At 73.5% G+C, this 57057-nt stretch carries 53 protein-coding genes (1 of these 53 only partly in view); 32 read left to right on the forward strand and 21 right to left on the reverse strand.

What is annotated here, in order from left to right; genetic code table 11:
• The 4 genes from AB0H64_RS13510 to AB0H64_RS13525 all read right to left on the reverse strand — a co-directional run.
• On the reverse strand, positions 1 to 1544 hold a 1544-nt coding region (locus tag AB0H64_RS13510; RefSeq protein ID WP_357623566.1), incomplete at its 3' end, for a protein kinase.
• Positions 1545 to 1750: 206 nt separating this feature from the next.
• Entirely contained in the window at positions 1751 to 3148 is a 1398-nt protein-coding gene (locus AB0H64_RS13515; protein WP_357623568.1) for a DUF1116 domain-containing protein, read from the reverse strand.
• A complete protein-coding gene (locus AB0H64_RS13520) occupies positions 3145 to 4581 on the reverse strand; it encodes an FdrA family protein (protein ID WP_357623569.1) in 1437 nt (478 codons plus the stop codon). The genes AB0H64_RS13515 and AB0H64_RS13520 overlap by 4 nt, the downstream gene beginning before the upstream one ends.
• Positions 4581 to 5462, reverse strand: coding sequence for a DUF2877 domain-containing protein (locus AB0H64_RS13525; protein ID WP_357623570.1), 882 nt, complete (start codon positions 5460 to 5462; stop codon positions 4581 to 4583). Before AB0H64_RS13525 ends, AB0H64_RS13520 begins: the two co-directional genes overlap by 1 nt.
• Before the next feature lie 130 nt (positions 5463 to 5592).
• Between AB0H64_RS13525 and AB0H64_RS13530 the strand changes: the two genes are divergently transcribed.
• The 7 genes from AB0H64_RS13530 (at position 5593) to cutA (ending at position 13777) form a co-directional block, all read left to right on the forward strand.
• Positions 5593 to 7224 carry a PucR family transcriptional regulator ligand-binding domain-containing protein gene (locus AB0H64_RS13530; protein ID WP_357623572.1) on the forward strand — a complete coding sequence of 544 codons (1632 nt, stop codon included), beginning with the start codon at positions 5593 to 5595 and terminating at the stop codon, positions 7222 to 7224.
• A 21-nt stretch (positions 7225 to 7245) separates the two neighbouring features.
• A complete protein-coding gene (locus AB0H64_RS13535) occupies positions 7246 to 7449 on the forward strand; it encodes an RNA-binding S4 domain-containing protein (protein WP_357623573.1) in 204 nt (67 codons plus the stop codon).
• 147 nt (positions 7450 to 7596) lie between these two features.
• On the forward strand, positions 7597 to 8247 hold the full coding sequence (locus AB0H64_RS13540; RefSeq protein WP_357623575.1) for an NYN domain-containing protein: 651 nt from the start codon (positions 7597 to 7599) through the stop codon (positions 8245 to 8247).
• A gap of 242 nt (positions 8248 to 8489) precedes the next feature.
• On the forward strand, positions 8490 to 9929 hold the full coding sequence (locus AB0H64_RS13545) for a solute carrier family 23 protein (protein WP_357623577.1): 1440 nt from the start codon (positions 8490 to 8492) through the stop codon (positions 9927 to 9929).
• A complete protein-coding gene (locus tag AB0H64_RS13550) occupies positions 9926 to 10882 on the forward strand; it encodes an FAD binding domain-containing protein (RefSeq protein WP_357623578.1) in 957 nt (318 codons plus the stop codon). The genes AB0H64_RS13545 and AB0H64_RS13550 overlap by 4 nt, the downstream gene beginning before the upstream one ends.
• 8 nt (positions 10883 to 10890) lie before the next feature.
• Positions 10891 to 11370: a (2Fe-2S)-binding protein gene (locus AB0H64_RS13555; RefSeq protein WP_357623580.1), complete on the forward strand. Its 480-nt coding sequence runs from the start codon at positions 10891 to 10893 to the stop codon at positions 11368 to 11370.
• 43 nt (positions 11371 to 11413) lie between these two features.
• Complete coding sequence (cutA, locus tag AB0H64_RS13560) at positions 11414 to 13777, forward strand: aerobic carbon-monoxide dehydrogenase large subunit (RefSeq protein ID WP_357623582.1); 2364 nt, start codon at positions 11414 to 11416, stop codon at positions 13775 to 13777.
• Here cutA and AB0H64_RS13565 read toward each other — a convergent pair.
• On the reverse strand, positions 13774 to 14709 hold the full coding sequence (locus AB0H64_RS13565) for a hypothetical protein (protein WP_357623583.1): 936 nt from the start codon (positions 14707 to 14709) through the stop codon (positions 13774 to 13776). The genes cutA and AB0H64_RS13565 overlap by 4 nt on opposite strands.
• A 309-nt stretch (positions 14710 to 15018) precedes the next feature.
• On the opposite strand from AB0H64_RS13565, the gene AB0H64_RS13570 reads away from it, so the two are divergent.
• A complete protein-coding gene (locus AB0H64_RS13570) occupies positions 15019 to 16167 on the forward strand; it encodes a leucine-rich repeat domain-containing protein (protein ID WP_357623585.1) in 1149 nt (382 codons plus the stop codon).
• 63 nt (positions 16168 to 16230) lie between these two features.
• Positions 16231 to 16707, forward strand: coding sequence for a hypothetical protein (locus tag AB0H64_RS13575; protein ID WP_357623586.1), 477 nt, complete (start codon positions 16231 to 16233; stop codon positions 16705 to 16707).
• Positions 16708 to 16779: 72 nt separating this feature from the next.
• Here the strand turns inward: AB0H64_RS13575 and cydB are convergent, their stop codons facing one another.
• Both cydB and AB0H64_RS13585 read right to left on the reverse strand, forming a co-directional pair.
• Complete coding sequence (gene cydB / locus AB0H64_RS13580; RefSeq protein ID WP_357623587.1) at positions 16780 to 17688, reverse strand: cytochrome d ubiquinol oxidase subunit II; 909 nt, start codon at positions 17686 to 17688, stop codon at positions 16780 to 16782.
• A 28-nt stretch (positions 17689 to 17716) separates the two neighbouring features.
• Positions 17717 to 19069, reverse strand: a complete 1353-nt coding sequence (locus AB0H64_RS13585; RefSeq protein WP_357623589.1) for a cytochrome ubiquinol oxidase subunit I — start codon at positions 19067 to 19069, stop codon at positions 17717 to 17719.
• Between the two features lie 264 nt (positions 19070 to 19333).
• Between AB0H64_RS13585 and AB0H64_RS13590 the strand changes: the two genes are divergently transcribed.
• From AB0H64_RS13590 to AB0H64_RS13600, 3 genes are all read left to right on the forward strand, one after another.
• Positions 19334 to 20089, forward strand: a complete 756-nt coding sequence (locus AB0H64_RS13590) for a carbon monoxide dehydrogenase subunit G (RefSeq protein WP_357623591.1) — start codon at positions 19334 to 19336, stop codon at positions 20087 to 20089.
• A 150-nt stretch (positions 20090 to 20239) separates the two neighbouring features.
• Positions 20240 to 21136 carry a hypothetical protein gene (locus AB0H64_RS13595; protein WP_357623593.1) on the forward strand — a complete coding sequence of 299 codons (897 nt, stop codon included), beginning with the start codon at positions 20240 to 20242 and terminating at the stop codon, positions 21134 to 21136.
• Positions 21137 to 21188: 52 nt separating this feature from the next.
• On the forward strand, positions 21189 to 21890 hold the full coding sequence (locus tag AB0H64_RS13600) for a DsbA family oxidoreductase (RefSeq protein WP_357623595.1): 702 nt from the start codon (positions 21189 to 21191) through the stop codon (positions 21888 to 21890).
• Between the two features lie 30 nt (positions 21891 to 21920).
• Here the strand turns inward: AB0H64_RS13600 and AB0H64_RS13605 are convergent, their stop codons facing one another.
• Positions 21921 to 22568, reverse strand: a complete 648-nt coding sequence (locus tag AB0H64_RS13605) for a thymidine kinase (RefSeq protein ID WP_357623597.1) — start codon at positions 22566 to 22568, stop codon at positions 21921 to 21923.
• Positions 22569 to 22681: 113 nt separating this feature from the next.
• Between AB0H64_RS13605 and AB0H64_RS13610 the strand changes: the two genes are divergently transcribed.
• Genes AB0H64_RS13610 through AB0H64_RS13620 form a run of 3 tightly spaced genes read left to right on the forward strand, consistent with a single transcriptional unit; the run spans position 22682 to position 27106 of the window.
• Positions 22682 to 24703 carry a hydantoinase/oxoprolinase family protein gene (locus AB0H64_RS13610; RefSeq protein ID WP_357623599.1) on the forward strand — a complete coding sequence of 674 codons (2022 nt, stop codon included), beginning with the start codon at positions 22682 to 22684 and terminating at the stop codon, positions 24701 to 24703.
• Between the two features lie 40 nt (positions 24704 to 24743).
• Entirely contained in the window at positions 24744 to 26564 is a 1821-nt protein-coding gene (locus AB0H64_RS13615) for a hydantoinase B/oxoprolinase family protein (protein ID WP_357623600.1), read from the forward strand.
• On the forward strand, positions 26561 to 27106 hold the full coding sequence (locus AB0H64_RS13620; RefSeq protein ID WP_357623602.1) for an NUDIX hydrolase: 546 nt from the start codon (positions 26561 to 26563) through the stop codon (positions 27104 to 27106). Before AB0H64_RS13615 ends, AB0H64_RS13620 begins: the two co-directional genes overlap by 4 nt.
• Positions 27107 to 27142: 36 nt before the next feature.
• Here the strand turns inward: AB0H64_RS13620 and AB0H64_RS13625 are convergent, their stop codons facing one another.
• Positions 27143 to 27673 carry an AAA family ATPase gene (locus AB0H64_RS13625; RefSeq protein ID WP_357623604.1) on the reverse strand — a complete coding sequence of 177 codons (531 nt, stop codon included), beginning with the start codon at positions 27671 to 27673 and terminating at the stop codon, positions 27143 to 27145.
• Positions 27674 to 27751: 78 nt separating this feature from the next.
• Between AB0H64_RS13625 and AB0H64_RS13630 the strand changes: the two genes are divergently transcribed.
• Both AB0H64_RS13630 and AB0H64_RS13635 read left to right on the forward strand, forming a co-directional pair.
• Positions 27752 to 28909: a CoA transferase gene (locus AB0H64_RS13630; RefSeq protein WP_357623606.1), complete on the forward strand. Its 1158-nt coding sequence runs from the start codon at positions 27752 to 27754 to the stop codon at positions 28907 to 28909.
• Between the two features lie 175 nt (positions 28910 to 29084).
• Complete coding sequence (locus AB0H64_RS13635) at positions 29085 to 30572, forward strand: carboxyl transferase domain-containing protein (RefSeq protein WP_357623607.1); 1488 nt, start codon at positions 29085 to 29087, stop codon at positions 30570 to 30572.
• 19 nt (positions 30573 to 30591) lie between these two features.
• Here the strand turns inward: AB0H64_RS13635 and AB0H64_RS13640 are convergent, their stop codons facing one another.
• From AB0H64_RS13640 to AB0H64_RS13660, 5 genes are read right to left on the reverse strand one after another with little or no spacing between them, the layout of a single operon-like run.
• Positions 30592 to 30987 carry a hypothetical protein gene (locus AB0H64_RS13640; protein ID WP_310712622.1) on the reverse strand — a complete coding sequence of 132 codons (396 nt, stop codon included), beginning with the start codon at positions 30985 to 30987 and terminating at the stop codon, positions 30592 to 30594.
• Positions 30984 to 31430: a hypothetical protein gene (locus AB0H64_RS13645; protein WP_357623609.1), complete on the reverse strand. Its 447-nt coding sequence runs from the start codon at positions 31428 to 31430 to the stop codon at positions 30984 to 30986. Before AB0H64_RS13645 ends, AB0H64_RS13640 begins: the two co-directional genes overlap by 4 nt.
• Before the next feature lie 9 nt (positions 31431 to 31439).
• Entirely contained in the window at positions 31440 to 32237 is a 798-nt protein-coding gene (locus AB0H64_RS13650) for a carbon-nitrogen hydrolase family protein (protein WP_357623611.1), read from the reverse strand.
• Positions 32197 to 33159, reverse strand: coding sequence for a DUF418 domain-containing protein (locus AB0H64_RS13655; RefSeq protein ID WP_357623613.1), 963 nt, complete (start codon positions 33157 to 33159; stop codon positions 32197 to 32199). The genes AB0H64_RS13650 and AB0H64_RS13655 overlap by 41 nt, the downstream gene beginning before the upstream one ends.
• Positions 33160 to 33184: 25 nt before the next feature.
• Positions 33185 to 34945, reverse strand: coding sequence for an alpha/beta hydrolase (locus tag AB0H64_RS13660; protein WP_357623614.1), 1761 nt, complete (start codon positions 34943 to 34945; stop codon positions 33185 to 33187).
• A 58-nt stretch (positions 34946 to 35003) separates the two neighbouring features.
• Here AB0H64_RS13660 and AB0H64_RS13665 point away from each other — a divergent pair, with 58 nt between their 5' ends.
• Positions 35004 to 36173, forward strand: coding sequence for a pyridoxal phosphate-dependent aminotransferase (locus AB0H64_RS13665; RefSeq protein ID WP_357623616.1), 1170 nt, complete (start codon positions 35004 to 35006; stop codon positions 36171 to 36173).
• Here the strand turns inward: AB0H64_RS13665 and AB0H64_RS13670 are convergent.
• Complete coding sequence (locus AB0H64_RS13670) at positions 36162 to 37259, reverse strand: FUSC family protein (protein WP_357623617.1); 1098 nt, start codon at positions 37257 to 37259, stop codon at positions 36162 to 36164. The genes AB0H64_RS13665 and AB0H64_RS13670 overlap by 12 nt on opposite strands.
• A 156-nt stretch (positions 37260 to 37415) precedes the next feature.
• Between AB0H64_RS13670 and AB0H64_RS13675 the strand changes: the two genes are divergently transcribed.
• Positions 37416 to 37631, forward strand: a complete 216-nt coding sequence (locus AB0H64_RS13675) for a hypothetical protein (protein ID WP_357624062.1) — start codon at positions 37416 to 37418, stop codon at positions 37629 to 37631.
• A gap of 24 nt (positions 37632 to 37655) precedes the next feature.
• Here the strand turns inward: AB0H64_RS13675 and AB0H64_RS13680 are convergent, their stop codons facing one another.
• Positions 37656 to 38333, reverse strand: coding sequence for an alpha/beta fold hydrolase (locus tag AB0H64_RS13680; RefSeq protein WP_357623618.1), 678 nt, complete (start codon positions 38331 to 38333; stop codon positions 37656 to 37658).
• 225 nt (positions 38334 to 38558) lie between these two features.
• Here AB0H64_RS13680 and AB0H64_RS13685 point away from each other — a divergent pair, with 225 nt between their 5' ends.
• Entirely contained in the window at positions 38559 to 39653 is a 1095-nt protein-coding gene (locus AB0H64_RS13685; protein ID WP_357623619.1) for a ring-opening amidohydrolase, read from the forward strand.
• A 278-nt stretch (positions 39654 to 39931) separates the two neighbouring features.
• Here AB0H64_RS13685 and AB0H64_RS13690 read toward each other — a convergent pair whose 3' ends face one another.
• Entirely contained in the window at positions 39932 to 40642 is a 711-nt protein-coding gene (locus AB0H64_RS13690; RefSeq protein WP_357623620.1) for a phenylalanine--tRNA ligase beta subunit-related protein, read from the reverse strand.
• A gap of 254 nt (positions 40643 to 40896) precedes the next feature.
• On the opposite strand from AB0H64_RS13690, the gene AB0H64_RS13695 reads away from it, so the two are divergent.
• Together AB0H64_RS13695 and AB0H64_RS13700 are read left to right on the forward strand one after the other, a co-directional pair.
• Entirely contained in the window at positions 40897 to 41433 is a 537-nt protein-coding gene (locus AB0H64_RS13695) for an SseB family protein (protein WP_357623621.1), read from the forward strand.
• Positions 41434 to 41679: 246 nt separating this feature from the next.
• Positions 41680 to 41922: a hypothetical protein gene (locus tag AB0H64_RS13700; RefSeq protein WP_357623622.1), complete on the forward strand. Its 243-nt coding sequence runs from the start codon at positions 41680 to 41682 to the stop codon at positions 41920 to 41922.
• Positions 41923 to 41951: 29 nt separating this feature from the next.
• On the opposite strand, the gene AB0H64_RS13705 is transcribed toward AB0H64_RS13700, so the two are convergent.
• Positions 41952 to 42851 (reverse strand): MBL fold metallo-hydrolase, encoded by a 900-nt coding sequence (locus tag AB0H64_RS13705; protein WP_357623623.1) that lies wholly within the window; start codon positions 42849 to 42851, stop codon positions 41952 to 41954.
• A gap of 184 nt (positions 42852 to 43035) precedes the next feature.
• Complete coding sequence (locus AB0H64_RS13710) at positions 43036 to 43212, reverse strand: hypothetical protein (protein ID WP_357623625.1); 177 nt, start codon at positions 43210 to 43212, stop codon at positions 43036 to 43038.
• A 74-nt stretch (positions 43213 to 43286) separates the two neighbouring features.
• Here AB0H64_RS13710 and AB0H64_RS13715 point away from each other — a divergent pair, with 74 nt between their 5' ends.
• The 5 genes from AB0H64_RS13715 to AB0H64_RS13735 all read left to right on the forward strand — a co-directional run bounded on the left by AB0H64_RS13715 (position 43287) and on the right by AB0H64_RS13735 (position 47633).
• The gene (locus AB0H64_RS13715) at positions 43287 to 44033 is read left to right on the forward strand and encodes an A24 family peptidase (RefSeq protein ID WP_357623627.1); all 747 of its coding nucleotides are present in this window, start codon (positions 43287 to 43289) and stop codon (positions 44031 to 44033) included.
• Between the two features lie 82 nt (positions 44034 to 44115).
• Positions 44116 to 45297 carry a chorismate synthase gene (aroC, locus tag AB0H64_RS13720; protein ID WP_357623629.1) on the forward strand — a complete coding sequence of 394 codons (1182 nt, stop codon included), beginning with the start codon at positions 44116 to 44118 and terminating at the stop codon, positions 45295 to 45297.
• Positions 45294 to 45794, forward strand: coding sequence for a shikimate kinase (locus AB0H64_RS13725; protein ID WP_357623631.1), 501 nt, complete (start codon positions 45294 to 45296; stop codon positions 45792 to 45794). Before aroC ends, AB0H64_RS13725 begins: the two co-directional genes overlap by 4 nt.
• A complete protein-coding gene (aroB, locus tag AB0H64_RS13730; RefSeq protein WP_357623633.1) occupies positions 45791 to 46867 on the forward strand; it encodes a 3-dehydroquinate synthase in 1077 nt (358 codons plus the stop codon). Before AB0H64_RS13725 ends, aroB begins: the two co-directional genes overlap by 4 nt.
• Before the next feature lie 7 nt (positions 46868 to 46874).
• The gene (locus AB0H64_RS13735) at positions 46875 to 47633 is read left to right on the forward strand and encodes an SGNH/GDSL hydrolase family protein (RefSeq protein ID WP_357623634.1); all 759 of its coding nucleotides are present in this window, start codon (positions 46875 to 46877) and stop codon (positions 47631 to 47633) included.
• 379 nt (positions 47634 to 48012) lie between these two features.
• On the opposite strand, the gene AB0H64_RS13740 is transcribed toward AB0H64_RS13735, so the two are convergent.
• A complete protein-coding gene (locus AB0H64_RS13740) occupies positions 48013 to 50148 on the reverse strand; it encodes an ATP-dependent DNA helicase (protein WP_357623636.1) in 2136 nt (711 codons plus the stop codon).
• A 371-nt stretch (positions 50149 to 50519) separates the two neighbouring features.
• Between AB0H64_RS13740 and AB0H64_RS13745 the strand changes: the two genes are divergently transcribed.
• Both AB0H64_RS13745 and AB0H64_RS13750 read left to right on the forward strand, forming a co-directional pair.
• On the forward strand, positions 50520 to 51908 hold the full coding sequence (locus AB0H64_RS13745) for a hypothetical protein (protein WP_357623637.1): 1389 nt from the start codon (positions 50520 to 50522) through the stop codon (positions 51906 to 51908).
• Between the two features lie 195 nt (positions 51909 to 52103).
• Complete coding sequence (locus AB0H64_RS13750) at positions 52104 to 53675, forward strand: Na+/H+ antiporter (RefSeq protein ID WP_357623639.1); 1572 nt, start codon at positions 52104 to 52106, stop codon at positions 53673 to 53675.
• Here the strand turns inward: AB0H64_RS13750 and AB0H64_RS13755 are convergent, their stop codons facing one another.
• Positions 53676 to 53933: a UBP-type zinc finger domain-containing protein gene (locus AB0H64_RS13755; RefSeq protein WP_357623641.1), complete on the reverse strand. Its 258-nt coding sequence runs from the start codon at positions 53931 to 53933 to the stop codon at positions 53676 to 53678.
• A 153-nt stretch (positions 53934 to 54086) separates the two neighbouring features.
• On the opposite strand from AB0H64_RS13755, the gene AB0H64_RS13760 reads away from it, so the two are divergent.
• The 3 genes in view from AB0H64_RS13760 to AB0H64_RS13770 are tightly spaced (each overlapping or abutting the next) and all read left to right on the forward strand, a layout consistent with a single transcriptional unit that may run on beyond the window.
• Positions 54087 to 54848 (forward strand): ABC transporter ATP-binding protein, encoded by a 762-nt coding sequence (locus AB0H64_RS13760; protein WP_357623643.1) that lies wholly within the window; start codon positions 54087 to 54089, stop codon positions 54846 to 54848.
• Positions 54845 to 55651, forward strand: coding sequence for an ABC transporter ATP-binding protein (locus AB0H64_RS13765; RefSeq protein ID WP_357623644.1), 807 nt, complete (start codon positions 54845 to 54847; stop codon positions 55649 to 55651). The genes AB0H64_RS13760 and AB0H64_RS13765 overlap by 4 nt, the downstream gene beginning before the upstream one ends.
• Positions 55648 to 57057: the 5' portion of an AMP-binding protein gene (locus tag AB0H64_RS13770; RefSeq protein ID WP_357623646.1), read on the forward strand. The gene runs 417 nt beyond the window's last position; only the first 1410 of its 1827 coding nucleotides appear in the window; its start codon is at positions 55648 to 55650; the stop codon falls past the right edge of the window. The genes AB0H64_RS13765 and AB0H64_RS13770 overlap by 4 nt, the downstream gene beginning before the upstream one ends.

Consider the following 57057-nt stretch of genomic DNA (forward strand, 5'->3'; position numbering starts at 1 on the left):
CGTGAGCGGGGCGAGGGTCCGCTCCTCCACGGCCGCGACGACGGCCCGGCCCCGGTCGAGGGCGGCCCGGCCCCGCCGCGCGGCAGGCCGCCGGACGGGTCGCGGGAGCCGCGGGCCACGGCGCCGGACAGGTCGCGGGAGTGGTCGCGCAGATGGTCCTCCGACGCCAGCGGCCAGGGGGCGGCGCGGCTGTCGGTGGTCAGCGGCAGGATCGGCTGCGGTCCGAGTCGTGCGCCGGTGGCGGGGTGCGGCCCCGGCGGGTCGCCGAACAGGTCCGCGGCGTCCAGGCGCTCGTCGGTGCCGGCGGCGGCCTGCAGCCGTCCCGCCAGACCGGAGCGGCCCGCGCCCTCGCCGGCCCCGCCCCGCGCCGGGACTCCGGACCCGCCGGGACCGGCAGGACCGCCTGGACCGTGCGGGTCCGCGCCGGGCGGCCGGAGCGGACCCGAGGCCGCACCGAAGGCGTCGAAGGCGTCGAAGCCGCCGGCCCGCGGCGGCGACGGGAGCTGGTCGGTGCGGTGCGCACCGGACGGGCTCGACAGCGGGTCGTATCCCGCCGCGTACGGCCCCGCGGCGTCACCCAGGCTGGGGTCGTACGGCACGCGGACCGGCCCCGACGGCGTCTCGACGATCCGCGACGGCATCGGCCCGGACGGCGGGTCGAGCGGCGGCAGCAGCCCGGCCGGCGTCGGGTCGGCCTGCGTGGGCAGGGGCGAGGGCGTCTCCGGGTTGCGCGGCCGGGTGGAGCCGTGGGCCAGCAGGATGCGTTCGAGGGCGTCGCCGACCTGCGCCGCTGTGAGGCGTTCGGCCGGGTCCTTGCGCAGCAGCCCCTCGATGACGGGCAGCAGCGCACCGGCGCGCTGCGGCCGGATCGGTTCCTGCGTCAGCACCGCGCCGAGCACGGCGATCGCGTCCGGCCCCTCGTACGGGGGACGCCCCTCGACGGCCGCGTACAGCGTCGCGCCGAACGACCACAGGTCGGCCGCGGCCGTGACGGGCTGCCCCGACAGCCGCTCCGGCGGCACGTACGCGGGCGAGCCCATGAGCAGCCCGGTCTGGGTGATCGTGACGTCGCCCTCGATGGCGGCGATGCCGAAGTCGGTGAGCACCACCCGGTCGGCGGTGAGCAGCACGTTGCCCGGCTTGACGTCGCGGTGCAGGATCCCGGCGGCGTGGGCGTGACGCAGCGCGTCGAGCACCCGGATGCCGATCTCGGCGGCCTGCACCACCGGCAGCGGGCCGCTCTGCCGGACGGCCTGCTCCAGCGACCAGGCGCGGAACAGCTCCATGACGATCCAGGGCCGGCCGCCCTCCTCGACCACGTCGTGCACGGTCACGATGCCGGGATGCGTCAGCCGCGCGGCCGAGCGGGCCTCGCGCAGCATCCGCCGGTGCGCCACCTGCGTGCCCGCGTTGTCCAGCCCGAACGGCAGGATCAGCTCCTTGACCGCCACGTCCCGGTCGAGCAGGACGTCGTGCGCCTGCCACACCATCCCCATGCCGCCCCGGCCCACCGGCGACATCAGCCGGTAGCGCCGGCCGATCAAGCGACCCTGACTCCGTGACACGTCCCCCTGTGTGCCGGGCCCGCCGAGCAACCGGTCGGCTGCCATCTCCGCCCCCATCTTCCGCCCCATCGGTCACATTCGTCGCGCCGCGCTACCAGGTTATGAGGTTCGACACGATATAGGGACGCTATTCCGGAACGGAAGCAGCCCTGAAGTGCTGACAAATGGTATTACATGGGGAAATATCACTGATCAGATGGATCAAGTGCTGAATCTGCGAGGGCGAGCAACGCGCTCGTGAACGCCTCCGCCGGCGGGCTGACCAGCCCGGCGCCGACCTGTCCGGTGCCCGCCACCCGCCCGGCGATGCCGGTGTTGACGACCGGCAGCAGCCCGGTCCGCGCCACCAGCGTCACGTCGATCCCGACCGGCGTCCCCCGGAAGCCGAGCGCCGGGATCTGGTACGCGGGGTGCTCGGCCAGCGTGATCTCGTACATGCCCAGTGTCGCCGCCACCGCGTCCGCCACCTCGCCGCCCACGAACCGCACGATGGCCGGGGCCGCCGCCATCGCGAACCCGCCCAGGCCCGACGTCTCCGTGATCGTGGAGTCGCCGATGTCGGGGTTCGCGTCCGCCGGTCCGTACGCGCCGAGGTAGAGGCCGTCGGGCACCCCCGCCGGGCCCGTGAACCACCGGTCGCCCAGGCCCGACACCTGCACCCCGAAGTCGGTGCCGTTGCGGGCCATCGCCACGACCAGCGACGACCCCGGCACGTCCCGGGCCGCGTCCGTGGCGACCTTGGCGGCGGCCATGGCGGCGTTCAGGAAGAAGTGGTCGTTGCCCCCGACGAACCGCAGCACCTCGGCGGCGTGCCCCGGCGCCGCGTCCACCACGAACGGCGCCAGCTCCCGCAGGAGCAGCGACGTGGCCGCGCGGTTGCGGTTGTGCAGCTCGTCGCCCATCTGCAGCGCCTGCCCGATCAGCGCGCGCAGATCGACGGGCCCGGCCAGCTCGACCGCCGCCGACAGGACCGGCCCCAGCACGTGGTCCATCCAGCCGAGCCGGTCGAGCACCTCCGGGCCGTACGCGCCGTAGCGCAGCACCCGGCCGAGCCCCTCGTTCAGGGAGCAGTACGCGACGCCGCCGTGGACGTCGTCCCGCACCTCGAACATCCACATCGACGGGCTCACCACGCCGGCCATCGGCCCGACGGTCCGGTGGCGGTGACAGGGCTCCAGCCGTACCTTGCCCGACTCCAGCCGGGCGCGGGCGTCGTGCTCGTCGTGGGCGTACCCCTCCAGCAGCATCGCGCCGATCAGGGCGCCGCGCATCGGGCCGGACGCCCGCTCCCAGTCCAGGGGCGGCCCCGCGTGCAGGAACATCGGCTGCGGCAGGTCCAGCACCTCCGAGGCGCGCCGCACGCTCACCAGCAGTGGCCGGGCCGAGGTCAGCCGGGAGACGGCGCGGTCGTTGGCGGCGGGCCGGCGCGGGTCGGCCAGCACCCGCGCCAGCGCGCCGGCGGTGCCGGGCAGCGGGGGCCGCCAGTCCACGGGCGTGGTGGTCACGGCCTGCGCGTCCAGGGCCTCGCGCAGCAGGCTCGCGCCGGCCGTGATCACGTGGGGCGGGCCGGAGAGCAGCGTCATAGGAGGTCCCTCGCGTGCCGTGCGGCCTGGGCGTTGGAGACGAAGACGGACGCGCCCGCGTCGTGGAGCGCGGCCGCCTGCCGGTGCAGGCCCTGCGGGTCGCCCTCGGTGCCGACGAGCGCGATGACGACGGCGGAGGCGGGGCAGCGGGCGACGGCCGGCGCCAGCGACGCGGCCGGGTCGGGGTCCGAGCCGTGGCCGAGGACGACGTCCAGGAGCACCACGTCGCCAGGGCCGACGCGGGCGAGCGCCTCCAGCCGCAACGCCGGGTCGATCATGGGGTGAGGGCGGCCCCGGGTGTAGGCGTCGTCACCGAAGTCGGTGAACTCCCCCCGGCCCGCGCTCGGGCCGTCCCGTGGCCCTTCGTCCCGGGGTGGGCCGCCCACGATGTCGGCGGCCTCCGCGCAGAGGGTGCCGCCCGCGTACAGTCCCCTGATCACGCCTGAGCCGGGAGCCGGGCGGGCGGGCGCGGGCCACGACGGCCAGGCGGGCACGGGCCTGCCGAGCGCGCGCAGCGCCCGCTCCGCCGCGTCGGTCAGGTCGCCGTGTCCGAGCAGCGCGGGCACGACCGGTGTCCGCAGGGTCTCGACCACCTCCTGTACGGCCCGCGCCACCTGCGGGTCCGGGGGCTTGGAGACGAGCACGATCAGCTCGGTGGCCGGGTCCTCGTCCAGCAGCCGCAGCGCCCGTACCGCCGACAGGCCGCCCACCTCGGCCGACAGGTCCCTGCCGCCGACGCCGAGCACGTGGCTGACACCGGTGCCGGCCAGGTCCAGCAGGGACGTCACCTGCTGCGCGCCCGTGCCGGACGCGGCGACCACGCCGACCGGTCCCGGCCGCAGGACGTTCGCGAAGCCCAGGCCCACCCCGGCGATCACGGCGGTGCCGCAGTCGGGGCCCATGACGAGCACGCCGCGCTCGGCGGCCAGCCGCTTGAGCAGCACCTCCTGCCGTACGGGAACGCCGTCACTGAAGATCATCACGTCGAGGCCCGCCTCGACGGCGTCCAGGGCCTCCGGCAGCACGTGCTCACCGGGCACCGACACGAGCACCACCTCGGCGGACTCCCGGGCCCGCCGGGCGGCCGCACGGGTGGTGCGCGGGGGCGGCCCCTCTCCGCCCCCGCCGTACGAGAAGGCGCCGTGCGAGAAGGCACCGTGAGAGGAGGACAGGTCCGCGAGGAGGCGGTCGAGCTCCCGCTCGGCCTCCGCCACGTCCCGGCCGCGCAGCGCCACGAGCAGGTCGGACGGCCCGGCGGGGGGAGGGGTGAAGCCGAGGTCGCGGGCCATGGCGAGGTTCAGCTCGGTGGCCATGGCGACCAGGGCCACCTCCATGCCGGGCAGCTCGGCCAGGGCCCGGCTGACCCGCATGAGCGCCACCGAGTCGTGGTAGATCCCGGCCCGCACCACCGCCGTCTCACCCGTTCCCGCCATCACCCGGCACCGCCCGGACCGGCGGCGACGGGAAGGCGCGAGGCCAGGGCGAGGACGGCGTGGACGCCGATCGTGATCCCCTGGGCGAGGTCGGAGCCCGAGGTGTGGCCGAGGGCGTGCAGGCGGCGCACGGCTGGCTCCAGCGGGTGCCGTCCCGCCAGCGCCCGCAGGACCGCGATCACCTCCGGGCACGCCTGCCCCCGCGCCGCGCAGTGCAGCAGCGTGGCCGACAGTGGCGTGGTGCGCGTCCGGGCCTCGTACGTGACCGTGGCCGCGAGCCGGTCCGCCAGCCACACCGCCCGCCCGGCGCGCGTGGCCGCGCCGAGGAGCCGCAGCGTCACCAGCAGCCCGGCGAGCACGTCGTCCCCGCTCGGGGTGAGCCCCGGACCGAGCCCGACGAGCCGCTCGGCGGCCGTCAGCACGTCCGTCACCCTCCCGCGCACGCATCCGGACGCCAGCAGCTCCACGGCGTCCTCGCCCGCGAGCGCCGGTTCGCCGGGTGCCAGCCCGGCCGCCGTGTCGCGCAGCCGCGCCGGGCCCGCGTCGCCGAGTGGCGGGGCCGGGTCCCACCAGCGGGACACGCGCAGGCTCAACCGTCCCAGCAGCACCGCCCCGTCGCCCACCGACGCGTCGTCACCCACCGTGAGGCGCGGCGGCTCGCCCGCCAGCAGCACCGCGTTGGGCAGCCGGATCGCGCCCGTGCTGAGCACCGCGATGACCGACGGCTCCTCCTCCGTCCTGACCTGGAGGTAGGCCCCGGCCGGGAACGCGGCGAGGACGCGGGCCGGGCGTCGCGGCGCGTCGAGCAGCGGCCGGACCGCCGTGCTCGCGGCCCCGGTCGCGTGGACGCGCGGCCGTCTCGCGCGGGTACCGACGGTCACCGGCCCTCCTCCCGACCTTGGGCCTTGACGGTAGAACGGCCGGTCAATCACGCCGTACGGAGAAATTTGCCAACACTGCGCGAGAAGGTTGGCTCTTCCTGACAGACCGCTTCCGGGTAACAATCACCCCATGGAGCCCCCGGTTCGCCCGGCCAGCACGGGAACGATCATCCATGGTCTGTCCGTGGGCGAGGTGCTCGGCGTCTCGACGCTCGCCCAGGCCCGGCTGCTCGCGGGGGAGAGCGGCCTCGGACGCATCGTGCAGCGCCTGAACGTCATGGAGGTGCCCGACGTCCTCGCCTGGGTCAAGCCGCACGAGCTGCTGCTCACCACCGGCTACCCGCTGCGCAACACCCCCCAGTCGCTCGGCCGGCTCGTCGCCGACCTCGACGAGCGCGGGCTGTCGGCGCTGGCCATCAAGCTCGGCCGGTACGTGGACGAACTGCCGGACGCGATGGTGGAGCAGGCGGACCGGCTCGGGTTCCCGCTGATCCTGCTGCCGAACGACGTCGGCTTCGACGACATCCTCAACCAGGTGCTGACCGACATACTCAACCGGCAGGCGGCCGTGCTCGCGCGGGGCGAGGAGGCGCACCGGGCGCTGGTCCAGGTGGTGCTGGCCGGCGGCGGGCTGGACGAGGTGACCGAGGGCGTGGCGGGGCTGCTGGACGTGGCCGTGGCCGCCGTGGACGGGGCCGGGCGCGTCCTGGCGACGGCGGGGCCGCCGGACGACGTGACAGTGCTGCGCGAGTCGATCGCCCGCGAGGGCCCCGCCGTCCCGCCCGCCGCTCCCCGGCCGGCCTCACCGGTGGGCACGGGCGGGCGGGGACAGGACTTCGTGTCGGTGCCCGTCGTCGCCGGCGGCCACCACCACGGCCGGATCGTCGCCTACAGCCCGTCGAGCGCCGTCCGTGACAGCGACGTCGGCATCCTGGAGCGCGCCGCCACCGTCGCCGCGCTCGTCGTCACCCGTCAGGAGGCCGTCACCGCCGTCGAGAGCAAGTACCGCGCCGACTTCCTGCGCGACGTCCTCACCGGCCGCGCCGGCCCCGCCGAGCGGGTGACCGCGCGCGCCCGGGCGTTCGGCTGGGACCTCGAACGGCCGGTCACCGTGCTCGTCGCCGAGCTCGATCCCGAGAGCGACGAGCGCACCGCCCAGGACCGCCTGGTCACGAGCTGGACCGCGGCGACGCGCCGCCACGACCCGCGCGGCGCCGTCGCCGGCTTCTCGCACGAGGTGGTGGTCGTGCTCGACGCCGGCGTGGACGCCGCCAGGGTCGCCAAGGACGCGGCGTCCGCCTTCGCCGACACGCCTCCGGCCACGTTCTCCACCGGCACCTCGCGGCCGTCGCCGGGCGTCGCGGCGCTGCCCGAGGCGTACGCGCAGGCGCTCAAGGCGGCCCGCGTCGGCCGCCAGCTCCACGGGCCGGGCGCGGTCGCCCACTTCGACCAGCTCGGCGTCTACCGGCTGCTGTCGCTGGTGAACGACACGGCGGAGCTGCACGCGTTCGTCCGCGAGACCCTGGGAGCGCTTGCCACCGACGAGGACGCCGAGAACGCCGACCTGCGGCGCACGCTCCAGGTGCTCCTGGAGACCAATCTCAACGTGGCCGAGACGGCCCGGCGGCTGCACTTCCACTACAACACGCTGCGCTACCGCATCGGCAAGCTGGAGCGCCTGCTCGGCAACTTCACCGACGACCCCCATCTGCGGCTCAACCTGACGCTCGCGCTGCACGTCCTGCGGATGCGCGGCATCTAGCCGCGTCTAGGCTTGGGTGCCGTGGAATTCGAACTGCGCTCCGACTACATCCCGCTGTGCGACCTGCTGAAGTACTGCGGCGTCACCGAGACGGGCGGCATGGCCAAGCACCTCGTCGCGGAGGGCATGGTGCTGGTGGACGGCGAGGTGGAGCTGCGCAAGACCTGCAAGATCCGCTCGGGCCAGGTGGTGAGCGGGGAGGGCTTCACCATCCAGGTCCACTGACCCGAACACCCTTCACGAAAAGTCACCACATCATTACCCGCTGTTGACTATTGTCGTCCCCGCCGGTGAAAAATAAACGGCCTCCCGAAGGAGGCCGTAGAGCCCGGGAACGTACCCCCGGGCGAGGTGACTCCATGTTAGGGCGTGATGGCAGTGGGCGACAAGCCGATTCCCGAACTCGGCCGGGTCGGCGTGTACATCGACGGGTTCAACCTCTACTACGGGTTGCGCGCGCTCGGCCGCCGGAGTCTGCTGTGGCTGGACCTGTGGTCGCTGGCCACCGGCTTCCTCAAGCCGCAGCAGCGCCTGGTGTCCGTGCGCTACTTCACCGCGGCGATCAGGGACGATCCGCCCGCGGGCGCTCGGCAGGAGGCATACCTCGCCACCCTGGAGAGCCGGGGGGTGGAGGTGGTCCTCGGGCGGTTCCAGGAGCAGGTGATCCGCTGCCGTGCCTGCGGGGCGCAGCGCCGTACCTACGCCGAGAAGCAGTCCGATGTCGCCCTGGCCGCCGCCATGGTCGGCGACGTGGCCACCGACAGCGTGGACGTCGTCATCCTGGTGTCCGCCGACTCCGACCTGTGCGCGGCCATCCACGCGATCAAGCAGCTCGACACGCGACGGGGCCGGAAGACGAAGGTCGTTTCGGTGTTCCCGCCCCTGAGACGGTCCGACCACCTGCGGCAGGTCAGCGACGCCTGGTTCCCGCTCGGAGCCGCCGTGATCCGCCGGGCGCAGCTTCCCGACGTCGTGGAGGCGGCCGGAGGCGCCCTCTACCACCGTCCGCCGCACTGGAACTGATCTCACCGTTCAGGTGCGGCGGCGTGAGTGAGGGGAATGCTGGTGCTGTACGTGAATTTGGCAGATCATGCCCGTGTAGGAGTGCCGAGACGGGCCTAATGTGCCCGCAACGGAAAGACCGCACAGGGATAAGACCGCACAGGAAAAAGACCGCACAGGGATAAGACCGCACAGGGACGAGCCGCCGCGGAGGAGCCTGCGGGGCGGCCACTGCCCGACGGCCCGGCTGAAGAGGGGCTTTCATGGTTTTCGGCTGGACCAAACACGGTGACGGCAAGCACCTGGCTCCCGGCGAGGTGGTCAGGCCGGACGAGCGGCTGACCTGGCCGCGCATGATCGGCTTCGGCGCGCAGCACGTCGTCGCGATGTTCGGCGCCACGTTCGTCTTCCCGCTCGTCATGGGCCTCGACCCGAACGTCGCGATCATGATGTCCGGCGTGGCCACGATCCTGTTCCTGCTGATCGTCAAGGGCAGGATTCCCAGCTACCTCGGCACCAGCGCCTCGTTCGTGGGCGGGGTGCTCGCGCTGAGGGCGATCTTCGGGGGCGACACGGCCGGGGCCGACGCGATCGTCACCGGAGCCATCCTCGTCGCCGGGCTCGTGCTCGCGCTCGCCGGGGTCGCGGTGCACTTCCTCGGCGTCGGCATCATCCACAAGATGTTCCCGCCCGTCGTGACCGGCGGGGTGGTCATGCTCATCGGGTTCGGGCTGGCGTACGTGGTCGCCGACGTGTACTGGCCGCAGGACCAGTGGATGGCGCTGGTCACGATGCTGGTGACGTTCGTGCTGGTGGTGGCGGTCAAGGGGTTCGTCGGCCGGATCGGCATCCTCGTCGGGCTGGTGATCGGATACGTGCTGTCGTGGGCGGCCGACCGGGTGTTCGGCAAGGTGCCCGCCTACAACGACGGGACGCTGGCCCTCGCGCCGCACTTCCGGGTGGACCTGTCCAAGGTCGCGTCGGCCCCGTGGGTGGGGCTGCCGGACTTCCACCTGCCCGACGTCCGCTTCTCCGCCGCGCTGCTCGTGCTGCCCGCGGTCATCGCGCTGATCGCCGAGAACATCGGCCACGTCAAGGCGGTCGGCGAGATGACCCGCACCGACGTCGACCCGTACGTGGGCCGGGCCATCGCCGCCGACGGCGTCGCCACCGTGGTCACCAGCGCGGTCGGCGGCTCGCCCACCACCACCTACGCCGAGAACATCGGCGTCATGGCCGCCACCAAGGTCTACTCCACCGCCGCCTACTACATCGCCGGCCTGTTCGCGATCGCGTTCGGGCTGAGCCCGAAGTTCGGCGCGCTGGTGTCCGCCACGCCGTCCGGCGTGCTGGGCGGCGTCACGGTCATCCTGTACGGCATGATCGGACTCCTCGGCGCCAAGATCTGGGTCGAGAACCGGGTCGACTTCTCCGATCCGCTGAACATGGTGCCCATCGGCGCCGGCATCATCCTGGCGGTCGGGCCGGTGAAGTTCCTGATCAGCTCGGAGTTCCGGCTGGAGGGGATCGCGCTCGGCACCATCGTGCTGGTGGGCGGGTACCACCTGCTGCGGGTGATCGCCGGCCGGCCGTTGCCCGCGCCCGGTGGAGCCCCAGCCGCGGGCGGGACCGGCCCGGATGGGACCAGCGGGGAGACGGCCGCGGGAGAGTCCGCCGCCGAGGACAGGAGGGACGCGGGGTGAAGCCGCCGCCGTTCGCCTACCACGCGCCGCGCGACCTGCGCGAGGCGCTGGACCTGCTGGCCGAGGTGGACGGCAAGGTGCTCGCCGGGGGGCAGAGCCTGATCCCGCTGCTCAACATGCGGCTGGCCGCGCCCGCCCACGTGGTGGACGTCAACCGCCTCCCGGGCCTGGCCACGATCGAGGCGGGCCCCGGGGGCGTGACCGTGGGGGCGCTGGCGCGGCAGGCCGAGGTGGCGCGCTCCGGCGTCCACCCGCTGCTGGGGCAGGCGCTGCGGCTGGTCGCCCACCCGGTCATCCGCAACCGCGGCACCGTCGTGGGCAGCCTCGTCCACGCCGACCCGGCCGCCGAACTGCCGGCCGTGCTGGCCGTCCTGGGCGGTTCCGTACGACTGGCCCGCCGCGCCCCGAACGGGAGCGACTCCGGCGTGTCCGATGGCATGGGCGGACCGGGCGGGACCTGGGGGATCGGTGGCGCGGAGGCGGCCGTGCGGGAGGTGAGGGCGGACGCGTTCTTCACCGGGCCGCTGGAGTCGGCGGTGGAGGCCGGGGAGCTGGTCGTGTCGGCGTTCTTCCCGGCGCTGCCCCCCAGGTCCGGGTCCGCGTTCGCGGAGGTGGCCCGGCGGCACGGCGACTACGCGCTGGCCGGTGTGTGCGCCGTGGTGACGCTGGACGAGGACCTGCACGTGGCCGCGGCCCGCGTGGCGTGCGTCGGCGTCGGCCCGGTCCCGGTGGTGGCGGACGTGACGGAGGAGTGCGGGCGACGGCCCGCGGCCACGGTCCCGTGGGAGGCGGTCACGGCGGCCGTGCGGCGGGCCGTGGAGCCGGAGGACGACATCCACGCGAGCGCCGCGTACCGGCTGCACCTGGTGGGCGTCCTCGCCGAGCGGGTGCTGAGGGAGGCGGCGGCCCACGCCACCGCCCACCATGAGGGCCCGTCGCGAGACGAACGGTGAGGAGAGCGGTGGACCACGAGATCACGCTGGTCGTGAACGGCACCGCCCGCCGGGCACGGGTGCCGGGGCGGCGGCTGCTGTCCGACTGCCTGCGCCACGACCTCGGCCTGACCGGCACCCACGTCGGCTGCGAGCACGGCGTCTGCGGCTGCTGCACGGTGCTGCTCGACGGCGAGCCGGTGCGCTCCTGCCTGACGCTCGCGGTGACCGTGGACGGCAGGGAGATCACCACGGTCGAGGGGCTGGCCGGGCCGGACGGGCTGTCGCCGGTGCAGCGGGCGTTCGAGGAGTGCCACGCCCTCCAGTGCGGCTTCTGCACCCCGGGCTTCCTCTGCACGGTCACCGCGCTGCTGCGCGACAACCCGGCACCGGCCGATGACGAGGTGCTGGAGGGCATCTCCGGCAACCTGTGCCGCTGCACCGGCTACCAGAACATCGTCAAGGCCGTCCACCGCGCCGCCGAGCTGCTGGCGGAGGAGACACCGTGAGCAGCGGAGGGGACGTCGTGAGCACGAGGGCGGAGGAGACGCCGTGAGCACGAGGCTGTTCGGCGAGCCGGTGCGCCGGCGCGAGGACCGCCGGCTGCTGACCGGCCGGGGCCGCTACGTCGACGACCTGGGCCGGGACGCCCTGGCCGCCGCGTTCGTCCGCTCCCCGCACGCCCGCGCCCGCATCCGCGACATCGACGTCTCCGCCGCCCTCGACGTCGAGGGCCTGGTCGCGATCTACACCTGGGAGGACCTGCCCGAGCGCGTGGGGCGGCCGCTGCCGCTGCTCATCCCGCACCCCGCGCTCACCCACGGCCGCACCGCGTACCCGCTGGCCCGCGACGTGGTCCGCCACGTCGGCGAGCCGGTCGTCATGGTGGTGGCCGCCGACCGCTACCTCGCCGAGGACGCCTGCGCGCTCATCCAGGTCGACTACGAGCCGCTCAAGCCGGTCGTCGGCCTGGAGGAGGCGGCGCTCGGAGCGCGGCTCGTCCACGACGACGTGCCCGGCAACGTGGGCGCCCGCCTCGTGCAGGAGGTCCCGGCCCGGGACGGCAGGAGCGCCCGGGAGGCCATCGAGGAGGCGCCGCACACGCTGGCGTTCCGGCTGGACGTCGAGCGCAGCGCCAGCATGCCGCTGGAGGGCCGCGGCGTGCACGCCCGCTGGGACGGCACCGACCTGCGCGTCCACTCCAGCACCCAGACCTCGACCAGCGTGCGGATGGCGGTGGCCGCCGCGCTCGGCCTGCCGCTGCCGCACGTGGAGGTGATCGCGCCGGACGTGGGCGGCGGTTTCGGCGTGAAGATCGTGCATCCGTGGCCGGAGGAGATCCTGGTGCCGTGGGCCGCCATGACGCTCGGCCGCGAGGTCAAGTGGACCGAGGACCGGCGCGAGCACTTCGTCTCCTCGGCGCACGAGCGGGCGCAGGTGCAGTACGTGCGGGTCGGGTTCGACGACGACGGGCGCGTGCTGGGGCTGGACGTGACGATCCTGCACGACCACGGCGCCTACACGCCGTACGGGATCATCGTGCCGATCGTCACCTCCACCCAGCTCCTCGGGCCGTACAGGATCGGCGCCTACCGGGTGGAGTTCTCCGCGATCTACACCAACACCGTGCAGGTCACGCCGTACCGGGGGGCCGGCCGGCCGCAGGGCGTGTTCTGCATGGAGCGCACCATGGACAGGATCGCCCGCCACCTCGCCAAGGACCGCACCGAGGTGCGGCGGGCCAACTTCATCGAGCCGGACGAGTTCCCGTACGACCAGGGCATGATCTTCCAGGACGGCCGGCCGCTGATCTACGACAGCGGCGACTACCCGCGGATGCTCGCCATGCTCAAGGAGCTGATCGGCTGGGACGCCTTCGAGCGGCGGCCCGGCCGCGGCATCGGGATCGGCTGCTACGTCGAGGGGACCGGCGTCGGCCCGTACGAGGGCGGCCACGTGCAGGTCACCTCCGACGGCCGCGTCCACGTCTCCACGGGCCTCACCTCGCAGGGGCAGGGCCACGAGACGGTGTTCGCGCAGATCGCCGCCACCGAGCTGGGCGTGCCCATCGAGCGGATCTCGGTGGTGACCGGCGACACGCGCAGGTTCGGGTACGCGGTGGGCACGTTCGCCTCCCGCGCGGCCGTCGTCAGCGGCAACGCCATCGCGCTGGCCTGCCGGAAGGTGCGGGCCAAGGCGCTGCGCATCGCGGCCGACGCGCTGGAGGCGGACCCGGCCGACCTGGAGATCACCGACGGGGTCGTCCACGTGGTGGGGACGCCGTCGGCGTCGATCCCGCTGGCCACGGTCGCCGTGCTGTCCAACCCGCTGCGTTACGCCTTCGACGACGAGGCCGTGCGGGCCACCCAGTTCGCGGGCGCCTCCTCGCCCGACCGGCCGCCGGTCGCCGAGGGCGACGAGCCGGGGCTGGAGGGACGCGACTACTACTCGCCGATCAGGTCCACCTTCGCCGCCGGCATGCACGCCGCGATCGTGGAGACCGACCCGCTGACGGCCGAGATCCGGGTGGTCAGGTACGCGGTGGTGCACGACTGCGGGCGGCTGGTCAACCCGATGATCGTCGAGGGGCAGATCCACGGCGGCGTCGCGCAGGGCATCGGCGGCGCGCTGTACGAGCGGATGGTCTACGACGGGGACGGGCAGCTGCTCAACGCCTCGTTCATGGACTTCCTCATGCCGTACGCCACGGAGATCCCCCGGATCGAGACCGCCCACCTGGAGACGCCGTCGCCGCTCAACCCGCTCGGCGTGAAGGGCGCGGGGGAGGCGGGCGTCATCCCGGTCTCGGCGGTCATCGCCTCGGCCGTCGAGGACGCCGAGGGCATCACCATCGACCGGATGCCGATCTCGCCGTCGGAGCTGTTCGAGCTGCGTGCCCGTCACCAGGGCACTTAGTCGGGACCCGCGGTGTTCCTCGCCGGCGCCGCGTCCTCCCTCCGGGCGGCGCGCAGGACGGCGGACAGGAAGATCAGGCCCACGGCGATGCTCAGGGCGTGCTCAACGACTGCGAGTACCGCGTACTCGGCCGTCACGAAACCTCCGGGCCGGAGGATCACCATCGGCAGCTTCCAGCCGCTCCACGCGAACAGCGAGCCTGAAGCCATGAAGGCCAGCGTCATCGGGATCCACCGCCGAAGCCGGACCGGCCGGCGGCGGGTGAGCGCCCAGATGCTCCAGGCGCCGAGCAGGGCCCACAGTCCCGAGCCGGCGTTCAGCAGCCGCCCGTCGAGACCCCCGTGGTCGCGATGGGCCGGGTCGAGGCCCAGCGTCCCGCCCAGCGCCCAGGAGGACCAGAGCAGGCCCAGCCCGGCGGCCACGGCCATCGCCACCGTGACCGGTACGGATGAGCGGGCAGGGCCGTCCCCGACGCGGCCGAGGAAGGCCCGCGGCCATCTCTCCCGCAGATAGATCGGCAAGGCCACGGCCAGCCCCACGGCCATCCCGGCGAACCCGATGGTGATGAAGATCGTCTCCCCTCGCGGAGCCGACGCGGAGCCGTCGTCGCCACCCGGGCCGATCCCGAGCGCGCCGAGGACACCACTGATCACCGAGTAGGGAAGCATCGGGACCAGGAAGCCCGCACCCACCCAGGAAAAGAAGATCACCGGAACGGCCGGCAGCCGGCGGCCCCATCGCTGGGCCAGCGCCAGCCCCAGCGCGATACCGGTCACCGCCATCACCACGGTGACCGCGTTCAGCAGCACCCAGTCCGCAGTGCCGTAGTCGTGCGGACCATGCCCGAGCAGGGCCGCGGCGACCCAGTAGACCTTGACCGCCAGGTAGAGCGACATGCAGAGCGCCGCGCCACAGCCCGCGAGCCTGCGCACCGCGCTCCATACCGCGCTCGCACCCGTCGAGGCGGGAAATCCACCCGAATCCTGTGTCACCTGAACACGAACCCCCAGCGTGCCGATCTGGACGCCCTCGAGTCTCCAGGGGCGTCGACCGGGCGAGATCCCCCCGCGGGGTGAGACGCCGGTGGCTTCTTCCCCCGTGCAGGGGACAAGGATCACCCTCGGGCTCCTGACCACCGCGGAACGGGCCGAGCCGAGGCCGAAGTGCGTACCTCGGCGGGACGGCGGCTGGGCCCGTACGGGCGGCGGCGGCGCGGGGGCGGTGTGGGAAGATCGGCCACCATGGCGATGACGGAGGACGAGGACAGGACGCCCGCACAGGATGACGGCGCGCCGGTGGGTCCGGATGACGATGACGGCGCGCTGGTCGGGCTGCGCGCGCCCGGGGCGGGGCTGACCGAGATCCCCGCCACGGCCGAGGACCTCGCCCGGGTGCGCGTGCTCGATCTCGCGTGGAACGAGCTGTCCGAGCTGCCCGCCTGGATCGGCGGCCTGACGTACCTGCGCGAGCTCAGGCTCGACGGCAACCGCCTGAGCTCCCTGCCCCGCCTCACCGGCCTGGCGGCGCTGCGCGCGCTGCACCTCGACGGCAACCGCCTGAGCGCCGTCCCCGAGTGCCCGCCCGGCCTGGAGACGCTCTTCCTGTACGGCAACGCCGTCGAGGCCCTGCCCGGCCGGTTCGGCGGGCGCCTGCGGCACCTGTCGGCCGGCGGGAACCGGCTGACCGCCCTCCCGCCGGGCCTGTGGGACGAGACCGGGCTGGAGTCCCTCAACCTGGCCGAGAACCTGCTCACCGAGGTGCCGTCCGCGATCGGCCGGCTCACCCGCCTGCGCATGCTCGACCTCGGCCACAACCGCCTCACCTCGCTCCCGGCCGAGCTGGGCGACCTCGGCCTGACCGGCTACCTCTACCTGAGCGACAACCTCCTCACCGAGGCCCCCGCGTGGCTCGGCCGGCTGGACCGGCTCGCGTACCTGGGCCTCACCGACAACAGGCTCACCCGCCTGCCCGAGGAGATCGGCGGGATGGCGTCGCTGGTGGAGCTGCGGCTGTACGGCAACCGGCTGGAGGAGCTGCCCCGGGCCATCGGGCGGCTGGGCCGGCTGCGTGAGCTGCACCTGCGCGGCAACCGCCTGACCGCGCTGCCCCCGTCGATCGGCGAGCTGGCCGGGCTGCGCCTCCTCGACCTGCGCGACAACCTCCTCGCCGAGCTGCCGCCGGAGATCGGGCGGCTGAGCCGGCTCACCGCGCTCGACCTGCGCAACAACCGGCTGAGGCGCCTGCCCGGCACGCTCGCCGAGCTGCCCGCGCTGGAGAAGCTCGACCTGCGCTGGAACAAGCTCGACCCGGACGAGCTCCTGGATCCCTCCGGCGCCGAGCCCGAGCCGCTGCGCCGGCTGCGGGAGCGCGGCTGCGTCGTCCTCACCTGACGACGCCGGAGATCACGGTGGAATGGGCTGAACCGCCCACGCAAAGGGTGCGTATCTCGGCACATGACGACACTTCCACGTCTGGCCGCTTCTGCGCTGCTGGTCGGACTCGTCGCGGCCTGCTCGTCCGGCGGTGGCGGTACCGGTAGCGGCCGGCTCGCCGCCGGAGTCCAGCAGGGCGGTGCCAAGCCCGCCGCCCCCGAGAAGATCTACACGGTGGAGCAGCTCTCGGCCAAGGTCGGCTGCAAGCCGAAGATCCAGGTCGACGCGGTGGACATCCGCACCGGCTACTGCAAGACCAAGGTCGGCGAGTTCTTCGTCAACACGTTCAGCACCGAGCACGGCAAGGACGAGTGGATGGACCGGGCCCCCGAGTACAACCCGCACTTGGTCGGGCCCCGGTGGACGATCCTGTCCAGCCTCAAGGTGCTGCGCGCGCTGCAGAAGCCCCTCAACGGCGACCTGCACCTGAAGGACCACCGCACCAAGTCGCCGACCCCGGCGCCCTCGGCGGAGGACGACGGGAACAGCGGCTACTGACGGCGGCCTCGGACGCCGGGCCGGCCTGCGCGAGCACCTTTCAGGTGCCCGTCGCAGGCGGGGAGGCGGCGCTCAGCGGGGCAGGGCCACCCGCTTGCGGAACACCCAGTACGTCCACGCCTGGTAGGCGAGCACGAAGGGCAGCGTGATGAGCCCGATCCAGGTCAGCATGGTGAGGGTGTACGGGGCGGAGGCGGCATCGGCCAGGGTGAGTCCGGGCAGCGGCGCCTGCTTGAGCCGGGCGAACACCGCCACCGACGTCAGCGCGATGGCCGCCGCCGTGGCCGTGAACGCCCAGCCCTCGCGCCGCCGCCAGATCAGCGCGACCGCCGCCGCCAGCACCGCCATGGCCACCAGCGCCGCCGCCTGAGCCGGCACCGAGGTCGAGCCGTTCGCCGAGGCGATGCCGGACAGGGACACCACGCCCAGCGGCAGCGCCGCCACGCCGGTGGCCAGCGCCGCCGCCCGGGCCCGCCGCCGCACGGCGCCCTCGGTGCGCAGCGCGAGGAAGACCGCGCCGTGCAGCAGGCTCACCGCCAGCGTGAACGCCCCGCCCACCAGCGCCGCCACCGCCCCGTCGAACAGCAGGCCGGCGAAGACGGCGCCCCACAGGAAGGCGGGCAGCGCGCTGCCGACCACGATGCCGAGGTCGCACCACGCCGGGCGGGTGACCTTGCCGCGCCACTCCAGCCCGACGCCGCGCACGATCAGCCCGGCCAGCACCAGCACCACGGGCAGGTAGAACGAGCTGAACATCCCGGAGTACCAGGCGGGGAAGGCGGCGAACATCGCCCCCACCGCCGTGATCAGCCACACCTCGTTGCCGTCCCACACCGGGCCGATGGTCTGCAGGCTCTGCCGCTGCTCGGCGTCGTCGCCGCCGACGAACGGCGCCAGCATCCCGACCCCGAAGTCGAATCCCTCCAGCACGAAGTAGCCGGTCCACAGGAAGGCGATGACCAGGAACCACAGGTCGATCACGGTCTTCTCCTCAGTACATCAGGACGATTCAGTACATCAGTGACGGTTCGCGCCGCTCGGCCGGCGCCTCGGCGGGCACGGGGCCCTCCTCCTCCGGGCCCTTGCGGACGTGCCGCACGAGCAGGACGGCCTCGGCCACGGCCAGCCCGCCGTACAAAACGGTGAACAGGGCCAGCGAGAGGGCCACCTCGGTGAGGCTCACGCCGGGGGAGACGCTGGCGGCGGTCAGCAGCTCGCCCGCGACCGTCCACGGCTGGCGGCCGACCTCGCTCAGCAGCCAGCCCGCGACGACCGCCAGCAGCGGCAGGGGCAGCGCCAGCACGAACACGCGCGCCATGAGGCGGGGCATCGGCCGGCGGCGCCGGGTGAGCCAGAGCCCGAGCACCGACAGCCCCACGGTGGACAGGCCGAAGCCGAGCATCACCCGGTACGACCAGAACACCACGGTCTGGTCGGGGCGGTAGTCGCCGGGGCCGAACTGCTGCTCCAGCCGCTGCTGGATGTCCTCGGTGCCCTGGACGGTCGCGTCGGGGTCGTTGGTGGACAGGAAGCTGAGCAGCTTGGGGATCTCGATGCCGGGCACGACGGTGAAGCCTGCCCCGGCGGTGTCACGCTCCAGGCCCTCGGCGGAGGCGAGCTTCATCGGCTGCTGCTCGTAGGCCAGCCTGCCGGACGTGTCGCCGCTGCCGGCCACGACGATCCCGGCGAGCGCGGTCATGACGAGCGCGGCCCGCGCGGCGCCGCGCCACATGCCGTCGCGCGTGCGCAGCAGCCAGTAGCCGCTCACCGCGAGCACGAAGCCGCCCGCCACGATGAACGCCGCCCCGATCACGTGGGGCACCTGGGCGAGCGCGGTGGAGTTGGTGAGCACGGCCCACAGGTCGGTCATGCGGGCCCGGCCGTCGACGACCTCGTAGCCGACGGGGTGCTTCATCCAGGCGTTGGCCGCGAGGATGAAGTACGCGGACAGGTTGGAGCCGATGGCGGCGGCCCAGATGCACGCCAGGTGCACCCGCTTGGGCAGCCGCTCCCAGCCGAAGATCCACAGGCCCAGGAACGTGGACTCCATGAAGAACGCCAGCAGCGCCTCCATGGCCAGCGGCGCCCCGAACACGTCACCGACGAAGGTGGAGTACTCGCTCCAGTTCATCCCGAACTGGAACTCCTGCACGATGCCGGTCACCACGCCCATGGCGAAGTTGATCAGGAAGAGCTTCCCGAAGAACTTGGTCAGCCGGAGGTAGTGCTCCTTGCCCGTGCGGTGCCACGCGGTCTGCAGGCCCGCCACGAACACGCCCAGGCCGATCGTCAGCGGCACGAACAGAAAGTGGTAGACGGTGGTCACCCCGAACTGCCACCGCGCTAGGTCTAGTGCGTCCATATCCCCTCGCCCGTTCCGGCGCTCTACAGGCCGTAGTGCATCTACCTCAAGTAGTACTACAGGCCGTAGAGCAGTGCATTGCGATCTTCGTCACAGCGCGCTCTTTCGACGGTGTCCCCGAGGATGTCGCACCTGGCAGGGCCGCCGCGTCAGCCCGTGGGCTGACCCCGGGCCACCCTCGCGGCGGACCCCGGCGGCGACGCGTACCGGCTTCTGGCAGGTGTTGCCCTTATCGCGGGGGAGGTCCGTGCTTAGGGTGGCGATGTGAAGGTCGCAGGTAGCGCCGTGATCGGCGTCGAGAGAGATCGCGTGTGGGCCGCGCTGCAGGACCCGGCGGTGCTGGTGCGCACCATCCCGGGCTGCGAGCGGCTGGAGGAGAGCGGGCCCGACACGTACCGGATGACGGTCAACGCGGGCGTGGCGTCGGTCAGGGGCGTCTACCAGGGCGAGGTGGCGCTCGCCGACCCGCTCGCGCCGGAGAGCTTCGTGCTGCGGGCGCGCGGCCAGGGCGCCCCGGGCACGGTCGACGCCACCGTGCAGGTACGGCTGAGCGAGGTGGACGGGGGGACCCGGGTCGACTACGACGCCGACGCGGTGGTGGGCGGCATGATCGGCGGGGTGGGGCAGCGCATGCTGGGCTCGGTGGCGCGGCGGACGGCCGGCGAGTTCTTCTCGGCCGTCGACCAGGTCCTGCGCGGCCCGGCCGAGCCGGCCCCCGCGCGTTCCGGCGCGCCGCGCGCCGGAACGGAGGCGGCGGGTACCGGCGTGGGGCTCGCCGGAACGGAGGCGGCGGGTACCGGCGCGGGGCCCGCCGGAACGGAGATCGCGGGCACGGCGCGGGCCGGGACCGGGACGGCGGGCGCGGTCTACGCCAGGCCGGCGTACGAGCGGCCGGCCGGGGCCCGCACGGAGACGCGTCCGTGGGTGATGCTGGCCTCGTTCGGCATGGGTGCCGGGGTGGCGCTGGCCGGCGTGGCGGTGGGCCGGCTCCTGGCCCGCTCGGGTGGCCGGCACGGCTGACCCCGGCCCCGACGGCGGCGCGGTCGGAAGTGGCACGAGCAGGCCCGAAACGGGCGCCGAGCAGGGCCGGAACCAGGGCGTGCGGGCGGGGCCTGCGGGAATGCCGAGCCGCCCCTCGCGGAAAAGGATCTCCCGGCGTAGCGTGGCGGTATGCGGCAGGCACATGCTGAAGACGCAAGGACCGAGGCCAGAAGAGTTGTACGCGACCTCCTCGGCGAGGAGCGCCCGACGGCCGGGACGCTGGTCGGCGACGCCCGCGCCGAGCTCGGCGACGAGCGGGTCGAGCGCTGTCTCGACCTCGCGCTGGGCGCGGCCCTGACCCGGCGGTCGGCCGAGCTGGCCGCCGTTGCCGCGCTGGTGGTCGGCACCCGTGACCTGGGCACGCAGTGGTGGGGCCGGACGCGCGGCGGCAAGCTGCCCGCGCCGGACGAGGTGCTCGGCACGGCCCTGGCGATCGAGCCGTGGACCGATCTCACCGCACTGGAGATGCTGGCCGCCTGGATCGCCGACGACACCGCCGACGCGCTCTGGGGACCTCCCGTCGCCGAGGTGGACCTGAACTCGTGGCAGGCGGAGGACCGATTCACCCTCCCGGAGGACGCGCGGCCCGGGGACCGGCTGGTCGTGCACTTCGACGCCGGCGGCCGGCTCGACGCGGTCGTCACCCGCCGCCCCGACGAGGAGCTCGGCTCGAACCTCGACTTCCACTCGCTGCGCTACTCCCGGCCCGCCGAGGCGCAGTGGAGCTGGGGCGTGGCCGCCGGCCTGGGACCGCACCGGCTGCCCGGCGAGGACCCCGACCCGTACGACCGCGAGGTGGAGGAGGAGGCGGCCGGGATCCTGCGTGACTGGGCCGTGCGGCACGGCGCCACGCTGGAGCAGGTGGGCGAGCCGTGGCGGACGGTCGGCGACGTGGTGGCGGCCATCGAGCGGGCCGACTGGATGTGGCGCAGCGGCGAGTGGTTCGGCTGGTGGCGCGGCGCGTCGGCGCTGGTGGACGACTCGGCCTACCTGCCGTACCGGCTGGAGGAGCTGGCCGCCGGCTGAGCCGCCGTCCCCGGGCGGAATGTCCGCCGTCCCGGCAAGCGCAGCGGGCGGAATGTCCGACATCGCGGCGCGGTTGCCGACGTACATGAAGGTGGAGATATTTTCGGACGTCGCCTGCCCGTGGTGCTACATCGGCCATACCCGCTTCGCCCGCGCGGCCGAGCGGTTCCGTGCCCGCGGCGGCACCCTGGAGATCACGATGCGGCCGTTCCAGCTCAGCCCCGAGGCCCCCGCCGAGGGCGAGCCGCTGCTCGACGCGCTGGCGCGGAAGTTCGGGCCCGACGTGGCGCGGACCACCGGCCGGGTCGTGGAGGCGGCGGCCGGTGACGGCCTGGAGCTGCGCTTCGACCGGGCGGTCAGCGCCAACACCTTCGAGGCGCACCGGCTGGTCGAGCTGGCCACCCAGCAGGGGCGCGGCGAGGAGATGGCCGAGCGGCTGTTCCGCGCCCACTTCACCGACGGCCTGAACGTCGCCGACCCGGACGTGCTCGCCGGGCTGGCCGCCGAGACCGGGGTGCGGGACACCGGCGAGGGCGCCGCAGAGGTGCGGGAGCACCTCGACCGCGCCGCGCGGCTCGGGATCAGCGGGGTGCCGCTCTTCCTGTTCGAGGAGAAGTTCGCCGTGTCGGGCGCGCAGCCGGAGGAGACGTTCGCGGCCGCCATCGACGAGGTCGCCGAGCGCATCGGGCAGACCCCCGTCACGCTGCTCGCCGCCCCCGGTGAGGCGTGCGACGACGACTCCTGCGCCGTCTGAAGCCCCGGACCGATGAACTAGACCGATGACCTAGGCGGTGCCCTCGCCCAGCAGGCCCGAGCGGTGGTGACGGCGGCACAGGACCTGGTAGCGGACCGGCGACCGGTCGGCCACCAGGTCCGTGTCGCCGATCACCACCTGCTCGCCCGTCCGCACCAGCTCCCCGCCCACGATCCGCCCGTTGAGCAGGCCCGGCCGCCCGCACCAGCACAGCACCTCGACCTGGAGCCGGCACACCTCGTCCGCCAGCTCGAACAGCCGCTGCGCCGCCGGGAACATCACCGAGCGGAAGTCCGAGGCCAGCCCGAACGCGTACACGTCCACCCCGTGGTCGTCCACGACGTCGGCGAGCTGCTCGATCTGCTCGACCGTGTAGAAGCACGCCTCGTCGCAGATGAGGTAGTCGACGCGGTCGTGCGCGCGGACCAGCTCGACCAGGTCCAGGGAGTCCTCGACCTCGATCGCCTCCAGGCCGAGCCCTATCCTGCTGGTGACCTGGGGTCCGCCCGACCGGTCGTGCTTGGTGAGCACCAGGCCGCGCCTGCCCTGGCGGCCGTGGTTGTAGTTCATCTGCAGGGCCAGCGTGGACTTGCCGCAGTCCATGGGGCCGAAGAAGAACTTGAGCACCGCGTCGCGGGTACCAGGCGGAACGGGGGACAAGGCAGACAGGTCGGTCACGGGGTGCCACCTTATCGGGCTTGGCGTGTTCCCTGACCTCGTGGGAGATTTCTCCCCTGAAACCTCAGGAGGAAGCGTGGTCACAGACAGCGCCCGGTCGCCGTGGAGGCGGGATGCGTAACGTGCGCATCGGCGTCGACACGGGTGGCACCTTCACCGACGTCGTGGCGGTGGACGAGGGCACCGGTGAGATCGTCACCACGAAGACGCCCTCCACGCCGGCCAACCCGGCCGACGGCTTCGTCACGGGCGTGCGCAAGCTGGGCGAGCTGGACGTGGCCTCGGTGGTCCACGGCACCACGGTGGCCACCAACCAGCTCCTGGAGGACCGGATCGAGGGGCTCGGGTTCGTCACGACCGAGGGCTTCGAGTTCGTCCTGGAGATCGGCCGGCAGAGCGTCCCCGACGGCTACGGCAACTCGTACTTCTGGGTCAAGCCGCCGCGGATCGTCCCCGTGCACCTCGTCAGGACCGTCGGCGGCCGGCTGGACCACACGGGCGCCGAGGTGCGCCCGTTCGCCGAGGACCAGGCCGTCGAGGTGGCGCGCTGGTTCCGGGCGCGCGGCATCACCGCGATCGGCGTGTGCTTCCTGCACTCGTACGCCAACCCGGAGCACGAGCGGCGCATGCGCGACGTGCTGGCCCGCGAGCACCCCGACGCGGTCGTGTCCGTCTCCAGTGACGTGCTGCGGGAGTACCGCGAGTACGAGCGGTCGGTCACCACCCTGGTCGACGCCGCGGTCAAGCCCGTCATGCGCCGCTACATCGCCGACCTGTCCGCCCGGCTCGGCATGCCGTTCTCCGTCATGAAGTCGAACGGCGGCGTGCTGTCGGCCCGCGAGGTCGTCAACCAGCCCATCACCACCGTGCTGTCGGGGCCGGCCGCGGGCGCGCTCGGCGCGGCGATGCTCGCCGCCAACGCCGGCCATCCGTCGGTGATCACCCTGGACGGCGGCGGCACCTCCACGGATGTCGCCGTGGTGATCGACGGCGAGCCGTCCGTCACGACCGAGGGCTCCGTCGGCCGCTACCCGGTCAAGGTCCCCATGATCGACATCGTGACCGTGGGCGCGGGCGGTGGCTCGATCGCGTGGATCTCGCCCGAGGGCACGCTGAAGGTCGGCCCCAGGTCGGCCGGCGCGGACCCCGGGCCGCTCTGCTATGGCCGGGGCGGCACCGAGGTGACGGTCACCGATGCGCACGTCTTTCTCGGCCGCGTCCCGCCGCACCTGCTCGGCGGCGAGATCCCGCTGGACGTGGACGCGGCCCGCACCGGGATCGAGGCGCTGGCGGGCAAGCTCGGCCTCGGTCCGGAGCGCACCGCCACGGGCATCCTGGAGATCAGCGCCTTCAACCAGAGCAACGCGATCCGGCAGATCACGGTCAAGCGCGGGCTGGACGTGCGGGACTTCCCGCTCGTGACGTTCGGCGGGTCGGGGCCGCTGCTGGCGTGCCGGCTCATCGACGTCCTGGGCCTGCCCGCCGTGATCGTGCCGCCCGAGCCGGGCAACGTCTCCGCGTTCGGGCTGCTCACGGTGGACGTCCGCAACGACTACGTGCGTACGTACGTCACCCGGGACCTCTCGCTCCAGGCCGCGGCGCGGATCTTCGGCGAGCTGGAGGGCGAGGCGGCGGACGCCCTGGAACGTGAGGGCTTCGACGAGCCCGTCCACGCCCGCAGCGCCGACCTGCGCTACTACGGCCAGGCGTACGAGGTGCGCGTCGCGGCTCCGCCGGGGCCGATCGACGAGGCGTGGCGCGCCCAGGTCGTCGAGCGCTTCCACGACGCCCACGAGCGCCTGTACGGCTACGCCTACCGGGACGACCCCCGCCAGGGCGTCGAATGGGTCAACCTTCGCGTGTCCGGCATCGGGCCGATCAACCGGCCGCCGATCCGGCGCCGGCCGTACCCGAAGGTCGAGGCCGAGCCGGCGACGCGGCGGGTGCGTTTCGAGGAGGAGCACGACACGCCGATCCTGCAGCGCGCCGCACTGGACGCCGGGGCCGTGGTCGAGGGCCCGGCGGTGATCGAGGAGTACGGCTCTACCATCCCCGTCCATCCCGGGTTCACCGCGACGGTGGACGAGTACGGCAATGTGGAGGTGCGGCGTGGAGCGCCCGAAGAGCGCGGTTGAGCGGGAGCACCCGATGAGCGCGGTTGGGCAGGAGCGGCCGATGAGCGCGGCTGACCCGATCCTCGTCGAGATCGTCGAGGGCACGCTGGCGTCGGTGGAGAGGGAGGTCGAGACCGCGATCGCGCGCACCGCCCGCTCGCCGATGATCCGCGACGCCCACGACTTCCGCGCCGGCATCCACGACGTACGGCTGCGCAAGCTGACCGGTCGCTCCTACAGCGCGCTGGTGCAGCCGGTCGTGCGCGACTTCCCGATCGAGACGATGCGGCCGGGCGACGTCTACTTCCACAACGACGTCTACCTGTCCGAGGGCGGCATCGGCCATCTGCCCGACCTGTGCGTGACCGTCCCGGTCTTCCACGAGGACGAGGTCGTGGCGTTCGTGCAGGCGTTCGGCCACCACGACGACATCGGCGGCTCCGTGCCCGGCTCGATGCCCTCGCACGCGCGCAGCGTGTACGAGGAGGGCCTGATGGTCCCGCCGATCAAGCTGCGGGACCAGGGTGTGCCGAACGAGGCCGCGCTGCGCATCATGACCCGTAACTCCCGCATGCCGGACGCGCTGGCCGGCGACCTCGACGCCGAGTGCTCGGCCTGCCTCATGGGCGCGCGCCGCCTCGGGGAGCTGTTCGACAGGTACGGCCGCGCCGCCGTCGAGGAGTGCTTCGACGCGATCATCGACAAGACCACCGAGACGTTCCGCCGGGAGCTGCTGTCCAAGATCCCCGAGGGCGTGTACGTGTGGGAGGACTACGCCGAGCACGACGGCGTGGACGAGCCCCGCCTGCACGCCCAGCGGATCACGCTGACCGTGGACCACGCGGCGCGTGAGCGCGCCCCGCTGACGATCGACTTCACCGGCACGTCGCCGCAGGCCAAGGGGCCGATCAACCACGCGGGCGACTACGCCGACGGCGTCTTCCTGAAGAAGTGGCTCGCCCCGATCCTGCGCAACCTCGCCGACTTGCCGGAGCGGATGGCCGAGCTCGACGTCAACGAGGGCGTCGTCCCGCTGATCGACGTGGTCTTCCCCGGGAAGGGCACGCTGCTCACGCCGGTCTTCCCGGCTCCGACCAACGCCCGCACGTTCGTCATCCTGCGCCTGCTGGGCGTCCTGGCCGGGGTGCTGGCCAAGGCCACGGGCGGGCGCATGCCGGCCGACCAGGAGACGATCCGCTACACCGGTGTGCACGGCGTCGGCGCGGACGGCGTGCCGTACCTGATGCGGGAGGTCCTCGGCGGGGGCTCCGGCGGCCGGTGGTACGCCGACGGCGAGGACACCATCCATGTGGTGCCCGACTCGCGTAACATCCCGGTGGAGTTCGCCGAGGCGCGCTGGCCGTTCCGGGTGGAGCGGCTCGCGCTGGCGTGCGACTCGGGCGGGCCGGGCCTGTTCCGGGGCGGGCTCGGCTACGACAAGCACATCCGGATGCTGCGCGACGCCTCGTACATGTCGATCGCCGACCGGTCCATCCTGTCGTGCTGGGGCGTCAACGGCGGCCTGGCCGGCCGGCCGTTCCGGGTGGAGATCGCCGGCAAGGAGATGGACGGTCTGGTGGACGACTACCCGGTGCAGGCGGGCGAGGTGATCCGCATCCGCACGACGGGCGGCGGCGGGTGGGGCTCGCCGTACGATCGCGACCCGAGGGCGGTGGCGGCGGACGTGCGCGACGGCAGGGTGTCGATCGCGGGCGCGCTCGGCGACTACGGCGTGGTGCTGGACGGCGACCGCATCGACGAGGAGGGCACGGCGGAGCTGCGGGCGCGGCTGCGGCCGAGCACCGGCCGCTTCTTCGACCGGGGGCCGGGTTACGCGCGGCTGTCGGGCGGCCGTACCCACGCGGAGGTGGACGACCTGTGACGGACGGTCACACGATCCGGCAGATCTCCTCGAAGGTCGTCTACTCCAACCCGTGGATGGTCGTCCGCGAGGACGAGATCGAGCGGCCCGACGGCTCGCGCGGCCTGTACGCCTACATGGACAAGCCGGACTTCGTGCTGGTCGTCCCGATGGAGGACGGCGGCTTCCACCTCGTCGAGGAGTACCGCTACCCGGTGCGCCGCCGGACGTGGAGCTTCCCGCAGGGCTCGGCGGAGGCGAGCAGCCGGGAGGAGGAGGCGAAGAAGGAGCTGGCGGAGGAGACCGGGCTGCGCGCCGCGCACTGGCGGTGGCTGGGCGCGCTGGACAACGCCCACGGGGTGGCCACCCAGCGGATGCACGTCTACCTGGCGACGCGGCTCGAACCGGGGCCTCCACGCAGGGAGCACACCGAGCAGGACATGCGGCAGCGGTGGGTGAGCCGGGCGGAGTTCGAGGCCATGGTCGGCGCGGGGGAGGTCACCGACTCGGGATCGGTGGCGGCCTACACGCTCCTGCTCATGAGCGGCGCGCTCAACTCGTAATCTACTTTGTAAAGGCGGTGGCCCGGCAGCGCGCGCTCAGGTGCGGTGCACCAGGTCGGCGCGCTCTCGGGTGCCGTCCTCGGCGAACCACTTCTCCTCCGCGTCGAACCAGGCGTGCCAGCGCGGCTCCAGCTCGGCCCCGTCGCGTTCGAGCACCCGCCGCAGCCGCACGTCGCGCGGCGCCTCGACCCACACGGTGAACGCGATCAGCGGGGCGGCGGAGCGGCGTGCCGTGCCGACGCCCTCGACGACCAGCACGGGCGCGACGGGCACGGTGACGGTCTCGGCGTACGCGCCGCGCGTCCAGTCGTAGCGGCGGTAGGCGCCGGGGCGGCCGGCGGCGAGCGGGCGCAGCACGCCCTCCTCCAGCGCGGCGAACCACGGACCCGGCCCCTCCTCCCACGGCACGGGGAAGTGGTCGCTGTGGACGACCTGGCAGCCGAGGGCGGCCGCGAGCCGCCGGGCGTACGTGGTCTTGCCCGACCCGGCGGGGCCGTCGACGGCGACCAGCCGGACCGGCCCGCACGACGGTTCGAGCGCCCGGATGCGGCGGGCCAGAGATTGCACGCACCCAGAGTAGGTGAGGCGGGGGAATGGGAGGAGAATGGTCCTTTCACCCCCGGAACTCGTGCTGGAGGATGAACCTTGCTCGGACCTCTCGACGACATCGTGGTGCTGGACCTGTCCAGGGCTCTGGCGGGGCCGCACGCCGCGCAGATGCTGGGGGACCTGGGCGCGAAGGTGATCAAAGTGGAGCATCCGGAGGGCGGGGACGAGTCGCGCGGCTGGGGGCCGCCGTTCGTCGGCCCTGATCACGATATTTCGACGTATTTCCTGGCGGCGAACCGGAACAAGGAGTCCATCACCGTCGACCTGAAGTCGGCGGGGGGCAAGAAGCTGATCGAGCGGCTCGTCCGGCAGTGCGACGTCCTGGTGGAGAACTTCCGCACCGGCGTGCTCGACCGGCTCGGCTTCCCGGTGGAGCGCCTGCACGAGCTCAACCCGCGTCTGGTCGTCCTGTCGATCACCGGTTTCGGCCACGACGGGCCGGAGGGCGGCCGGCCGGGCTACGACCAGATCGCCCAGGGCGAGGCGGGCCTGATGTCGCTGACCGGCCCCGCGCCGGACGAGCCGTACCGGGTGGGCGCGTCGATCGCCGACCTGCTGGCCGGCATTCACGGCGCGTACGGCGTGGCGGCGGCCCTGTACGAGCGCGAGCGGACCGGCAGGGGCCGGGTGGTGCGCACGTCGCTGCTGGCGGCGGTGGCCGGGGTGCACTCCTACCACGGCACGGCGTGGACGGTCGGCGGCAAGGTGCCGGTGGCGGCCGGCAACCACCACGTCTCGATCACCCCGTACGGCTCGTTCCGCTGCGCGGACGGCATGCTGCAGATCGCGGCGGCCAACGACGGCCAGTGGCGCAAGGTGGCCGCGCTGCTCGGCATCGACCCCGGCGACCCGCGCTACGCCTCCAACCGGGAGCGGTCGGCGCACCGCGCGGAGCTGATCGCGGACATGGAGCGGGCGCTGGCCGCCCACGACCGGGGGCACTGGCTGGTCCGGCTGGCCGAGGCGGGGGTGCCGGCGGGCGCCATCCGCTCGCTGGACGAGGTCTACACCTGGGACCAGACCCGGTCGCAGGGCCTGCTGGTGGAGGTGGAGCATCCGGTGCTGGGCCGGATCGAGCTGCCCGGCCCGCCGCTGCGCTTCGAGGGGCTGGAGGCGGTGCGCCACCGGCCGCCGCCGGCCCTGGGCGGGGACGGTGCCGCGGTGCTCGCCTGGCTGGAGGAGCGCGAGAGTTGAGTGTCGGCCCGGTGGCACCGGCCGGCGCGCTCGCGCGTCAACATGTGCGTCAACGTTTGCGTCACCATTGCAGCAGTGCTCGACACGAAGAAGCCATAGTGCTCGACACGCACGAAGGAGCCATAGTGCTCGACACGCACGAAGGAGCCATAGCGCTCGACACGAAGGAGCCCTGGTGAGCCGTCCGGACGCGCGCACGCTGATCGAAACGGTCCTCGACAAGGGGTCGTGGACGTCGTGGGACGCGCCGCCCGCCGATCCGGCCGCGCCGGGCTCCTCCTACGCCGAGGAGCTGGCTGTCGCGCGGGCCAAGTCGGGCTACGACGAGTCCGTGATCACCGGTGAGGGGCTGCTGGACGGGCGGCGGGTCGCGGTGGTGGCGAGCGAGTTCTCGTTCATGGCGGGGTCGATCGGCGTGGCGGCGGCCGAGCGGATCACCTCGGCGGTGGAGCGGGCGGAGCGGGAGCGGCTGCCGCTGCTGGCGGCGCCGGCCTCGGGCGGCACCAGGATGCAGGAGGGCGCGGTCGCGTTCGTGCAGATGGTGAAGATCACCGCGGCGGTGCAGGCGCACCGGGCGGCGGGGCTGCCGCACGTGGTGTATCTGCGTCATCCGACGACGGGCGGGGTGTTCGCCTCGTGGGGGTCGCTGGGGCACGTGACGACGGCGGAGCCGGGGGCGCTGATCGGGTTCCTGGGGCCGAGGGTGTTCGAGGCGTTGCACGGTTACCCGTTCCCGGAGGGGGTGCAGCTCGCGGAGAACCTGTTCCGGCACGGCCTGGTGGACGCGGTGGTGCCGGCGGAGGACGCGCGGGAGCTGGCGGCGCGGGCGCTGTCGGTGCTGTGCGCGGACACGGCGGGGCTGTCGCCGGGCGAGCCGCCGGAGGAGGACCTGCGGCCGGTGGAGGCGTGGGAGGCGATCAGCCGGTCGCGTCGTGACGACCGTCCGGGGGTGCGGTCGCTGCTCAAGCTGGCCGCCGCGGACGTGACCCCGCTGAACGGCACCGGCGCGGGGGAGAACGATCCGGGGCTGCTGCTGGCGCTGGCCAGGTTCGGCGGGGCGCCGGCGGTGGTGCTGGGGCAGGACCGGCGCAGTCAGCGTTCCAGCGCGCCGCTGGGTCCGGCGGGGCTGCGGATCGCGCGGCGCGGCATGCGGCTGGCGTCGGAGCTGGGGCTGCCGTTGGTGACGGTGATCGACACGGCGGGGGCGGCGCTGTCGAAGGCGGCCGAGGAGGGCGGGCTGGCGGGGGAGATCGCCCGCTGCCTGGCCGACATGGTGACGCTGGACGCGCCGACGGTGTGCCTGCTGCTGGGTGAGGGCGCGGGTGGCGCGGCGCTGGCGTTGCTGCCGGCGGATCGGGTGCTGTGCGCGCAGCACGCGTGGTTGTCGCCGCTGCCGCCGGAGGGCGCCTCGGCGATCCTCTACCGGTCGGTGGACTTCGCCCCGGAGATCGCCCAGGCGCAGGGGGTGCGGGCCACGGACCTGCGCCGTTCGGGGATCGTGGACCGGGTGATCCCGGAGCGGCCGGACGCCGCGTACGAGCACCGGGCGTTCTGCGAGCGGGTGGGGCGGGCGCTGGAGCACGAGATCGCGGTGCTGCTCCGGCAGCCTGCGGGGGACAGGCTGGCGGGCCGCCTGTCCCGTTATCGTCACCTGGGCGCCTGAGCGGCGCCGTGTCCGGCCGTCAGGGGACCGGGATGCGCTCGACGCGGATGGAGACGACCTCCTCGCGGGGCACGACGACCTCGTAGGCGCCGTGGTCGACCATCCAGTAGCCGAGCGCCTCGGCCTTCATGCCGCTGTGGCCGAGGTAGGCGATGTGCAGGCCGTCGTCGTCCTCGTCGAGGACGACGCACGGCTCGCCGCCGAAGGCGCCGACGGTGCGGATGAGGACGAGCCATTCCAGCTCGTCGCGGCCGACCTCGCGCCGCCAGTAGCCGGAGGCCGCCTCGAACCCGTCGAGCTCCTCCTCGCTGAACAGGACGACCTGGTCGCTGTCGGGGCCGAGCGCGGCGGGCAGGGTGTGCTCGCCGAAGCGGGCGATGAACCCCGAGGCCACGGGGGTGAGCTCGTCGTTCATGCGGCCGGCCGCCAGGTCAGCCCGTCGTAGGCGGCGAAGGGGCGCTCGTCCTCGTCGGTGAGGTGGACGATCTCCGCGCCGGCCGGGATCGGCATGGGGACGGTGTGGAACTGGGGCACCGTGTGGTGCGTCGAGGTGGTGAAGCCGTTGCCGGCGAACGGTGCCACGTCGCTCCAGTCGCCGCCCATGTGCGGGCCGTAGGGGACGACGTAGCTGTCGACGTCGCGGGCGTACCACCGCATCACGTACAACTCGGGCACCTCGGCGGTGAGCTCGGACCCGTCGAAGGACAGGTCGAGCCCGAAGTAGAGGTCGCGGGGCGTGGTCAGCCGCGCGCAGTCCTGCACGCGGTAGACGTACCCGGAGATCACCGTGCGCTTGCCCGAGAGGTAGGGGACGAGCAGACGCGGTGGGACCACCTTCTGCATGTGCGTTCTGCTCACGTCCTCATTTTACGATCTGTTGACACCGAGAATGCGATGTTCGAGGCAGGGGAGTGTTGCGCGGGCCGCGGCGGTGGTCTCGGCGTCGACCGTGACGAGCTGGACGCCGGGGGCCGTGCCGAGGTCGGCGCGGGCGACGCCGAGGGGGTCGACGAGCATGCTGCGGCCGACGCCGAACCCGTCGGACGACTCGGCCGGGTTGGGGGCCTGGCCGACGGCGGCCGTCCACATGGTGTTCTCCAGGGCGCGGGCGCGGACCAGCGTGACCCAGTGGTCCTCCTTGAGCGGCCCCGACCCCCAGGCGGCGATGACCGCGAACAGGTCGGCGCCCCGGTCGACCAGTGCCCGGGTCAGCTCGGGGAAGCGCAGGTCGTAGCAGGTGACGAGGCCGACGCGCAGCCCGGCGAGCTCGACGACGGCCGGCTCGGAGCCGGGGGCGACCAGCTCCGACTCCCTGGCGCCGAACGAGTCGAACAGGTGGATCTTGCGGTAGGCGGCCCTGAGCTCGCCGCCGGCGTCGAGCGCCACGGCGGTGTTGTGGACGCGCCCGTCGCCGCCGCCCGGCTCGAACACCCCGGCGATCACGGCGGTGCCGTGCTCGCGCGCCGCCTCGGCCAGGCCGGTGACGAACGGCCCGTCGAGCGGCTCGGCCAGCTCGGTGATGCGCCTGCCGTAGCGGGTGAGCGTCGCCTCGGGGAAGATCGCCAGGTCCGCGCCCTCGGCGCGGGCCAGCGCCTCGCGGACCCTCTTGAGGTTGGTCTCCGGGTCAGGGGAGACCGGGATCTGGCACAGGGCGATGGTGGTCACGGCCCGACTCTAGCCGGTTGGGCACCCGGCGGAACCAGGTCAGGCAGCGCCAGACCCACTCCATCGGGCCGTACCGGTGGCGGGCCAGCCACCAGCGGCCGAACAGGGCCTGGGCGGTGACGGTGAGGGCGGCGACGGCCACGACCGACCAGCGGGTGGGGTCGGCGGCCACGAGCGGAGCGGTGAGGACCACGACGGCGGTGCCGGTGAGGTAGTTGGTCAGCGCCATCCGGCCGAGCGGTTCGAGGACGGCCGACAGCGGATCGCCCCAGCGGGTGCGCAGGAGCAGCAGGAACCCGGTGGAGAAGGCGGCGGCGCCGGCGAGGGTGGCGAGGGTGTAGACGACCCAGACACGGCGGTCATGGGTGCCGGCGGCCCAGTCGGCGCTGGTCATCCAGGCGGCGGAGAGCAGGGCGGAGGCGAGGGCGCTGACGGCGAAGACGGGCGGGAGCAGCCACGCGGGCGGGCGGAGCTGCATGAGGGCCATGCCGAGCAGGAACAGGCCGGGGATGAGCATGATCCCGCCGCCGGTGAGGACTCCCCAGGTGATCACGCCGGCCGAGAGCAGCAGGATCGGCACCCCGCCGGACAGGAACGAGGCGGGCAGCAGCAGGACGAGGCCGTAGAAGGCGTAGTCGGTCAGCACCTCGCCCTCGTAGAAGGCGTGCTGGGCGATGCCGAAGCAGAACAGCCAGAACAGGCGCGGCAGCAGCCTCAGCCGGCCGGCCCGCTGGAGGAACAGCACGAAGCTGATGCCGAACAGCAGCGAGAAGATCGGGTAGAAGTGGCTCTGGAACAGGATCTCGATCGTGACGTCGAGGCCGGTGCGCGGCTTGTGGGGCGTGTGCTGCCAGGTGTTGACGAGCATGATCCCGGCCACCGCGAAGCCGCGGAGGGCGTCGAGCGCGCGGATGCGGGTCACGGCAGCCAGGACGCACCACCCCATGTCACAGGAACCAGGCAAACCACCATACGAGGAATCCTGCCCCGACGAGGGCCGCTCCAGCGTGCCCGGGGGTCCGGCGCACGGCGAGGCTCGCGAGGGTGAGCGCGACCGCGACGGCAGCCAGCCAGCCGTACGCCTCGACGGCGGCGGGCAGGCCGACGGCGAGTGCGGTCTCATTCCGGCTGATCAGCCCGTACGCCGACTGCGCGAGCAGGCCGGCGGACGCGGCCCCGGCCAGGCCGGCGAAGGCGGTGAGCGCCCGGCCGCGCAGCGCGCCCGCGACGAGCTGGGCGAGCGCGACGAGGGCGAACAGCGCGAGGGGGGCCGCGAGCCAGGGAGCCTTCGAGATCGCGTAGGGGGCGCCGGTCACGCGCAGGTCGGCGGCGGCCAGCCGGCGCGGCACGCCGGTCTCGGGGCGGGAGCAGCCGGTCCCGGCCGAGGCGGGGTCGGCGACGAAGGCGGCCATGCGCTCGCGGGCGCACGTGCTGGTCAGGAAGACCGCGTGCCCGGCGCCGTCGAACTCGGCGTACTGGGCGTGCGGCAGCGCCCGCGCGGCGGGCTCGCTCGTGCGGGGCGGGGTGGTGGGATCGAACCGGCCGGCGACGACGAGGACCGGGGCCTGTGTGGTGGCGGCGGACGGCTTGGCGGCGGGCAGCTTCCAGGCGTCGCAGACGGCCTTGTCGACCTCCACCGTGAACAGGCGGGACGGGGCGGCGAAGCCGTTGGAGGGGATCTCGTCCTGGCACTGCACCGCCTCGTACAGGCCGAGCTCGTGGGAGGTGAGGCCGTCGCCGACCGCGTCGGTGAGGGGGCGCAGCGGCTCGTCGTGCCCGTTCGCCAGGGCGGTGACCAGCGGGGCGGAGACGGCTATCACGCCGGTCTCGTGCAGCGCCTCGGCCATCAGGGTCGCCACGTCGCCGCCGTCCAGGCGGGCCGGCACCTCGGCGCCGCGCAGCGGGTCCACGGTGGTGACGCGCGCGGGCGTCGCGTCGAGCCGTCTGACGGCCGCGTCGAAGCGGTCCGTCAGGCCGAGATGGGCGAGGGTGTCGTCGAGGTTGCGCCGGACGTCGTCGTACCAGGGCACGCTCTGCGGCAGGAACGAGTCGAGCAGCACGGACCGCACGGCCCCGGGGTCGGCCGCGGCGGCGTCCACCATGACGCGGGTGGAGTAGCTGACGCCGAACAGGTTCCAGGAGGGGTAGCCGAGGGCGCCGCGCAGGGCGACGACGTCGGCGGCGATCTCCTTGGTGGTGTAGCCGCGCAGGTCCACGCCCTGCTGTTCCAGCCGGGTGCGGCACTGTGCGGCCGCCTCGGCGGGGCGTAAGGGGGAGGCGGGCCGGGTGAGGCGGTCGAGCATGGCCTGCGCCAGCTCGGGGCAGCCGAGCCGCGGCCAGGAGTACTTGCCGCCGCGCTGCTCGATCGTCACCACGTCGCGGTCGGGGAACATCTGGCTGAGGAAGCCGGTGAGTTGCAGCGACGAGGAGCCGGGGCCGCCGCTCATGTAGACGACCGGGTCGGGCCTGCGGGCGGGGTCGGTGGAGCGGTGGACGGCGTACCCGACCTTGATCGTGCGACCGGGCGCGTCGCGGCGCTCGGGCACCACGAGGAACCCGCACGTGGTCCCCGGCGGCGTGGCGACGGGGCACTGTCCGGTCTCGATCCCGGCCTGGACCCCGTTCTCCGGGGTGGGCGCCGGGGTGGGCGCCGGGGGAGTCGGCGGGGTGAGCGTCAGGGCGAGGGAGAGCAGGACCCGGGTGATCACGGGTCGAGACTAGAGCAGCCGCCGCCGGTCGCGGGGGCACGGACACTAAGGTGGTGCCGTGAGGGAACCACTCGTTTCGCGGATGCGCGCGTTCGGCACCACGATCTTCGCCGAGATGAGCGCGCTGGCCCTGCGTACGGGCTCGATCAACCTGGGGCAGGGCTTCCCCGACACCGACGGGCCCGCCTCGATGCTGGAGGAGGCGGTGCGGGCGATCAGGTCCGGCGCCAACCAGTACCCTCCCGGCCCCGGCGTGCCCGAGCTGCGGCAGGCCGTCTCCGAGCACCGGGCCGCCCACTACGGCCTCGGCTACGCCGCCGACGGCGAGGTGCTCGTGACGGTCGGCGCGACCGAGGCCATCGCGGCGGCCGTCCTGGCGCTGTGCGAGCCAGGCGACGAGGTCATCGCGTTCGAGCCGTACTACGACTCCTACGCCGCCTCGATCGCGCTGGCCCAGGCGCGGCTGACCGCGGTGACGCTGCGCCCGGTCGAGGGGCGGTTCACCTTCGACCCGGCCGAGCTGCGCGCCGCCGTCACCCCGCGCACCCGCGCGATCCTGGTCAACTCCCCGCACAACCCGACGGGCACCGTGTTCACGCGCGAGGAGCTGACGGTCATCGCGGAGCTCTGCCAGGAGCGGGGGCTGATCGCGATCACCGACGAGGTGTACGAGCACCTGACGTTCGACGGGGTGGAGCACGTGCCGCTGGCGACGCTGCCCGGCATGCGCGAGCGCACCGTGATGATCTCCTCGGCGGGCAAGTCGTTCTCGGTCACGGGCTGGAAGACCGGCTGGGTGTGCGCGCCGGCGGAGCTGGTGCGGGCGGTGACGACGGTCAAGCAGTTCCTGACGTTCACGGCGAGCGCGCCGTGGCAGCTCGCGGTCGCCCACGGCCTGCGGCACGAGCTGGCGTGGGTGGCGCAGCTGCGGGCCGGGCTCCAGGACAAGCGCGACCGGCTGATGGAGGGGCTGGCGGCGGCGGGGTTCGAGGTGCTGCGGCCCGCGGGCACGTACTTCGTGCAGACCGACATCCGGCCGCTGGGCTTCACCGACGGGCTGGAGCTGACGCGCCGGCTGCCGGAGCTGGCGGGCGTGGTCGCCATCCCGACGCAGGTCTTCTACGACCATCCCGAGCGGGGCGGCCACTTCGTCCGGTTCGCCTTCTGCAAGAAGGACGAGGTCATCGACGAGGCGGTCACCCGCCTCAAGCGGCTGTCATCCGGCTGAGTCGTCGTGGTCGGGGCCCTCGACCGGGGCGAGGGCGGCGCCGGCCGTCTTGGAGTCGGCGCCGGTGGCCAGCATCAGGTCCACCACGATCGATCGGAGCTGCGCCACGATGACGTCGGCGGAGAAGCCGAGCCGCTCGGGTCGCTGCCGCCCGGCGGTCGCGGTGAGCGCCTGCCGGGTCAGGACGGGGTCGCGGCCCGCCGCCAGCTCCAGTTGCAGCAGCAGCGCCGCCTCCGACACCTCGCGCATGGAGGCGGCCAGAGAGACGGGCGGCGGGGTGGGCTCGCCCAGCGACGCCAGGGTGCGCCGCGCCAGCACCCGGGCGTTGCGCAGGGCGTGGTCGATCGGCACGGAGGCCTTCTGGTAGCGGGCGAGCCGGGTGCGGCGGTGCCAGTGCAGAGGGGAGACGAGGGCGACCTCCTTGCTGGTGACCAGCGCCTGCTGGAAGTCCTCGATGGTCGACTGGGTGCCGCGTCCCACGGCCAGCGCCTCGGCGGCCAGGTCGGCGTCGCCCTGCTCGATGGCGTCGGCCGCCCGTTCCAGGACCGTGGACAGCGCGTCGAGCACCGCGGAGGCGTGCCTGGCCGCGAGCGTGAACGGGCTGATCGGCAGCAGCGCGACCGCGGCGATGGCGATGACGCCTCCGGTCAGGGCGTCGAGCATCCGGTCGAGGCCGCCGCCGCCGGCTCCCGGCACGAGCGTGGCGACGAGCACCGCCGACGAGCCGGACTGGGCCACGAACAGCGGCGCGCCGTTCAGGAGCGTCGCCGTGCCCATGGCCAGGGCGACGACGAGGGCGAGCTGCCACGCGCCGGAGCCGATCCAGGCGACCAGCAGGTCGCCGACGCCGACGCCGAGGCTGACGCCGACCACCAGCTCGATGACGCGGCGCAGCCGCTGGCCGAGACCGACGCCGAGGCAGATGAGCACGGAGATGGGCGCGAAGAACGGCTGCGGATGGCCGAGCAGGTGGATGGCGGCCGTCCAGGCCAGCCCCGCGCCGACGGCCGACTGGACGATCGCCGGCCCCATGTGCCCGAACGCCGCCACCCGTTCCCGCATGTGATCGCCGAGCCTCGTTGCCACACCTCCACCCTGGCGGATCTTTATGACATTACGGTCACGCCACGCACCGTAGAAGATACCCACCCGTAATCCCTCGTCCCGGGCATTGGCTCCGCCAGGGGACGAACGCGTGGTCAGCGCGCCGCCACGCTGGAGCGCTCGGCGTCCAGCCCGCAGATCCGCGAGCTGGCCCACGACCGGGTCCGCACGGCGGTCCTGGAGCCGCTGAGGACCCGGCTGGGCGGGGAGGAGGTCGAACTGCGCGCCTCGCTCGCCACGATGATCGTCCTGGGGAGCGGGCGGTTCCGCTACCTGTTCGGGCCGATCACGCCCGGGACGCGCGAGGAGGTGGTGAGCCGGCTGACCCAGGTGTTCCGCGCCTGCCTGAGCTGACGCGGCTCATCTCCACGCGTGCCGTCACGCGCCCGGCTCGGCCAGGAAGTCGTCGACCGCGCGCAGGAACTCCCGCCGCGCCGAGACGTGCACGAGGTGACCGGCCTCGATCGTGACCAGGCGGGCGCCCGGGATCAGCTCGGCCACCAGCTCCGACCGGAACGGGCTCGCCGTCCCGCCCGACAGCACCAGGGCCGGCGCCGCGATGCCCCGCAGCCCGTCGCGCCAGGCCGGGTCCGGGGTGACGAGCTGCCGCTCCGTCTCGTGCATCATCCGCCAGTCGAACCCCGTCGATTCGTCCTCCTCGACGGGCGCGCGGCCCTCCAGCGGGTACGGCTGCGGCGGGTCCTCCAGCACCAGCCGCCCCACCAGGGCGGGATGGCGGATGGTCAGCAGGCACGCGACGACCCCGCCGAGCGAGTGGCCCACGACCACGGCGCTGCCGATCCCCAGCTGCCGGATCAGGGCCGCGACGTCGTCGGCCATGTCCGGGACGGCGTAGGAGCCGGGGTGCTCGCTGGCTCCGTGGCCGCGCAGGTCGGGCGCGATGACGTGGTGGCGGGCGGCGAAGTGCTGGGTGATGCCGTTCCAGTCGTTGTGGTCGGCGGTGCGCCCGTGCAGGAGCACGAGCGCGGGCGACGCGGGGTCACCCTCCTCGCGGAAGGACAGCTTCACTCCGTTGACGGCCGCTTCACGAATCACAGCCGCGACCCTACCGCCCGGCCCACATGAGACGAGAATTCCGGATATTGGTAGACATTGGCAGACATTGCCCATGAAGGGACGCCGGGACAGTGAGTAGCGTCGCCAGGGACGGGCCGGCGGGTTTGGCCTGATGTTTGCGCGGGCCGGCGACGCGCCCGCCGGGCGGCCGGGTATCTCGCCCCGGGGAACCGACCGGGGCAGGGGCGGACGAAGGGGCGACCGATGCCGGATCCGATAGAAGTGCGCAAGGTACCGATCGAGAGCGTGACCGACGCCTCCGGCCTGGAACGGCTCATCGACGCCGGCGTCATCGAGGCGCACCGGGTGCTCGCCGTCGTCGGCAAGACCGAGGGCAACGGCGGCGTGAACGACTACACCCGCATCCTGGCCGACCGTGCCTTCCGTGACGTGCTGGCGGCCAAGGGCCACCCGGCCCCCGAGACCGTACCCCTGGTGTGGTCCGGAGGCACCGACGGCATCCTCAGCCCGCACGCCACGATCTTCGCCACCCTCGACCCGGCCGCGGCCGTCCCGTCGGACGAGCCGCGCGTGTCCGTCGGCGTCGCGATGAGCGACGTGATCCTGCCGGAGGACATCGGCCGCCCCGCCATGGTGGAGAAGGTCGCGGCGGGCGTCCGGGAGGCCATGAAGATCGCCGGCATCGACGACCCGCGCGACGTGCACTACGTCCAGACCAAGACCCCGCTGCTCACCCTCGCCACCATCACCGAGGCCAGGAGCCGCGGCCAGGACACGGCCATCGAGGAGACCGGCCCGTCCATGGACCTGTCGAACTCCACCACCGCCCTCGGCATCGCCGTCGCCCTCGGCGAGATCGAGCCGCCCCGGGCCGACCAGATCCACAAGGACCTGTCCCTGTACTCGTCGATCGCGTCCTGCTCCTCGGGGGTGGAGCTGGACCGCGCCCAGATCGTGCTGGTCGGCAACGTACGGGGGATCGGCGGCCGCTACCGGATCGGCCACAGCGTCATGAAGGACGCCCTGGACGCCGACGGCATCTGGGCGGCCATCCGCGACTCCGGTCTGGCGCTGCCCGACCGCCCGCACCCCTCCGACCTGGGCGACCGCCTGGTGAACGTCTTCATGAAGTGCGAGGCCGATCCCGCGGGCCGGGTACGTGGCAGGCGCAACATCATGCTGGACGACTCCGACGTCCACTGGCACCGGCAGATCAAGGCGGCGGTGGGCGGGGTGGCGGCCTCGGTGACAGGCGACCCGGCGGTGTTCGTCTCGGTCGCCGCCGTCCACCAGGGCCCCTCGGGCGGCGGCCCGGTCGCGGCCATCACCACCCACTGACCCGTCCCCGCGCCCGCGCGCGCCGACGAACGGGCGTCAGGGCGGGCCGCGGGCCCAGCGGATGTGAGGCCGATGACGATCTTCACCGGCATGCACCCGGCGCAGGGGCGCCACCGGGTCGTCCGGCAGTCCCTCGAGCAGGAGTTCCCCGTCACGCAGGCGAGGTGCCCAAGGTCGCGGTGGACTGTACGGCCGCAGGTGAAGGTCGAAACAGCGCTGTGTTCGCTCTCTGAAGCGCCGTCTTCCCCGGTAAGCGCGTTCAGGTGGAGGCGGCGCGCTCAGAAGGTGAAGCGGGGGGCGGACGGGGTCAGCACGGCCGTCTTCGAGGCGGCGCCCCAGACGGCGTCCAGCTCGCCCGCGAGCGCCTCCGCCAGCCGCGCCACGTCACGGGCCGCCGTCTCGTGCAACGCCTCGGCGACGATGAGCACGGAACGCGTCGTGTCACGGACGGCCGAAAGGCCGCTCTGCCGGTTCGTCCAGCGCCGGGCGTGGGCCCGTCCGCCGCCGTCGGCGAAGATCACCTCACCGGGCGCGGGGTGCTCGGTCTCGCCGGAGAAGGTCAGGTACGCCTCGTCGCCCGCGGCGTGCCGTACCTCCAGGAAGTCAGCGACGTGGTCGACGTCGAACACCGCCACCGGGATCGCGTACGCCACCGACACCGCGTTGCACAGGTCGATCAGCGGGTGGATGCGCGGAAGCGCCCCCTCCTTGCGCAGACGCCGCAGCAGCGACTCCGAGGCGCAGCGGTACTGGGTCGGCTTGAGACCCATCCGCCCGAACGCCCGCCGCCACGCCTGGACCTCCGGAAGCTCGCCCTCCGATGATTCCGCGAGCCGCCTGGCCGCCGTCGCCGCGTACTCCGCCACCCGGGCGTCCACGGAGACGTCCGGCCGGATCCCCTCTGCGTACAGCACCGCCGGAGCCAGCTCCGGGAAGTCGCGCCAGACCGTGTCCGCGTGCTCGAACCGCACCGCCACCTCCAAGATCAAGAGAGTCCACCCTACCGGGCGGCACGGCTGTGCTCGGGAGGCAGTGGGGAGGCGGCCTGCGGTCTGTTGTGAGAAAGGGGACCGGCGTGTCGGTGTGTCGGGAGGTGGGCGAGAGGGCGGTGCATGGGTGGGTGGAAGGCCGTTGGTAGGCGGTGGCCTCGGAGGTCGGTGGGTGGTCACTGGGCGGTCGGGAGGCGGGGCGGCGTGCGGGGGTGTTCGGGGAGCGGGGGAGGACGGCGGTAGTGTCGGGAGCTGTGCCGACCATCCCGCGACCTCTCGACCCGGACGACGACGGACGCCCCGCGCCCGCGCTGGCCGCCGCGCTCGCCTCCTACCAGGACGGCACGGCAGGCCCGGCCGACGTGCTGGCCGTGCTCACCGGGGCCCGGCTCCTGGTCCCCGTCGTCGCCCTGCTGACCGAGTCCGAGGTCGGCGAGCACGGGCTGCGGCAGGAGAAGGAGAGCGAGATGGCGCTGCCCAAGCTCGTCGGCAAGGACGGCAGGCAGGCCGTGCTGGCGTTCACGGGCACGGAGGCGCTGGCGCGGTGGCGGCCCGACGCCCGGCCGGTGCAGGCGAGCACCCCGCAGGTGTGCCAGGCGGCGGCCCACGAGCAGGCGGCGGCCGTGGTCGTGGATGTCGCGGGGCCGGTGCCGTTCGTGATCGAGGGCGAGGTGCTGGAGGCGCTGGCCGCGGTCGCGTCGGGCACGCTCGACCAGCTCGCGGGTGCGACGGTGGCCCGCGTGCGACCGGCCCCTCGCCGCCGCCGCTGGTTCTCCCGCAAACCCACCTGACGCCCCGGCCCACCTGAGGTCCTCACTGGCCCACCCGGCATCCGACCCACCTGCCTGCCGTCCCGGCCCACCTGACACCCTTACCCGCCTGCAGTGTCTGCCCGCGTGACCTCCTTACCCGCCTGCCGGTCCCGCCCGCCTGCCGGCGCCGTCGGTGAGCCGCGTGTCCGAGTGCGGCCGAGTCCGCGAACCGGCACGTTATTGCGAACATGAGGTAACGATCGCCGGGTTCAGGAGGCTTGGACCGTGAGATCGGCCTTTCGCGTCTCGCCCGGCCTCCTCCAGGCGTTCGGCGAGATCTGGGGTCGGCGCAACGTCGCCGACAAGGTCAAGGACGTCAAGGTCTTCCGCAATCGGGTGGTCGGCGTGCTGCGCCTGCACGCAGACCGGATGTGGCTCCAGTCCGGAGGCGGCTGCCTCACGGTCTTCAGTCCCGTCGACGACGAGACCACCGAGAAATTGGAGCGTCTGCATGCCCTCGCGGCCTGACCCGTGCCGAACGGCTCGGGCGGCCGCGATCACGCCGAGATGAACGGCTCCGTCAGGTGCGGTGTCGCCAGGTGCAGCGTGGTGGCGGGTTCGTGGCCGAGCATGCGCTTCCTTGAGTGCCTGGCCGCCTCAGGGTCGATCTCGTGCGAGTAGGCGAGCTCGGGGTGGAGCAGTTGGAGCGCGTGCACCAGGAGGTCGCCGGTGATGAGCGCCAGCTCGTGCCCGTCGCTGACCAGCACGCTCTGGTGACCGGGCGTATGCCCGGGCGTGGCGACCGTGCGCCCGGCGCGCAGCGGCGTGTCCCCGTCGAGGAGCCGGAGCTGGCCGGCCGCCGTGAGCGGGTCGGTGAGGGTCTCGCGAAGCTGCGGGTTGAGCGCGTCGAGGGCGTCGAACTCGGCCCGCTGGAGCAGGTATTCGGCGTTCGGGAAGTAGGGGCGGCGGTTGCTGGTCGCGCTGCCGGGCGCGGGGGCGCCGCCCACCGCGCTGCTGGTCGAAGCGTTGCCGTCCACCGCGCCGCCCGCTGATGGGACGGCCGCCTCGGTCACGACCGCCCATCCGACGTGGTCGGTGTGCAGATGCGTGAGCACCACGGTGTCGACCTCGGCCGGGTCGATGCCCGCGGCGGTGAGCGATTCGGGGAGCGCACCGGGCACGGGCGCCCACGAGCGGGCCGGGCTGTCCGCCGGACCGATCCCGGCGTCCACGATGGTGAGGCCCTTGTCGCTGCGGATCGCATACGCGCGAAACTGGAGCCGCCAGCGGCCCTCGGCGTCGACCGCGCCCGGGTCGTAGCGGTCGGCCTCGGCCCACTGAGCGGCCGTGGCATCGGGGAAGGCCTCGGCGCGCGGGGAGAAGAATGGGCCCTCGCCATCGGCGAGGGCGATGATCTCGGTCGAGCCGATCCGGAGGCGGGGAACGCTGAGGGACATGGCCGCGATCCTGCCATGCCTGCACGCCGGTGGTGACTCGCCCCACCACCGGCTCCTGAACGTGCTGTGCTCGCGGGCCCGGTCTGTGTGAGCACGACGATGAGTTCGAGCATGCCGGCCCACACCATGGCCGATGCCATCCTCTACGTCCGCATCAATGACAGTTCGCACGGCGAGATCGGGATCAACTCCGCGGATCGGCGCCGACCAAGGCGCAGAACCGCAGATGATCCTCAAGGGCCCGGCCGTACGCCGTGACCGTGTTCGGTGCGCGTCCGATGTTGGCCGTGAACTGCAGCCATCGCCGTGCTTGCTCCTGCCCGGCGACCAGGGGGAACTTGTCCCAGATGATCTCCACCATGGACGACCAAGGTAGATCGTCCAGATTCCAAATAATGGCCACGAGGCACCCGGCCGCCGGACTAGGGTCGGCCTGTGGCGGTCCTGGTGGCACTGGCGGCGTTGGCCGGACTCCTCGCCGGCCGCTACGTCCGCGTCCTGGCCGGAGGCTTCACCTACGCCGATCCCGACGCGGACCCCCACGCGGACCCCCACGCGGACCCCCACGCGGACCCGCACACGGGCACCCACGCGGGCACCCACACGGGCACCCGTGCCGGACCCGGCCTGGACGCCCGTGCCGAGGCGCGGGGGGCGTTCGGCCGGGCCCTGCGCACCTGGCCCGTCCCCGCCTGGCCGCCGACCGTGGAGGTCGCCACCGCCGCCGTCACCGCCCTGGTCGCCTGGCGGGCCGGGCTGCCGTACGTCTACCTCGCCGTCGCCGGCACCGCCCTCGCGCTGATCGACTGGCGTACCTCCCGGCTGCCCGACGCGATCACCCTGCCCTCGTACCCGCTGCTGGCCCTCAGCCTGCTGCCCACCGGCGAGGTGCCGCGCGCCCTGCTGGGTGCGGCGGCGCTCGCGGCCGTGTACGGCGTGCTGTGGCTGGTCAGGCCGGCCGCGATGGGGCTCGGCGACGTGAAGCTGGCCGGGCTCATCGGCATGGCCGCCGCCGCGCGGGGCTGGGAGGCGTGGGCCGTGGCCGCCGTCGCCGGGCAGCTCCTCGGCGCCCTGTACGCCCTCGCGCTCCTCCTGACCAGGCGGGCGACCCGGGACACACAGTTCCCGCTGGGGCCGTTCATGCTGCTCGGCGCCCTTGTGGCGCTCTGCCTCGAAGGGTGAGCGGGGCGGAGCGGGTGGATGCGCGTCTCGGCTGGTGAACGGTGGGCCATCCCACTGGGCGGGACATGGAAGACTTGGACGCATGTTGCGCTGGTTGACCGCCGGAGAGTCTCACGGGCCGGAGCTCGTTGCCGTCATGGAGGGCCTGCCGGCCGGGGTCGAGGTGACCACGGCCGCCATCGACGAGGCGCTGCGCCGCCGCCGCCTCGGCTATGGGCGCGGCGCCCGGATGAAGTTCGAGCAGGACCAGGTGACGATCGCCGGCGGCGTCCGCCACGGCCGCACCATGGGCAGCCCGATCGCCGTGCGCGTCGGCAACACCGAGTGGCCCAAGTGGGAGAAGGTCATGGCGGCCGACCCCGTCGACCCGGCCGAGCTGGAGGGGCTGGCGCGCAACGCGCCGCGCTCGCGGCCCCGCCCCGGCCACGCCGACCTGGCGGGCATGCAGAAGTACGGCTTCGACGACGCGCGGCAGGTCCTCGACCGGGCCAGCGCCCGTGAGACGGCGGCCCGGGTGGCACTGGGCGAGGTGGCCAGGCGCTTCCTCAAGCAGGCGCTCGGCGTCGACATCGTCAGCCACGTCACCGAGATCGGCGGCGCCAGGACACCGGCCGAGACCCTGCCCGGCCCGGGTGACCTGGCCCGGATCGACGACGACCCGGTCAGGTGCTCCGACCCCGAGGGCAGCGCCGCCATGGTCGCCGTCATCGACAAGGCCCACAAGGACGGCGACACGCTCGGCGGCGTCGTCGAGGTGCTCGCCTACGGCCTGCCGCCCGGCCTGGGCAGCTACACCCACTGGGACCGCCGCCTCGACTCCCGCCTGGCCGCCGCGCTCATGGGCATCCAGGCGATCAAGGGCGTGGCGGTCGGCGACGGGTTCGAGACGGCCCGCCGCCCCGGCTCCCAGGCCCACGACGAGATCGAGTACACGACCGAGAACGGCGTCAGGCGCATCACCAACCGCGCCGGCGGCGTCGAGGGCGGCATGACCAACGGCGAGGTCCTGCGGGTCAGCGCCGCCATGAAGCCGATCTCCACCGTGCCGCGCGCGCTGGCCACGATCGACGTCAAGACCGGCGAGGCCGCCAAGGCCCACCACGAGCGCTCCGACGTGTGCGCGGTCCCGGCCGCGGGCGTCGTGGCCGAGGCGATGGTCGCGCTGGTGCTGGCCGACGCCGCGCTCGAGAAGTTCGGCGGCGACTCCGTCGAGGAAGTCGCCCGTAACCTGTCCGGCTACCTCTCCTCCATGGTGATCAAGTGACCAGAGCCGTGCTGATCGGACCGCCCGGGTCCGGCAAGACCACCCTCGGCCGGCTGCTCGCCGAGCGGCTCGGCGTCGCCTTCCGCGACACCGACGCCGACGTGGAGGCCGTCGCCGGCAAGTCCGTCGCCGACATCTTCGTCGAGGACGGCGAGGAGCGCTTCCGCGAGCTGGAGCACGCCGCGGTCCGGCAGGCGCTGGCCGAGCACGACGGCGTGCTGTCGCTCGGCGGCGGCGCCGTGCTCAACGAGGAGACGCAGGCGCTGCTCGCCGGCCACCCCGTCGTCTACCTCCAGGTGGGGCTGGCCGACGCGGTGCAGCGGGTCGGCCTGGCCTCGGCCCGGCCGCTGCTCGTGCTCAACCCGCGCAGCCGGCTCAAGAAGCTCATGGAGGAGCGGCGGCCCGTCTACGAGCGGCTCGCCGTCCTGACCGTCGTCACCGACCAGCGCGACCCCGAGGAGCTGGCCGACGAGATCCTGAAGGGGCTCGCCTCATGACCGCGACGAGGATCACCGTGCGCGGCGACAGCCCGTACGACGTGGTGGTCGGAACCGGCGTGCTGAGCGAGCTGCCGGGGCTGCTCAAGCCGGGTGTGCGCACGGTCGCGGTGGTCCACCCGGCCGGGCTGCCGGAGATCGCCCGTCCGGTGTGCGCGTCGCTGTCGGACGCCGGGTTCGACGTGGTGGCGCTGCCCGTGCCCGACGGCGAGCAGGCCAAGACCGTCGAGGTGGCGGCGCAGCTGTGGTCGGCGTTCGGCCGCTACGGCGTCACCCGTTCCGACGCCGTGGTGGGTGTCGGGGGCGGGGCCACGACCGACCTGGCGGGGTTCGTGGCGGCCACGTGGCTGCGCGGGCTCCAGGTGGTGCTGGTCCCGACGACGCTGCTCGCGATGGTCGACGCCGCCGTCGGGGGCAAGAACGGCATCGACACGCCCGAGGGCAAGAACCTCGTCGGAACGTTCCTGCCGCCCGCGGGCGTGCTGTGCGACCTGGCGACGCTGGGGAGCATGCCGCGGGCCGACTACGTGGCGGGGCTCGCGGAGATCATCAAGGGCGGGTTCATCGCCGACCCGGTCATCCTCGACCTCATCGAGCAGGACCCGGCCGACGCCACCCGCCCCGAGGGCCGCCACACCCGCGAGCTGATCGAGCGCAAGATCCAGGTCAAGGCCGACGTCGTGGGCGCCGACCTGCGCGAGGCCGGGCTGCGCGAGATCCTCAACTACGGCCACACGCTGGGCCACGCCATCGAGCGGGCCGAGCAGTACCACATGCGCCACGGCGAGGCGGTGGCGATCGGCATGGTGTACGCCGCCGAGCTGTCCCGGCTCGACGGCCGTGTGGGCGCCGACCTGGTCGAGCGTACCCGTTCCATTCTCGCCGCCGTCGGCCTGCCCACGGCCTACCGCGCCGACGCCTGGCCGCGCCTGCGCGACCACATGCGGCTGGACAAGAAGAACCGCGGCGCCAAGCAGCGCTTCGTGGTCCTCGACGGGCTGGCCAAGCCTGGCCGCCTGGAGGACCCGTCCGAGGAGCTGCTCGAAGCCGCCTACCAGGAGATCTCCCACTGAGACCGTCATGAGACACTACGGCTCCTTCGTCGCGCTCGGCGACAGCTTCACAGAAGGCCTCAACGACCCGGGCCACGACGGCCACTACCGCGGCTGGGCCGACCGGGTCGCCGAGCGCCTGGCCGCCGAGGACCCCTCGTTCCGTTACGCCAACCTCGCGGTCCGCGGCAAGCTGCTCGGGCAGATCGTCGAGCAGCAGGTGCCCTTGGCCGTGCAGATGGCGCCCGACCTGGTCAGCCTGTGCGCCGGGGGCAATGACCTGCTGCGGCCGGGCAGCGACCCGGACGTCATGGCCAAGACCCTGGCCGGGGCCGTGCGCGACCTGCGGGCGAGCGGGGCCGACGTGCTGCTGTTCACGGGCGTCGACCCGCGCGACACGCCGCTGATGCGCCGCCTGCGCGGCCGCTTCGCCATCTTCTACCTGCACATCCGCTCGATCGCCGACCTGTACGGCTGCAAGCTGGTCGACCAGTGGTCGATGCAGGGGCTGCGCGACTGGCGCGCCTGGAGCGACGACCGGCTGCACATGAACGAGGACGGCCACCGGCTGGTCGCGGCCCGGGTGCTGGACGTGCTCGGGGTGCCGTTCGACGACTGGCGCAAGACGTGGCCGGAGCGGACGACGGACCCTCGGGCCAGGCGGCGCGAGGACGCGCAGTGGATCCGCGAGCACCTGGTGCCGTGGGTGAGCCGGCGGCTGCGCGGCACCTCCTCGGGCGACGGCCTCGACCCCAAGCGCCCCGACCTCGCCCCGTGGGACCACTGACCTACCCCTTCACCGGCTTCCGGCACCACTGACCTCCCGCGCACCTCCGGCTCCGGCACGCCGGCGCGCTGACGCTTCGGCCCGCGGCGCTTCGGCCCGCTGGACGCTTCGGTTCGCTGACGCTTGGCTCGCGGCGCTTCGGCCCGCTGGCGCTTCGGCTGGTGACGCTTCGGCCCGCTGACGTGCTGACGCTTCGCCCGAGGCCGCCGTATGCGGTACGCCCTCCCGGACGCCCCCTCCCGTGCGGTTGGGGACGTCCGAGCGCCGCGGCGGCGGGCGTCGGGCAGGGCGGCACCCGGCGGGAGTCAGGGCACCCGGGGGTTGCCCGCCCGAGACGCCGAGGATCAGCGGCGCGGGTCGCGTTCCAGGACCGGGCGGGTCAGGACGGGTCGGTGGACAGGCGTTGGAGGGCGGCGCGGGGGACGGCCGGGTCGGTGGTGCGCCAGAACGGCGGCAGCGAGCCCAGCAGGAAGCCGCTGTAGCGGGCCGTGGCCAGCCGGGGGTCGAGCACCGCGATGACGCCCTTGTCGTTCTGCGAGCGCAGCAGCCGGCCCGTGCCCTGGGCCAGCAGCAGGGCGGCGTGGGTGGCGGCGACCGTCATGAACCCGTTGCCGCCCTTGGCCGCCACGTGCCGCTGCCGGGCCGAGGTCAGGGGGTCGTCCGGGCGCGGGAACGGCACCCGGTCGATGACCACCAGCCGCAGCGACGGCCCCGGCACGTCCACGCCCTGCCACAGCGACAGCGTGCCGAACAGGCAGGTCGGCTCGTCCTCGGCGAACTGCTTGACCAGCAGCATCGTCGAGTCGTCCCCCTGGCACAGCAGCGGGACGTCCAGCCGGTCGCGCAGCGCCTCGGTGGCGGCCTTCGCGGCCCGCATCGAGGAGAACAGGCCCAGCGTCCGCCCGCCGGCCGCCTCGATGAGCTCGGCGATCTCGTCGACGTACGCCTCGGGAAGGCCGTCGCGGCCCGGCTGGGGGAGGTGCTTGGCGACGTACAGGATGCCCGAGCGCTGGTGGTCGAACGGGGACCCGACGTCGATGCCCCGCCACTCGGCGGCCTTGGCGGCCCGCTTGTCGGCCGCCCCGGAGCCGGTCCCCGAGCCCGCCCCGGAGTCGCCCGCGGATCCCGCCCCGGCGTCCGTGTCGGCCACCGCCGGGGCTGGGGAGGCGCCGGCGCCCGGGCCGGACGCGCTCGGGCCGGCCAGTCCCCACTGGCGGGCCATGCCGTCGAAGGTGCCGCCGAGCGCCAGCGTGGCCGAGGTGAGCACCACCGTGCGGTCGCCGAACAGCCGCTCGCGCAGCATGCCGCCCACACCCAGCGGGGCGACCCGCAGCGTGGGCGGGCGCCGGTCGGTGCCCGCGTCCAGCCAGACCACCTCGGCCCGGTCGGTCTCGGAGGCGTGGCCGTACGCCTCCAGCATCCGCACCGCCGTGTCGTGCACCTCGTCCAGCGCCGTGAACGCGGCCTTGCGCTGACCGGCGCGGTCGGGGTCGTCCTTGTCGCCGCCGCGCGGCCCGAGCGCCGTCAGGCAGCGCGCGGAGGCGTCGCGCACCAGCGCGAGCGTCATCCCGAGCACCTGCGGCAGCTCGTCGACGCGGCCCGCCGGCGCCGCCGCCAGCAGCGCCTTCAGGTCCTCGCCGGCCTCCATGAGCTGGTCGGCGACGGGCTGCTCGATGAGCCGTCCCACCCGTCGTACGGCCAGCATGACGGTGGTGTCCGACAGCTCGCCGGTCACCACCGACGTCACCCGGTCGACCAGCTCGTGGGCCTCGTCGACCACCACGGTGTCGTGCTCGGGCAGCACCGGCAGGTCGCCCATGGCGTCGATGGCCAGCAGCGCGTGGTTGGTGACGACCACGTCAACCTCGCCGGCGCGCGCACGGGCCATCTCGGCGAAGCACTCGGCGCCGCTGGGGCAGCGGCTGGCGCCCAGGCACTCCTGCGCGCTGACGGAGAACTGCCGCCACGCCTGCTCGCTGACGCCCGGCACCAGCTCGTCGCGGTCGCCGGTCTCGGTCTCCTCGGCCCACTCCTGGATGCGCTGCACCATCCGGCCCGTGGCGCTGACCTCGCGCGGGTCGAACAGCTGGTCCTGCTCGTCCTCCTCGGGCCAGCCGGCGGTCGCCTTGTAACGGCACAGGTAGTTGCGACGGCCCTTGAGGATGGCGAACGTCGGCGCGTGCGGGAGCTCCTTGGCCAGCGCCTCGGACAGGCGCGGCAGGTCGCGGTCGACGAGCTGGCGCTGCAGCGCGATGGTGGCCGTGGAGATCACCACGGGCTTGTCGGCGTCCATGGCGTGCCGGATCGACGGGACGAGGTACGCGAGCGACTTGCCGGTGCCCGTGCCGGCCTGGACGGCCAGGTGCTCCTTGTGGTCGATGGCCCGCTGGACCGCCTGGACCATGGTGATCTGGCCCTGCCGCTCGCTCCCTCCGACGGCGCTGACCGCGATGCTGAGCAGTTCGTCCACTGACGGGAGATGGGAGTCCGGCACGGCAGTAAACGCTACCCGCATTCGCGGGTGCCCGGCGCCCAACGCCGTGTGATCGGCCATGCGCATCCCGGCGTTCGCGGGACACACCCGGCGGGGCACGTGGCACACTGAACGACCGGGACGCCAACTGGTCTGCCTTGTGTGACCAGATGGGTCCGGGATAAGGATGAGAAGTCCGGTTAAAGTAGGGTTATCCGGGGTTGAGTGGACGAATAAAGGCTGGTTAAAGCAGTATGTCTGCCATGTCGGAAGTTGTCCCGTTGCCGTCGTTCGGTGAAGTCTTCTTCGATGCCCGGGGTCAGGAGAGGTGCCTCCGGGTCACGTGGCACGAGGGCACACTGGTCCTCAGCCTGTGGCGGGGAGAGATGTGCACCGCCAGCTTCCGCATGCCGATGGAAGACGTAGGACGCCTGCTCGACACCCTCGACGACGGCTTCGCGGAGGCCACCGGCGAGCAGCCGGCGGTGCCCGCCCACGACCCGGGCACCGAGGTGATCCCGGGCACCGGCCAGTACCAGCGCCCCCAGACCCTCCCGCCGGCGCCGGTCCAGCAGCAGCCCGACGAGCGCCCGACGGCCACCCTCTCGCCCAGCGACGTGCTCGTCGCGCGCGGCACGCCGCCCCGCCAGGACAAGCTGGTCGCCTCCTACAGCGATCCGCCCGCCCAGCGCGACCCGTACGGCGACTCCTCCCCGTACGCGGACACCGCCGCCGGCCAGTACGGCGACACGTCACCCGGCCAGTACGGCGACCCCGCGCCCGGTCAGCACGGCGAGCGGGCGCCCTTCACCGGCCCCCAGTACTCCGACCCTCAGTACTCCGACCCGGGCACCGGACGCTCCTACGCCGCCCCGCAGCAGTACGCCGAGCCGCAGCGCTCCGAGCCGTTCACCGGCCCGCAGTACGTCGACGACACCCCGAGCGGCCCCCAGTACAGCCTCGACCCGGACCCCTTCTCCGGCCCGCACCCGGTCGCCGGCGAGCGCGGCTACCAGCTTCCCCGCGAACGCCAGGCGCCCCCGCACTCCACCGACCCGCTCGGCTTCCCGTCGCAGGCGTCCGACCCGTACGCGGCCCGCACCCATGACCGGGCCGCCCAGGACAGGACCGCCCAGGACAGGGCGGCACAGGACCGGTACGCCCAGGACGACCGCGGCTACCAGGGGCGGAGCGCGGGCCAGGCCGCGGACGCCGGAGCCGACCTCGGCGCCGCCGGCCTGGGCACGCCGATGCACGGCATCCCTGGCGCGGGCCGGCCCCGCTCCATGCCGCAGCGGGCCGCCGCCCGGCACACCGACCGCCCGGCGCAGGACCCGTACACCAGCGGCGACTCCTACCGCGTCGGCGACGGGTACGCGTCGCTGGACCGCCCGTCCCAGGACTACCAGGCCCAGGACTACCAGGCACAGGACTATCCGGCACAGGACAGCCGCCGGCAGGACCACCGTGCGCAGGACTACCGCCGGCAGGACTACCAGGCCCAGGACCACCAGGCGCAGGACTACCAGGCGCAGGACCACCGGCAGCAGGACTACCCGGCACAGCACAACGGGGCCCGCGACTACTTCAGCCAGGACCACCCGGTCTACCCCCCGCCCCCCGCCAACCCGGTGGACCCCCTGCTCGCCCTCGGCACCCCGGAGCCCGGCGGGCAGTACCGGCAGCAGCCGGACGGCCAGCCGCTGTCGCGCCCGTACGTCGGTGACCCCATGTTCTCCACGGGCGAGCGCCTGCGTCCCGACCAGCAGTACGACGACCGGGACGACCGCCGCGACTGGTGACGGGCGGCCGCCCGGCGGGTGACCCGCGGCTCGGCCGTTCGCGAGGGCACGGCATGATGGATGCCGATGCCTTCCCCCCGCGTTCCCGTGGCGGGAAGGCCGTCGCCGCGCGGGGCGAGGACAGTGCCCCGGACCCCGTTGCCGAGGAGGGCCTGAAGTGTCCCATCGTCCCGCGACCTCCCCTGGCCGAGCCCGGTGAACGCGGCCACGGGACTCCAGCTGCTCCTCATGGCCGGCGGAGCGGTGGCCGTGGCCGCCGTGGCGCGGCGCAAGGGCTGGCCGGCGCCGCTGCTGCTGGTGGCGGCCGGGCTGATTGTCTCGCCGGTGGTCCCGGCCGTGCCGCTGGACCCCGAGCTGGTGCTGTTCGTGTTCCTGCCGCCGCTGCTCTACTCGGCCGCGCTGGACAGCTCGTACCTGCGGCTGCGCGACGTGCGGCGGTCGGTGGCGCTGCTGTCGGTGGGCCTGGTGCTGGCCACGATGGCCGCCGTCGGGCTGGTCGTGCACCTGCTGCTGCCCGAGCTGCCGCTGGCGGCGGCGTTCGCGCTGGGCGCGATCGTCGCGCCGCCCGACGCGGTGGCGGCGGTGGCCGTGGGCCGGCGGCTGGGCCTGCCGCGCCGGCCGCTGACGATCCTCGTCGGCGAGAGCCTGTTCAACGACGCGACCGCCCTGACCGCCTACCGGGTGGCCATCGGCGCGGCCGTGGGCGGCACCGTGGACCTGGCGGTGGCGGCCGGCGAGTTCCTGTACGCGGCGGTGGCCGGGGTGGGGATCGGGCTGGCGCTGGCGTTCGTGTTCGCCTGGGTGTTCCGGCACACCCGCGACTCGCTGGTCGAGAACACGCTCATGCTGCTCATCCCGTTCGCCGCCTATCTCACCGCGGAGTCGGTCCACGCCTCGGGCGTGATCTCCGTGGTGATCGTCGGCCTCTACCTGGGCAACCAGATGCACCTGCGCGGGTTCGGCACGCGGCTGGTGTCGGCGTCGGTGTGGAAGGTGACGGACTTCTTCCTGGAGACGGTCGTGTTCACGCTGATCGGCCTCCAGCTCGTGACGGTGGTGCGAGGCGTCAGCGGCTACGGCGCCGGTGAGCTGGTGCTGTACGCGGTCGTGGTGTTCCTGACCACGGTGCTGGTGCGCTTCGCCTGGATGCTGCCCGCGGCGTACGTGCCGAGGCTGCTGGGGCGGGGCGAGGGCACCCTGCCGACGCCGCAGGTGGTGATCGTGGGCTGGGCCGGCATGCGGGGCGTGGTGTCGCTGGCCGCGGCGTTCTCCATCCCCGCCGACGTGCCGGGCCGGACGATGCTGCTGTTCCTGACGTTCACCACCGTGATCGGCACGCTGCTGGTGCAGGGGCTGTCGTTCCCGGCGCTGATCCGGCGGCTGCGCGTGTCCAGCGAGGAGGAGCGCTACCAGGACACGCTGGCCGAGGCCAGCGCCCAGCAGGCGGCGCTCACGGCGGGCCTGGCGGCGCTCGACCGGGCCGTGGAGGGCGACGGCGAGCCCGACGAGATCAAGAAGCAGGTCATCGACCAGCTCAAGGAGAAGTCGTGGCGGCGCTCGCTGAGTGCCTGGGAGCGGCTGGGCGGCGGCACGGCGCAGGGCGGCGCGGAGACGCCGAGCACGCTCTATCGCCGCCTGCGCCGCGACATGCTGCAGGCGGAGCGGGAGGTGTTCGTCCGGCTGCGCGACGAGCGCAGCCTGGACGACGAGGTGATGCGTGAGGTGATGGCCCAGCTCGACTTCGAGGAGGCCCTCCTGGAGCGTTAGCTAGCCCATCTGGTTGTCGACGTAGCACCACCGCCACTGCTCGCCCGGCTCGAACGACTGGACCACCGGGTGGGTCAGCTCGTGGAAGTGCTTGGTCGCGTGCTTGCCGGGCGAGGAGTCGCAGCAGCCGATGTGCCCGCATTCGAGGCACCGGCGCAGGTGCACCCACCGCCCGCCCTCGGCCAGGCACTCCTCGCACCCGTCCGGGGTGTTGGCCGCCGGGTCCCCGGCGTGGGAAAGATGTTCACATGTTGCCATAGGGGAAATCCTAGAACTCCACTCTTGTTTTCCTGCCCCCGCACCCCTTGCTGAGGACGGGGCGACGGTGGACATTGTGCACATCGCCGATGTGCCGGTGGACCTCGTGCACATCGCGGATGCGACGCGGACCGCTGTCCCGAGGGAGCCCCCGTGCTGGAGGTGCGCAATCTCGAGGTCGTCTACGACGACGTGATGCTCGTCCTGCGGGGTGTGAGCCTGCGCGTCCCGCCCGGCTCGATCGTCGCGCTGCTCGGCGCGAACGGGGCCGGCAAGACCACCCTGCTGCGCGCCGTGTCGGGGCTGCTGGGCGTCCACGACGGCGAGGTGGTCAAGGGCTCGGTCACGCTGGAGGGCGAGCCGCTGCACCGCCTGCGTCCCGCCCAGATCGTCCGGCGGGGCGTCAGCCAGGTCATGGAGGGCCGGCGCATCCTGGGCGAGCTGACCGTCGAGGAGAACCTCAGGGCCGGCGGCCACACCGCCCGCGTCTCCCACCTGGACCGGGTCTACGACCTGTTCCCGGTGCTGCGCGAGCGGCGCTCGGCCACGGCCGGCTACCTGTCGGGCGGCGAGCAGCAGATGCTCGCGATCGGCCGCGCGCTCATGGCGGGCCCCCGCTACCTGCTGCTGGACGAGCCGAGCCTGGGCCTGGCCCCGGCGCTGGTGGCGCAGGTGCGCGACCTGGTCGTCGAGATCAACCGGCAGGGCACCACGGTGCTGCTGGTGGAGCAGAACGCCCGGATGGCGCTGTCCATCGCCACCCACGGCTACGTCATGGAGACCGGGAAGATCGTCATGGACCGGCCGGCGGGCGAGCTGCTGGCCGACGACGACATCAAGGAGTTCTACCTCGGGGCCGTCCGCTCCTTCCGCGACGTCAAGCACTACAAGCGCAGGAAGCGGTGGCTGTCGTGAGCGGCCCGCGGACGGGCGGGGCCGGGCCGGTGCTCACCGTCGAGGACGTCCATCTGAGCTTCGCCGGCGTCACGGCCATCGACGGCGTCACCTTCGACGTGCGCCCGGCCGAGCTGCTCGCGGTCATCGGCCCGAACGGCGCCGGCAAGACATCGGTGTTCAACGTGCTGTCCGGGGTGTACCGGCCGCAGCGGGGCCGGGTCACGTTCCTCGGCGAGGACCTGCTGGCGCGCCGGCCGCACCGGATCGCCGCGATGGGCATGGCGCGCACGTTCCAGAACGTGGAGCTGTTCCACAACCTGACCGTCCTGGACAACCTGATGCTCGGGCGCCACCACCACTTCCGTTACGGCGCGGCGGCGGCCGTCCTGTGGCTGGGCCGGGCGCGCCGGGCCGAGCTGGCGGCCCGCGCCCGGGTCGAGGAGATCGTCGACTTCCTGGAGCTGGAGCCGTGGCGCCGCCATCCCGTGCGGCTGCTGCCGTACGGGGTGCAGAAACGCGTCGAGCTGGGCCGGGCGCTGGCCATGGAGCCGCGCCTGCTGCTGCTGGACGAGCCGGTGGCCGGGATGAACCTGGAGGAGACCGAGGACATGGCGCGGTTCGTCCTGGACGTGCGCGACGAGCTGGGCGTGCCCATCGTGATGGTGGAGCACGACATGGGCCTGGTCATGGACCTGGCCGACCGGGTGCTGGTGCTGGACTTCGGCCGGCCCGTCGCGCTCGGCGCCCCGGCCGAGGTGCGCCGCGACCCCGCCGTCATCCAGGCGTACCTCGGCGGGGCGTACCCGGGAGGGACGGCATGACGGCCACGATCGTGACCAGGGTGCGCGAGCGCGCCCGCTCCGCCCCGGACGCGGTCGCCCTGCGGCACAAGGACCTCGGCGTCTGGCGCGAGGTCACCTGGGCCGGCTACTGGGACCGGGCGGAGCTGGTCGCGCACGCGCTGCTGGCGCTCGGCGTGGAGCCGGGCGACCGGGTGGCCGTCCACTCCGAGAACCGCCCGGAATGGCTCTACACCGACCTCGGCGCCGTCGCCGTGCGGGCGGTCACCGTCGGGCTCTACCCAGCCAACCCGGCCGGCGAGGTGGCCCACCTGCTGTCCGACTCCGGCGCCCGCGTCCTGGTCGCCGAGGACCAGGAGCAGGTGGACAAGGCGCTGGCCGTCCTCGGCGGCTGCCCCGAGCTGCGGCACGTCGTCTACCTGGAGCCGCGCGGCATCCGCGGCCGCTACGACGACCCGCGGCTGATGGGCTGGCCCGAGCTGCTCGCCCTCGGCGCGCGGCACCGCGCCGAACATCCCGGCGCGGTGGCGGAGCGCATGGCCGCCGCCGAGCCCGGCGACGTGATGACGCTCGTCTACACCTCCGGCACGACCGGGCCGCCCAAGGGCGTCATGCTCACGGTCCGCAACGTCGAGTTCGCCGTGGAGACGCTGGTCACGGGCGGCGGTTTCACCTTCCCGCCGCCCTCCGAGCGCGACCTGGTCCTGTCGTACCTGCCGCTGTGCCACGTGGCCGAGCGGGCGTTCACCGTCTGGTTCAACGCGGCCTGCGGCGTGCAGGTGAACTTCGCCGAGTCCCCCGAGACCGTCCAGTCCAACCTGCGCGAGGTGCAGCCGACGATCCTGTTCGGCGTGCCGCGCAGCTGGGAGAAGACGCTGGCCCAGATCGACATCCGCCGCGCCTCGGCCACCCCGCTCAAGCGGGCCGTCGCCGGCTTCTGGCTGCGGGTGGCCGACCGGCTGGGCGCGGCGCTGGCCCGTACCGGCGGCCGGCACACGCCCGCCACCAGGCTGGCGTACGCGGCCGGGTGGGTGTGCTGCTACCGGGCGCTGCGCGAGCGGTTCGGCATGCGCCACGTCCGGTACGCCGCCTCCGGGACCGCCCCCATCGCGCCCTCCGTGCTCAGGTTCTTCATGGGCGTCGGCGTGCCCATGCACGAGCTGTACGGCATGAGCGAGAACACCGCCGTCGCCACCGCCAACCGCCCCGGCCGGGTCCGGCCCGGCACCGTCGGCGAGCCGCACCCCGGGGTCGAGCTGCGCATCGACGAGGCCACGGGCGAGATCCTCACCCGGCACCCCGGGACGTTCGCCGGCTACTGGGGCGACCCGGCGGCCACCGCGGCCGTCCTCGGGCCGGACGGCTGGCTGCGGACCGGCGACGTGGGCGAGCTGGTGGACGGCACCCACCTGCGGATCACCGACCGG

It is taken from the genome of Nonomuraea sp. NPDC050733 (assembly GCF_040654215.1).
Classification (GTDB): Bacteria; Actinomycetota; Actinomycetes; order Streptosporangiales; family Streptosporangiaceae; genus Nonomuraea.

What these genes read in the sequence shown, in the direction of transcription:
- AB0H64_RS13600 (WP_357623595.1), top strand. Translation starts at nt 21,189, where the DNA reads ATGTCCGACATCGCGGCGCGGTTGCCGACGTACATGAAGGTGGAGATA.
- AB0H64_RS13710 (WP_357623625.1), bottom strand. Translation starts at nt 43,212, where the DNA reads ATGGTGGAGATCATCTGGGACAAGTTCCCCCTGGTCGCCGGGCAGGAG.
- AB0H64_RS13575 (WP_357623586.1), top strand. Translation starts at nt 16,231, where the DNA reads ATGACGACACTTCCACGTCTGGCCGCTTCTGCGCTGCTGGTCGGACTC.
- AB0H64_RS13570 (WP_357623585.1), top strand. Translation starts at nt 15,019, where the DNA reads ATGGCGATGACGGAGGACGAGGACAGGACGCCCGCACAGGATGACGGC.
- AB0H64_RS13615 (WP_357623600.1), top strand. Translation starts at nt 24,744, where the DNA reads ATGAGCGCGGCTGACCCGATCCTCGTCGAGATCGTCGAGGGCACGCTG.
- AB0H64_RS13755 (WP_357623641.1), bottom strand. Translation starts at nt 53,933, where the DNA reads ATGGCAACATGTGAACATCTTTCCCACGCCGGGGACCCGGCGGCCAAC.
- AB0H64_RS13685 (WP_357623619.1), top strand. Translation starts at nt 38,559, where the DNA reads ATGCCGGATCCGATAGAAGTGCGCAAGGTACCGATCGAGAGCGTGACC.
- AB0H64_RS13640 (WP_310712622.1), bottom strand. Translation starts at nt 30,987, where the DNA reads ATGAACGACGAGCTCACCCCCGTGGCCTCGGGGTTCATCGCCCGCTTC.
- AB0H64_RS13705 (WP_357623623.1), bottom strand. Translation starts at nt 42,851, where the DNA reads ATGTCCCTCAGCGTTCCCCGCCTCCGGATCGGCTCGACCGAGATCATC.
- AB0H64_RS13610 (WP_357623599.1), top strand. Translation starts at nt 22,682, where the DNA reads ATGCGTAACGTGCGCATCGGCGTCGACACGGGTGGCACCTTCACCGAC.
- AB0H64_RS13735 (WP_357623634.1), top strand. Translation starts at nt 46,875, where the DNA reads ATGAGACACTACGGCTCCTTCGTCGCGCTCGGCGACAGCTTCACAGAA.
- AB0H64_RS13740 (WP_357623636.1), bottom strand. Translation starts at nt 50,148, where the DNA reads ATGCGGGTAGCGTTTACTGCCGTGCCGGACTCCCATCTCCCGTCAGTG.
- aroC (WP_357623629.1), top strand. Translation starts at nt 44,116, where the DNA reads ATGTTGCGCTGGTTGACCGCCGGAGAGTCTCACGGGCCGGAGCTCGTT.
- AB0H64_RS13545 (WP_357623577.1), top strand. Translation starts at nt 8,490, where the DNA reads ATGGTTTTCGGCTGGACCAAACACGGTGACGGCAAGCACCTGGCTCCC.
- AB0H64_RS13585 (WP_357623589.1), bottom strand. Translation starts at nt 19,069, where the DNA reads ATGGACGCACTAGACCTAGCGCGGTGGCAGTTCGGGGTGACCACCGTC.
- AB0H64_RS13520 (WP_357623569.1), bottom strand. Translation starts at nt 4,581, where the DNA reads ATGGCGGGAACGGGTGAGACGGCGGTGGTGCGGGCCGGGATCTACCAC.
- AB0H64_RS13540 (WP_357623575.1), top strand. Translation starts at nt 7,597, where the DNA reads ATGGCAGTGGGCGACAAGCCGATTCCCGAACTCGGCCGGGTCGGCGTG.
- aroB (WP_357623633.1), top strand. Translation starts at nt 45,791, where the DNA reads ATGACCGCGACGAGGATCACCGTGCGCGGCGACAGCCCGTACGACGTG.
- AB0H64_RS13745 (WP_357623637.1), top strand. Translation starts at nt 50,520, where the DNA reads ATGGAAGACGTAGGACGCCTGCTCGACACCCTCGACGACGGCTTCGCG.
- AB0H64_RS13595 (WP_357623593.1), top strand. Translation starts at nt 20,240, where the DNA reads ATGCGGCAGGCACATGCTGAAGACGCAAGGACCGAGGCCAGAAGAGTT.
- AB0H64_RS13515 (WP_357623568.1), bottom strand. Translation starts at nt 3,148, where the DNA reads ATGACGCTGCTCTCCGGCCCGCCCCACGTGATCACGGCCGGCGCGAGC.
- AB0H64_RS13530 (WP_357623572.1), top strand. Translation starts at nt 5,593, where the DNA reads ATGGAGCCCCCGGTTCGCCCGGCCAGCACGGGAACGATCATCCATGGT.